Annotated in this window: 48 protein-coding genes and 2 tRNA genes (1 of these 50 cut by a window edge); 18 read left to right on the forward strand and 32 right to left on the reverse strand. The window is 69.8% G+C overall.

The window, feature by feature from the left end; genetic code table 11:
- Nucleotides 1-5,662: hybrid non-ribosomal peptide synthetase/type I polyketide synthase (locus tag FKV25_RS13765; protein WP_141519370.1), on the reverse strand; the 5,662-nt coding region annotated here is incomplete at its 3' end.
- Between the two features lie 152 nt (nt 5,663-5,814).
- Here FKV25_RS13765 and FKV25_RS13770 point away from each other — a divergent pair.
- A complete protein-coding gene (locus FKV25_RS13770; protein ID WP_141519371.1) occupies nt 5,815-6,321 on the forward strand; it encodes a J domain-containing protein in 507 nt (168 codons plus the stop codon).
- Nucleotides 6,322-6,357: 36 nt separating this feature from the next.
- Here FKV25_RS13770 and FKV25_RS13775 read toward each other — a convergent pair whose 3' ends face one another.
- The 11 genes from FKV25_RS13775 to FKV25_RS13825 form a co-directional block, all read right to left on the reverse strand.
- Nucleotides 6,358-7,752, reverse strand: a complete 1,395-nt coding sequence (locus FKV25_RS13775) for a TIGR03013 family XrtA/PEP-CTERM system glycosyltransferase (protein WP_141519372.1) — start codon at nt 7,750-7,752, stop codon at nt 6,358-6,360.
- A 242-nt stretch (nt 7,753-7,994) separates the two neighbouring features.
- The gene (locus tag FKV25_RS13780; protein WP_170218648.1) at nt 7,995-8,768 is read right to left on the reverse strand and encodes a 4'-phosphopantetheinyl transferase family protein; all 774 of its coding nucleotides are present in this window, start codon (nt 8,766-8,768) and stop codon (nt 7,995-7,997) included.
- 212 nt (nt 8,769-8,980) lie between these two features.
- A tRNA-Arg gene (locus tag FKV25_RS13785) sits at nt 8,981-9,057 on the reverse strand.
- A 243-nt stretch (nt 9,058-9,300) separates the two neighbouring features.
- Nucleotides 9,301-9,393 (reverse strand) — tRNA-Ser (locus tag FKV25_RS13790).
- Nucleotides 9,394-9,460: 67 nt separating this feature from the next.
- Nucleotides 9,461-9,661 carry a carbon storage regulator CsrA gene (csrA, locus tag FKV25_RS13795; protein WP_141519374.1) on the reverse strand — a complete coding sequence of 67 codons (201 nt, stop codon included), beginning with the start codon at nt 9,659-9,661 and terminating at the stop codon, nt 9,461-9,463.
- 144 nt (nt 9,662-9,805) lie between these two features.
- Nucleotides 9,806-12,454, reverse strand: coding sequence for an alanine--tRNA ligase (gene alaS / locus FKV25_RS13800; RefSeq protein WP_141519375.1), 2,649 nt, complete (start codon nt 12,452-12,454; stop codon nt 9,806-9,808).
- Nucleotides 12,455-12,651: 197 nt separating this feature from the next.
- Nucleotides 12,652-13,236 carry a regulatory protein RecX gene (locus FKV25_RS13805; protein ID WP_141519376.1) on the reverse strand — a complete coding sequence of 195 codons (585 nt, stop codon included), beginning with the start codon at nt 13,234-13,236 and terminating at the stop codon, nt 12,652-12,654.
- A 68-nt stretch (nt 13,237-13,304) separates the two neighbouring features.
- Nucleotides 13,305-14,336 (reverse strand): recombinase RecA, encoded by a 1,032-nt coding sequence (gene recA, locus FKV25_RS13810; RefSeq protein WP_141519377.1) that lies wholly within the window; start codon nt 14,334-14,336, stop codon nt 13,305-13,307.
- Nucleotides 14,337-14,547: 211 nt separating this feature from the next.
- A complete protein-coding gene (lexA, locus tag FKV25_RS13815; protein WP_141519378.1) occupies nt 14,548-15,219 on the reverse strand; it encodes a transcriptional repressor LexA in 672 nt (223 codons plus the stop codon).
- A 45-nt stretch (nt 15,220-15,264) separates the two neighbouring features.
- A complete protein-coding gene (locus tag FKV25_RS13820; protein WP_141519379.1) occupies nt 15,265-15,765 on the reverse strand; it encodes a CinA family protein in 501 nt (166 codons plus the stop codon).
- A 65-nt stretch (nt 15,766-15,830) separates the two neighbouring features.
- The gene (locus tag FKV25_RS13825) at nt 15,831-18,455 is read right to left on the reverse strand and encodes a TonB-dependent receptor (RefSeq protein ID WP_246072098.1); all 2,625 of its coding nucleotides are present in this window, start codon (nt 18,453-18,455) and stop codon (nt 15,831-15,833) included.
- A gap of 446 nt (nt 18,456-18,901) precedes the next feature.
- On the opposite strand from FKV25_RS13825, the gene FKV25_RS13830 reads away from it, so the two are divergent.
- Both FKV25_RS13830 and FKV25_RS13835 read left to right on the forward strand, forming a co-directional pair.
- Entirely contained in the window at nt 18,902-20,380 is a 1,479-nt protein-coding gene (locus FKV25_RS13830) for a SulP family inorganic anion transporter (protein ID WP_141519380.1), read from the forward strand.
- An 11-nt stretch (nt 20,381-20,391) separates the two neighbouring features.
- Complete coding sequence (locus FKV25_RS13835) at nt 20,392-21,255, forward strand: universal stress protein (protein ID WP_141519381.1); 864 nt, start codon at nt 20,392-20,394, stop codon at nt 21,253-21,255.
- 4 nt (nt 21,256-21,259) lie between these two features.
- Here the strand turns inward: FKV25_RS13835 and arsH are convergent, their stop codons facing one another.
- From arsH to FKV25_RS13855, 4 genes are read right to left on the reverse strand one after another with little or no spacing between them, the layout of a single operon-like run.
- Nucleotides 21,260-21,967, reverse strand: a complete 708-nt coding sequence (arsH, locus tag FKV25_RS13840; RefSeq protein ID WP_141519437.1) for an arsenical resistance protein ArsH — start codon at nt 21,965-21,967, stop codon at nt 21,260-21,262.
- Nucleotides 21,968-22,002: 35 nt separating this feature from the next.
- Complete coding sequence (gene arsB / locus FKV25_RS13845; protein ID WP_141519382.1) at nt 22,003-23,103, reverse strand: ACR3 family arsenite efflux transporter; 1,101 nt, start codon at nt 23,101-23,103, stop codon at nt 22,003-22,005.
- Nucleotides 23,100-23,531, reverse strand: a complete 432-nt coding sequence (gene arsC / locus FKV25_RS13850) for an arsenate reductase (glutaredoxin) (RefSeq protein WP_141519438.1) — start codon at nt 23,529-23,531, stop codon at nt 23,100-23,102. Before arsC ends, arsB begins: the two co-directional genes overlap by 4 nt.
- A gap of 32 nt (nt 23,532-23,563) precedes the next feature.
- Nucleotides 23,564-23,893 (reverse strand): ArsR/SmtB family transcription factor, encoded by a 330-nt coding sequence (locus FKV25_RS13855; RefSeq protein ID WP_141519383.1) that lies wholly within the window; start codon nt 23,891-23,893, stop codon nt 23,564-23,566.
- A gap of 137 nt (nt 23,894-24,030) precedes the next feature.
- On the opposite strand from FKV25_RS13855, the gene mutS reads away from it, so the two are divergent.
- Nucleotides 24,031-26,628, forward strand: coding sequence for a DNA mismatch repair protein MutS (mutS, locus tag FKV25_RS13860; protein WP_246072100.1), 2,598 nt, complete (start codon nt 24,031-24,033; stop codon nt 26,626-26,628).
- A 1-nt stretch (nt 26,629) separates the two neighbouring features.
- On the opposite strand, the gene FKV25_RS13865 is transcribed toward mutS, so the two are convergent.
- Nucleotides 26,630-27,244 (reverse strand): glutathione S-transferase family protein, encoded by a 615-nt coding sequence (locus FKV25_RS13865; RefSeq protein WP_141519384.1) that lies wholly within the window; start codon nt 27,242-27,244, stop codon nt 26,630-26,632.
- Nucleotides 27,245-27,360: 116 nt separating this feature from the next.
- Complete coding sequence (locus FKV25_RS13870) at nt 27,361-28,029, reverse strand: hypothetical protein (protein WP_141519385.1); 669 nt, start codon at nt 28,027-28,029, stop codon at nt 27,361-27,363.
- Between the two features lie 303 nt (nt 28,030-28,332).
- On the opposite strand from FKV25_RS13870, the gene katG reads away from it, so the two are divergent.
- On the forward strand, nt 28,333-30,585 hold the full coding sequence (gene katG / locus FKV25_RS13875) for a catalase/peroxidase HPI (RefSeq protein ID WP_141519386.1): 2,253 nt from the start codon (nt 28,333-28,335) through the stop codon (nt 30,583-30,585).
- A 345-nt stretch (nt 30,586-30,930) separates the two neighbouring features.
- On the opposite strand, the gene FKV25_RS13880 is transcribed toward katG, so the two are convergent.
- Complete coding sequence (locus tag FKV25_RS13880) at nt 30,931-32,130, reverse strand: trans-sulfuration enzyme family protein (RefSeq protein WP_141519387.1); 1,200 nt, start codon at nt 32,128-32,130, stop codon at nt 30,931-30,933.
- A 91-nt stretch (nt 32,131-32,221) separates the two neighbouring features.
- Here FKV25_RS13880 and FKV25_RS13885 point away from each other — a divergent pair, with 91 nt between their 5' ends.
- Together FKV25_RS13885 and FKV25_RS13890 are read left to right on the forward strand one after the other, a co-directional pair.
- Nucleotides 32,222-32,698 carry an Lrp/AsnC family transcriptional regulator gene (locus FKV25_RS13885; protein WP_141519388.1) on the forward strand — a complete coding sequence of 159 codons (477 nt, stop codon included), beginning with the start codon at nt 32,222-32,224 and terminating at the stop codon, nt 32,696-32,698.
- Between the two features lie 62 nt (nt 32,699-32,760).
- Nucleotides 32,761-33,381, forward strand: a complete 621-nt coding sequence (locus FKV25_RS13890) for a DUF937 domain-containing protein (protein WP_211345448.1) — start codon at nt 32,761-32,763, stop codon at nt 33,379-33,381.
- A gap of 14 nt (nt 33,382-33,395) precedes the next feature.
- Here FKV25_RS13890 and FKV25_RS13895 read toward each other — a convergent pair whose 3' ends face one another.
- From FKV25_RS13895 to ffh, 8 genes are all read right to left on the reverse strand, one after another.
- Nucleotides 33,396-33,827: an RNA-binding S4 domain-containing protein gene (locus FKV25_RS13895; protein ID WP_141519390.1), complete on the reverse strand. Its 432-nt coding sequence runs from the start codon at nt 33,825-33,827 to the stop codon at nt 33,396-33,398.
- A 97-nt stretch (nt 33,828-33,924) separates the two neighbouring features.
- The gene (gene rplS / locus FKV25_RS13900) at nt 33,925-34,311 is read right to left on the reverse strand and encodes a 50S ribosomal protein L19 (protein ID WP_141519391.1); all 387 of its coding nucleotides are present in this window, start codon (nt 34,309-34,311) and stop codon (nt 33,925-33,927) included.
- A 122-nt stretch (nt 34,312-34,433) separates the two neighbouring features.
- A complete protein-coding gene (trmD, locus tag FKV25_RS13905; RefSeq protein ID WP_141519392.1) occupies nt 34,434-35,225 on the reverse strand; it encodes a tRNA (guanosine(37)-N1)-methyltransferase TrmD in 792 nt (263 codons plus the stop codon).
- 122 nt (nt 35,226-35,347) lie between these two features.
- Entirely contained in the window at nt 35,348-35,869 is a 522-nt protein-coding gene (gene rimM, locus FKV25_RS13910; protein ID WP_425462634.1) for a ribosome maturation factor RimM, read from the reverse strand.
- Between the two features lie 28 nt (nt 35,870-35,897).
- On the reverse strand, nt 35,898-36,167 hold the full coding sequence (rpsP, locus tag FKV25_RS13915) for a 30S ribosomal protein S16 (protein WP_141519393.1): 270 nt from the start codon (nt 36,165-36,167) through the stop codon (nt 35,898-35,900).
- 174 nt (nt 36,168-36,341) lie between these two features.
- The gene (locus FKV25_RS13920; protein ID WP_170218649.1) at nt 36,342-39,626 is read right to left on the reverse strand and encodes a S8 family serine peptidase; all 3,285 of its coding nucleotides are present in this window, start codon (nt 39,624-39,626) and stop codon (nt 36,342-36,344) included.
- Nucleotides 39,627-39,866: 240 nt separating this feature from the next.
- On the reverse strand, nt 39,867-41,039 hold the full coding sequence (locus FKV25_RS13925) for an acyltransferase family protein (protein ID WP_141519395.1): 1,173 nt from the start codon (nt 41,037-41,039) through the stop codon (nt 39,867-39,869).
- A 92-nt stretch (nt 41,040-41,131) separates the two neighbouring features.
- The gene (gene ffh / locus FKV25_RS13930) at nt 41,132-42,499 is read right to left on the reverse strand and encodes a signal recognition particle protein (RefSeq protein ID WP_141519396.1); all 1,368 of its coding nucleotides are present in this window, start codon (nt 42,497-42,499) and stop codon (nt 41,132-41,134) included.
- A 134-nt stretch (nt 42,500-42,633) separates the two neighbouring features.
- Between ffh and FKV25_RS13935 the strand changes: the two genes are divergently transcribed.
- From FKV25_RS13935 to purU, 6 genes are all read left to right on the forward strand, one after another.
- Nucleotides 42,634-43,428, forward strand: a complete 795-nt coding sequence (locus FKV25_RS13935; protein ID WP_141519397.1) for a cytochrome C assembly family protein — start codon at nt 42,634-42,636, stop codon at nt 43,426-43,428.
- Between the two features lie 105 nt (nt 43,429-43,533).
- Nucleotides 43,534-43,983 (forward strand): MarR family winged helix-turn-helix transcriptional regulator, encoded by a 450-nt coding sequence (locus tag FKV25_RS13940; protein ID WP_141519398.1) that lies wholly within the window; start codon nt 43,534-43,536, stop codon nt 43,981-43,983.
- Nucleotides 43,984-43,987: 4 nt separating this feature from the next.
- A complete protein-coding gene (locus FKV25_RS13945) occupies nt 43,988-45,433 on the forward strand; it encodes an efflux transporter outer membrane subunit (protein ID WP_141519399.1) in 1,446 nt (481 codons plus the stop codon).
- Nucleotides 45,434-45,465: 32 nt separating this feature from the next.
- Nucleotides 45,466-46,695: an HlyD/EmrA/EmrK family protein gene (locus tag FKV25_RS13950; protein WP_141519400.1), complete on the forward strand. Its 1,230-nt coding sequence runs from the start codon at nt 45,466-45,468 to the stop codon at nt 46,693-46,695.
- Nucleotides 46,696-46,703: 8 nt separating this feature from the next.
- The gene (locus FKV25_RS13955; protein ID WP_141519401.1) at nt 46,704-48,290 is read left to right on the forward strand and encodes a DHA2 family efflux MFS transporter permease subunit; all 1,587 of its coding nucleotides are present in this window, start codon (nt 46,704-46,706) and stop codon (nt 48,288-48,290) included.
- Between the two features lie 106 nt (nt 48,291-48,396).
- Nucleotides 48,397-49,248: a formyltetrahydrofolate deformylase gene (gene purU / locus FKV25_RS13960; RefSeq protein ID WP_141519402.1), complete on the forward strand. Its 852-nt coding sequence runs from the start codon at nt 48,397-48,399 to the stop codon at nt 49,246-49,248.
- Between the two features lie 18 nt (nt 49,249-49,266).
- Here the strand turns inward: purU and radA are convergent, their stop codons facing one another.
- A complete protein-coding gene (gene radA, locus FKV25_RS13965) occupies nt 49,267-50,688 on the reverse strand; it encodes a DNA repair protein RadA (protein WP_141519403.1) in 1,422 nt (473 codons plus the stop codon).
- Nucleotides 50,689-50,816: 128 nt separating this feature from the next.
- On the opposite strand from radA, the gene FKV25_RS13970 reads away from it, so the two are divergent.
- Nucleotides 50,817-51,236: a VOC family protein gene (locus FKV25_RS13970; protein ID WP_141519404.1), complete on the forward strand. Its 420-nt coding sequence runs from the start codon at nt 50,817-50,819 to the stop codon at nt 51,234-51,236.
- Nucleotides 51,237-51,254: 18 nt separating this feature from the next.
- On the opposite strand, the gene FKV25_RS13975 is transcribed toward FKV25_RS13970, so the two are convergent.
- Nucleotides 51,255-52,550, reverse strand: a complete 1,296-nt coding sequence (locus FKV25_RS13975) for a nucleotide sugar dehydrogenase (RefSeq protein ID WP_141519405.1) — start codon at nt 52,548-52,550, stop codon at nt 51,255-51,257.
- A 153-nt stretch (nt 52,551-52,703) separates the two neighbouring features.
- Here FKV25_RS13975 and FKV25_RS13980 point away from each other — a divergent pair, with 153 nt between their 5' ends.
- From FKV25_RS13980 to FKV25_RS13990, 3 genes are all read left to right on the forward strand, one after another.
- Nucleotides 52,704-53,246: a phosphoglycerate mutase family protein gene (locus tag FKV25_RS13980; RefSeq protein ID WP_170218650.1), complete on the forward strand. Its 543-nt coding sequence runs from the start codon at nt 52,704-52,706 to the stop codon at nt 53,244-53,246.
- A 91-nt stretch (nt 53,247-53,337) separates the two neighbouring features.
- Nucleotides 53,338-54,198, forward strand: a complete 861-nt coding sequence (locus FKV25_RS13985; RefSeq protein ID WP_141519407.1) for a pirin family protein — start codon at nt 53,338-53,340, stop codon at nt 54,196-54,198.
- Between the two features lie 114 nt (nt 54,199-54,312).
- On the forward strand, nt 54,313-54,768 hold the full coding sequence (locus tag FKV25_RS13990) for a hypothetical protein (protein ID WP_141519408.1): 456 nt from the start codon (nt 54,313-54,315) through the stop codon (nt 54,766-54,768).
- Between the two features lie 347 nt (nt 54,769-55,115).
- On the opposite strand, the gene FKV25_RS13995 is transcribed toward FKV25_RS13990, so the two are convergent.
- A complete protein-coding gene (locus tag FKV25_RS13995) occupies nt 55,116-55,415 on the reverse strand; it encodes a hypothetical protein (RefSeq protein ID WP_141519409.1) in 300 nt (99 codons plus the stop codon).
- An 85-nt stretch (nt 55,416-55,500) separates the two neighbouring features.
- On the opposite strand from FKV25_RS13995, the gene aqpZ reads away from it, so the two are divergent.
- A complete protein-coding gene (gene aqpZ / locus FKV25_RS14000) occupies nt 55,501-56,235 on the forward strand; it encodes an aquaporin Z (protein ID WP_141519410.1) in 735 nt (244 codons plus the stop codon).
- Between the two features lie 64 nt (nt 56,236-56,299).
- Here aqpZ and FKV25_RS14005 read toward each other — a convergent pair whose 3' ends face one another.
- Both FKV25_RS14005 and FKV25_RS14010 read right to left on the reverse strand, forming a co-directional pair.
- Nucleotides 56,300-56,626 carry a DUF3861 domain-containing protein gene (locus tag FKV25_RS14005; RefSeq protein WP_211345449.1) on the reverse strand — a complete coding sequence of 109 codons (327 nt, stop codon included), beginning with the start codon at nt 56,624-56,626 and terminating at the stop codon, nt 56,300-56,302.
- Nucleotides 56,626-56,761: the final stretch of a pirin family protein gene (locus FKV25_RS14010; protein ID WP_141519411.1), read on the reverse strand. It continues 728 nt past the right edge of the window; 136 of the gene's 864 nt are visible here — the last part of the coding sequence; its start codon lies off the right edge, out of view; its stop codon occupies nt 56,626-56,628. The genes FKV25_RS14005 and FKV25_RS14010 overlap by 1 nt, the downstream gene beginning before the upstream one ends.

The raw sequence follows: 56,761 nt of genomic DNA on the forward strand, positions 1-56,761 counted from the left end.
CCGTGGGCGTTGGCGCCACCTCGGCCGGGGCTTCGGCTTCGGCCGGCAGCCGCCCATCCAGGTAGTCGGCGAGCGAAGCGAGGGTCGAGGTATCGCTCATCAGCTGGCGGAAGGTCACCGGCGTTCCGAAGGATTTCTGCAGTTGCAGGGCGACCTGGGTGAGGATCAGGCTGTCGAGACCGAGCTCGATGAAATTGGCTTCGGGCTCGGCATCGTCCATGTCGATGCCGGACACGTCTTCGATGGCCTCGCGCAACTGCCCCACCAGTCGGGCACGGCGGTCCTGGTGGTGGGCGGGCGACGGCATGGGCGAAGCGGCTTCGTTCGCCGGGACGAGGTGCGGCATGGGGTTCTCCTGGGTGGCCACGGCGGCCGGATGCGGGACCACGGTGCGGGTCGCGGAAGGGGCGTCGAGCCAGTAGCGCTGGCCTTCGAAGGGGTAGCTGGGCAGTCGCACGCGGCGCCGGTACTCGCGCGCGTCCAGTTGCCCCGGCTGCGTGTCGACCCCCGCCGACCAGAGCGCGCCGAGCGCGCGTCGCAACGCGACCGACTCGTCGACGCTGCCGTCGGAGAGGCTGGACACCAGCGGTACGTGCTGGCGTGAAACCTGCGGGTGCATGCGCGCGAGGCTGGCGAGGTTGGTCCGCGGGCCGACTTCGAGCAGGGCGATCGACGGCGACTCGAGCGCGGTGAGGAGTGCGCGCGAGAAGCGGACCGGCTCGCGCAGGTGCGAGGCCCAGTAGTCGGCCGACGCCGCCTGCGCCTGGTCCAGCCAGGTGCCAGTCGTCGTCGACACGATCGGGCAGCGTGGCGCATGGCGCGCCACCGCGTCCACGGCGGCGCGGAAAGGCGCTATCGCGGGCGCCATCATCGCCGAGTGGAAGGCATGCGAGGTATGCAGCAGGCGGCAACCGATTCCGTCGCTTTCGAGCCCTGCCTGGAACTCGGCCAGTCGATCCAGCGGTCCGGCGACCACGCACGCGTTGGGTGCGTTCTCCGCGGCCAGGGACACGCCGTCGGGCAGGCGCGAGGCAAGCGTCGCTTCGTCGATGCGCACCGACAACATGCCGCCGGGGGGTTGCGCCTGCATCAGCGCGCCGCGCCGGGCGACCAGGCGGATGGCGTCTTCCAGCGAGAAGATGCCGGCCAGGGTCGCCGCCACGAACTCGCCCACGCTGTGGCCGATCATGGCCACCGGCTCGACGCCCCGGGCCTGCCACCAACGCGCCAGCGCGTACTCGATGGCGAAGGTGGCCGGCTGCATCACCGAGGTCGGCAGCAGGGCCTGCGGGTCGTCGCTTGCCAGGCGTTCGTGCAGGTCGAAGCCGAAATCACCACCCAGGGCATCGGCGCAGGCGTCCAGCGCTTCACGGAAGGCCGGCTCGCGCTCGCGCAGTGCGCATCCCATGCGGGCGTAGGTCGCGCCCTGGCCCGGGAACATGAAGACCACCTGCGAGGCGCGCGCCGGTCGGCTTCGCGATGCCATCGCAGCGGTATCCCTTTCGCGCAATGCGCGCACGGCGTCGGCCGTGTCGCTGGCCACCAGCGCGAGCCGGTGCGCGAAGGCCTTGCGTCCAACGGCCAGTGTCCAGGCGACGTCGTCGAGATTGAGCGAGGGGTGCTGGTCCAGGTGCGCGGCGAGGCGTTCGACCGACGCTCCCAGCGCCGCCGGCGTGCGCGCCGACAGCACCAGCAGCTTGGGATCGGTCGACTGCGCCGTTGCCTCCCGCAGGGGCGCTTCCTCCAGCACCACGTGAGCGTTGGTGCCGCCCACGCCGAACGAACTGATGCCGGCGCGACGCGCGTCGCCGCCACGCGGCCATGGCGTGCGCTCGGCGTTCACCACGAACGGCGAAGCGTCCAGTTCGAGCGCCGGGTTGGGCGTGTTGAAGTGCAGGGTCGCCGGAAGCGTCTCGTGCTCGAGCGACAGCGCGGTCTTGATCACGCCCGTCGCGCCCGCCGCGATCAGCAGGTGGCCGACGTTGCTCTTCACCGAACCGATGCGGCAGAAGCCACGCGCGTCGGTCCCGCGTCGGAATGCACGCGTCAGGCCTTCGATCTCGATCGGATCGCCCAGGGGCGTGGCGGTGCCGTGCGCTTCGACGTAGCCGATGCTGCGCGCCGGTACGCCGGCGTCGGCATGCGCCATGGCGACCACCGCCGACTGCGCCTCGCTGCTGGGGGCGGTGAAGCTTGCCTTGTCGCCACCGTCGTTGTTGATCCCCACGCCGCGGATCACCGCGTGGATCGGATCGCCGTCGGCCAGTGCCGCCGACAGGCGCTTGAGCAGCACCACCGCGGCACCGTCGCAGAACACCGTGCCTTGCGCGTCCACGTCGAAGGTCCGCGTGTGCCCGTCGGGCGAGAGCATCGCGCCTTCCTGGTAACGGTAGCCGCTGTTCGGCGGACAGGTGACCGACGCACCGCCGGCCAGCGCCATGTCGCAGCGCCCGGCGCGCAGGCTGTCCACGGCCTGGGCAATGGCGACCAGCGACGTCGAGCAGGCGGTGTGGATGCTGATCGCCGGACCCGTGAGGTCGAGCTTGTGCGCGACCCGCGTGGCAATGTAGTCCTTCTCGTTGTCGAGCATCACCTGGAACGCGCCCAGGCGCTCGATGCGCTCGGGATGGGCCGAAACGTGTTTCTGGAAGTAGCTGGCGTTGTACATGCCGGCGAACACGCCCACCGGTCCGGCGGTCGCGCCGGGCACGTGGCCTGCGCGCTCCATGCAGGCCCAGCACAGCTCGAGGAAGATCCGCTGCTGCGGGTCCATCAGCTCGGCCTCGCGGGGACTGATGCCGAAGAACGCGGCGTCGAACAGTTCGACGCCGTCGATCACGCCCCGCGCGGCGACGTAGGAAGGATCCTGCCGTTCTGCAAGGTCGATCGAAGGATCGAGCTCGTCGGCGCTGAAGAAGCGGATCGAGTCGCGCCCCTCGCACAGGTTCTCCCAGAACGCCTCCACGTCGTCCGCACCCGGGAACCGGCCCGCCATCGCGATGATGGCGATGGGCTCTGAGGCCTCGCTCCTGCGCTCGCCCGTGGCGAAGCGCGAGGGCGCGGCATGGGTGTCGCCGGCATCGGCCAGCGCGCGCGCCAGCCCGGCCGGCGTGGGCAGTCGGAACAGGCTCGTCACGCCGACCTCGCCGAGGCCTTCGCGACGGATCGCCTGCAGCAGGTGCAGGGCCAGCAACGAAGTGCCGCCGAGGTCGAAGAAGTTGTCGTCGCGACCGATCCGCTCCAGGTCCAGCACCTCGGCGAACAGCCGGCACAGCGCGGCTTCCGGCGCGTCGCGCGCGGGCACGAATGCACCGGCCCAGTCCGGGCGCCCGCGGCCCGGCGCGGGCAAGCGGGCGCGGTCGAGCTTGCCGTTGGGCGACAGCGGCATGGCATCCATCGCCACGTAGGCCACCGGCACCATGTAGTCGGGCAGGCAGGCCAGCAGGTGCGCGCGCAGGCGATCCACGCGCACGGGCGCGCCGGGCTCGAGCGCGGTGAAATACGCCACCAGGCGCTTCATCCCGGGCGTGTCCTCGCGGACCACCACGCCGGCTTCGCGCACGCCCGGGCAGGCCATGACCTGCGCCTCGACTTCGCCCAGCTCGATGCGGAAGCCGCGGATCTTGACCTGGAAGTCGCGACGCCCCAGGAACTCGAGCGTGCCGTCGGCCTGCCATCGCGCGAGGTCGCCGGTGCGGTACATGCGCGCGTCCGCGCGGTCGACGAAGGGATCGGGCAGGAAGCGCTCGGCGGTCAGGTCGTCGCGTCCCAGGTAGCCCCGGGCGACCACCGGTCCGGCGAGGTACAGTTCGCCGGCCACGCCCTCGGGCACGGGCTGGCCGTTCGCGTCGAGCAGGTAACAGCGGGCATTGTCGATCGGCGCCCCGATCGAGGGCAGGCGCGGCCAGCGCGACGGCTCACCGTCCAGCGTGAGCGCCGTCACCACATGCGTCTCGGTCGGCCCGTAGTGGTTGTGCAGGCGGCACGCCGGCACGGCCTCGAAGAACGCGCGGATGCGCGGCTCGATGCGCAACTGCTCGCCGGCGGTGACCACTTCGCGCAGCTCGCATGCAGGGGTCGCCGATCCATCGCCCGCGCTGGCATTGGCATGGCCTTCGGCCAGCATCTGCAGGGCGAAGTACGGCAGGAAGATCCGCTCGATCCGGTGTTCGGCGATGAACGCGTACAAGCGGTCGCCGCTCAGGCGGGTGTCGCCATCGACCAGGTGGAGTTCGCCGCCGCTGCCCAGGGTGCTGAACATCTCCTGGAAGGCGACATCGAAGCCCAGCGCGGCGAACTGCAGCGTGCGCAACGGACGGTCGTGCCCAGGCTGGCGGTTCTGCCACAGGACCAGGTTCACCAGCGGCGCATGCGGCATCGCCACGCCCTTGGGCTTGCCGGTCGAACCGGAGGTGTAGAGCACGTAGGCCAGGTGCCCGGGGCCCACGCCGGTGTCGCTGGTTGCCAGGTCGGTCTCGGGCAGTCCGTCCCAGGACGTTGCATCGGCTTCCAGGTCGAGGACCGGGGCGTCACCTGCCGGGGCCTCGCCCAGGGCCGCCCAACCGTCGCCGAGCGACGCCTGGGTGACGACCGCGACCGGTGCGCTGTCGGCCAGGGTGTGGCGAAGCCGCTCGGCCGGATAGGCCGGGTCGAGCGGTACGTAGGCCGCGCCCGCCTTCAGGGTGGCGAGCACGGCGACCACCAGTTCGAGCTGGCGGTCAAGGTAGATCGCGACGCGCGCGTCCGGGCCGGCGCCCAGCGCTTGCAAGTGGCGGGCCAGGCGATTGGCACGGCGGTTGAGCGCGTCATAGTCGAGGCGACGCGCACCATCCACCACGGCGGTCGCCGCCGGCGTGCGGCGTGCCTGGGCCTCGAAGAGCTGGTGCACGCAGGTCCCGGGCGGCAGGTCCGCTTCGTGGACGCCCTTGCCCATCAGGGCGGGCAGGTCTTCCTCGGACACGAGCGGCAACTGGTCGAAGGGCGCGGCAGGCGCGCCGACGACGAGTCCGATCCAGCGCGACAGCCAGGCGGCAAGCTTCCCCACCATCGGCGTCTCCGCCGGCGATGCCTGCACGACCAGATCCAACTCGAGCGCGTCGTCGGATACCGTCGCCTGCAACACCAGCTCGCAGGACGCCAGGGGCGCGGGCACCGACGATGCGGCGCCGGACGCGCCCGCGATCTCGACGAAGCCCACCTGGAAGCCACTGCCGACGGCTTGCGCGTCCAAGCCCAACAGGGCCTCCCATCGTGCGCGCGGCATGCCGGCCTGCGCGCGGCCCTCGGCGCGCGCAGCGTGCACTCCTGCCGCGCGATCGCCTGCGCTCGCGCCCGGGGGGCATTCGACCGCGACCGGCGTCAGGCGCGACCAGGCATCGTCGCCCTCGCAGAGGTCCGGGCCCAGGGTGGCCGCCCAGACCGTGCCGACGCCGCCGATGCGGGCGAGCAGGCTCGTCCAGGCGAGCAGGACGATGTCGCCGGGGCTCGTGCCGTGGCGCTCGGCCAAAGCGAAGATCGAACGGCTGCATGCGCGATCAAGGGCCACGTGCTGGCGCTGCGGCCGGCGCGTATCGTCGCCCTGGGCGAAAGGCAAGTCGATCCGCAGCGACGCACCCGAAAGCCGCCCCTGCCAATAGTCTTCCTGGTTCTGGAACGGATCCACCCGGCCTACTCCGTCTCGACGTTCGAAAACATCCTGTCCACGGCTAGGGAATACGCATGACGGCCTCGATCTCGGCCATTTTCCGTGCTTGATCCAGAGGGCCCGCGATTGGCCCCGCGACGCGCCCGGGCGCGTGCCTCCCAGGGGACGACATGGATTCGGATTTCAACCAGCTCTACGCGCAGCTCGGCCTGCGGCCCGGCTGCACGCTCGACGAGTTCAAGCAGGCGTACCGCCGCAGGGTCGCCGAGCTGCATCCGGACCGCCATCCCGGCGCGACCACGCGTGCCGCCGAGGCAGCCGCGCTCTCGCTGTCCGAGCTGACGTCGCTGTACGCGACGGCGACGCGATTCCACCGCGCCCATGGCCGGCTCCCGGGCGCGGCACCCTCCTCCCGCCTGGTCGAGCTGCCACAGCGCCGGCATGCATCCATCGGCGAAAACGAGAACACGCTGCCGTCGCGGCTGGACACGGATGGCGACCCTCGCCGCCAGACACGTCTCGCGGCCCTGGTGGTCGTGGTGATCGTGGTCCTGATCGTCGTGCTGGAAGCCAGCACGCCCGATGGTCGCCCCACGACGGCACCCGATCGCGCCGGCGCCGCGCCGCCCCCGTCCCCGTCGCCGACCGACCCGGCGAGCGGACTGCCCGCTCCTTGACGGCACGGCCGGCATCTCGCCGGCCGCGCGAGCACTTCATCGGGAGCCGCGCTGGAAGATCACCACCTCGACCGTCTGCAGCAGGATCATCAGGTCGAACACGAGGCCGTGGTTCTTGACGTAGAACAGGTCGAACTTGAGCTTTTCCTCGGCATCCTTGACCGAGGCGCCATACGGGTAGCGCAACTGTGCCCATCCGGTCAGGCCCGGCTTCACGCTGTGGCGCACGGAGTAGTAACGCAGCTCCTGGTCCAGCATGTCGACGAACTGCGGCCGTTCCGGACGCGGCCCGACGAAGCTCATCTGGCCCTTGATGATGTTGAACAGCTGCGGGAGCTCGTCCAGCCGGGTCAGGCGGATGAAGCGCCCCACGCGCGTGGTGCGGTCGTCGCCGGTACTGGCCCAGCGCGCGACGCCGTCGGCCTCCGCGTCGGTCCTCATGCTGCGGAACTTGACCAGGTCGAAATGCTTGCCGCCCTCGCCCACCCGTGTCTGCCGGTAGAAGATCGGGCCCCCGGACTCGAACCAGATGCACAGGGCCACCACCAGCATCGCCGGCCATGCGAGCAGCAGGAGCACCAGCGCCGCAGCGAGATCGAAGAAGCGCTTGCTGAGGCGGCGCGGCGTGGAATGATCGAAGCCGCCCGAGAACACCAGCCAGGACGGGTCCGCCACCTGCATCTTGACGATGCCGGCCTCGCGCTCGAAGAACGTCGACAGGTGGGTCACGGTGACGCCGCTTTGCGCGCAGGCGAGCATCTGCTCCATCGGCATCGCGCCGCGGCGCTCGTCGGCCGCGACGACGATCTCGTGCACCTGGAGGCGATCGACCAGCTCCATCAGCGTGCCGCCGCCGGCGTCGAGCAATCCGTCGCCGACCACGACCTGCTGGCCATCCAGGGGCAGGAAGCCCACCACGACGAAGGATTGCCTGTCGTTCTGTCGGCGCATCCGCTGGTTGATCAGGTCGGCACGCTCGCCGGCGCCCAACACCAACACGCGGCGCTTGAGCGCGTCGCTCTTGAGCACGCGGAACAGGCCCACGCGCACGAGCAGCAACGCCCCGAAACCCAATGCGAGGGTCATCGCCAGCACGCCCCGCCCGATGTAGATCGCGGGCAACAGGTAGTACGCGACAAGCAGGGCGATGCCGCCGAACGCGAAGGACAGGATCAACCTCAGGATCAAGTCCACCCACTTGTGGCGGACATGCACCTGGTAAAGGCCGAACGCGGCCATCGCACCGGTCACGGCCATCGCCACCATGAATGCGCGCAGCCACAACCACTCGGCGAACTCCTGGTGGCCGGCCGGATCGTCATGGAAGCGCAGCCAGGCCGCGGCGGGCACCGCGATCATCACCAGCGCCAGTTCGACGATCCAGAGGGTCAGCAGGGTCCTGCTCTTCCGGCTCCGCATGGACGCACTCATGCCGGGACTCCCGGGACCGCCGGAATCCCGCACCGCGGCACCCCGGCGACACTCGCCCTGCGCGCGGCATCGCGCCGGCGCTCCCCAACGCCATCGCCCCGCGTGGAGGCGCCCCCGAGCTGCTTGAACATCCCTGCTGCCTCTGAATGCCACTAACCTGCATTCAAGAACGGCAAGGTGCCGCCGAACCGGCCTCCATCCCCGCCTGGCGTGCACGCCGCGGACGCCAGGCGCCCCGGGCACTACGCGCGCGGCGTGGCCGCGGGCGCGAGCCAGGCAAAGGTGACCGGCGCCCCCGGCGCCATCGAGGCGAGCGCCGCGACATGCGCCGGCCCCGCCTCGAGCATGCGGATGCGGATATCCCGGCCATCACCGGGCAGCGGCAACCAGGCATCCGGAGGCGCTTCGATGGCGGTCATCTCGATCGACATGCCCTGGCCCGTGGCCTTGAGGAGGGCCTCCTTGCGCACCCACAGTTCAAGCAGGCCCGGTCCGCGGTCGGCAGTCTCCCCCGGCAGCCGGCGACGCTCGGCTGGCGTGCACATCGACGCCACCAGGTCCGGCAGCATCGAAGCCCTGGCGCGTGCCTCCAGGTCGATTCCCACCGGCCCGTCGAGGCTCAAGGCCAGGGCCACCGCGCCGTCGGCGTGGCTCAGGCTGGTGTGCCAGGGCGTGCCGGGCAGTCGCGGACAGCCCATCGCGTCGCGCACGAGGGGCACCCCCGAGGGCGGGAGACCCATCGCGCAGGCCACCGCCATGCGATGGAATGCGTAGGCCAGGGCATGCATCTCGCGATCGCGGGGACGGCGCTGGCGGTCGACGCGCTCGCGCTCGACGTCAGTGATCAACGCCCTCGCAGCTGCCAGGCGATCGATCCAGGCGTTGCAGTGGACGAGCACCGCGAAGGTCGTCGGCCAGCCGGACGTGCCCGGGAGCGCCGCCCGCAGGCAGGCCGAGAAATCGGCGAACAAGGCATCGACGGATGCCGGACTCGCTTGCGGGTCCTGGAACGACATCGGCGGCGGCACTCCATCCTGTCCCGGCGATTCCGGTCGGGGGTGCAGCATGCGGCAACCCGGCGGCGCGCGCCAATGCGCATGCAATGGCCGGCAGCCCGGAACACACATGCGCGTCGCGGGCATCGGTAAAGGCGAGCGCCAAGGATGCATCCACGGCCAAAAACAAAAGGGCCAACGGCATGCGCCGTCGGCCCTTTTGTTCTTGATAATGGCGCGCCCGGAAGGATTCGAACCTCCGACCCCCAAGTTCGTAGCCTGGTGCTCTATCCAGCTGAGCTACGGGCGCGTAGTCGGAAAATTATGACGACGATGAGGCTTTCCGTCAACCATTTTCCTGTACGTTTTCCGGTCTTTCTTCGACGCCGAAGCAGTCGCTTGCACGACTGCCCGGGCTGTCATCGAACGTCGCCCCTTTGCATGCACGCGTGCCGGATGCGGACATCCAGCTTGGCGATTGCAGACCGGGTAGCAGGGCTGCGCGGCATTCAAACCGGGCGCAGGACTGCTGGAGGCAACATCGATATGGAACTGGCGGAGAGTGAGGGATTCGAACCCTCGATAGAGCTATAAACCCTATACTCCCTTAGCAGGGGAGCCCCTTCAGCCACTCGGGCAACTCTCCGCGACACCAACAAAAGCGATGCGGGCGGGAATCATAACGGCTCACCCCACGCGCGGCAAACTTTTTATCAGTCGACCGGCTTGCCAGCGTCTTCGGCGGCGCCTTCGCCGCGCTGGATGCGCTGGTAGATCTCTTCACGGTGAACCGCTACGTCCTTCGGCGCAGTAATGCCGATACGTACCTGGTTGCCCTTGACGCCGAGCACGGTGACGGTCACCGAGTCGCCGATCATCAGGGTTTCACCGACGCGACGCGTCAGGATTAGCATTGAAAACTCTCCTCATGCCGGCCGCTTCGGGTGCCGACGGTTGCACCACGTCCATCAAGGTACACGGTGCGCAGGTTGAAAAACAATTGGCAATTATCCTATTGAGAAGTCCGGGCCACAAGCGTATGGAGCCCATCCGGACCTTCAGCTCAGTTGCCGTTCAACCCAGCCGGACACGCCAGCCAGGGCCGAAACCAGATCCGGGCCATCCTCGCCCCCACCCTGGGCCATGTCAGGACGCCCACCCCCCTTGCCGTTGATCTGACCGGCCACGTGGCCCATCAGTTCCCCGGCCTTGATCCTGCCCGCCGCCTTGCCACTGACGCCAGCCACCAGCGCGGCCTTGCCCCCGGCGGTGCCGGCCAGCACGACGACGGCGTCGCCCAGCTGCTGCTTGAGGCGGTCCACGGCCTCGCGCAAGGCTTTGCTGTCGAAGCCCTCCAGGCGCTCGGCGAGGACGCGGACATCCCCCACCTGCACGGCCCGGCCCGCGATGTCGGAGGTGGCGCCGGCAGCGGCTTCTGCCTTCAGCGCGTCGAGCTCGCGCTCGAGCTTCTTCTGGCGCTCGAGCAGCGCACGCAGCTTGTCGGCTACCTCCGCGGGCGTCGCACCGAGCAGGCGCGCGGCCTCCCCGAGCCGACGTTCCTCGGCGGCCACATGGGCGAGCGCGCCTTCGCCGGTCACGGCCTCGATGCGCCTGACACCGGCAGACACGCCCCCCTCGGAGAGGATCTTGAACAGGCCGATGTCGCCGGTCCTGCCGACATGGGTGCCGCCACACAACTCGGTGGAGGCGTCGCCCATCCGCAGCACGCGGACGCGATCGCCATACTTCTCGCCGAACAGGGCCAGCGCCCCGAACTCCAATGCCTCGTCCATGCCCATGTGGTGCACCTCGGCGGCATGGTTGCCGCGGATCTCGGCATTCACCCGCGCTTCGATTTCCGCCAGCTCGCTTGCCGATACCGGCTGGAAATGCGCGAAGTCGAAACGCAGGCGGTCGGGAGCGACCAGCGAACCCTTCTGGGTGACATGCTCGCCCAGCACCGAGCGCAGCGCCGCATGCAACAGGTGGGTGGCGGAATGGTTGAGCACGATGGCCGCGCGACGGGCATCGTCGATGCGCGCGCGCAGGCGCTGGCCGCGCTTGATCGCGCCGGCGGCGAGCGCGCCGACATGGCCATGGAACTGGCCGGCGATCTTGAGGGTGTCGCGGACATCGAAGCGCAGGCCATCGGCTTCGAGTTCGCCGGCGTCACCCATCTGGCCGCCGCTCTCGGCGTAGAACGGCGTGCGATCGAGGATCAGGACGCCCTCTTCGCCCGCCTCGAGTGCCTCGACCGGGCCGCCGTCGCGCAGGATCGCCAACACCTCGACGTCGTCCGCCTCCGTGGCCTCGTAGCCCAGGAATACCGTGGGTGCCAACTGGGCCGCCAGTTCGGCCGGCAGGGTCGTGCCGCCACCGAACTTGCCCGATGCGCGCGCGGTCTCGCGCTGGCGCTCCATCGCGGCCTGGAAGCCGGCCATGTCGACTTCGAGCCCGCGCTCGCGCGCGATGTCGGCGGTCAGGTCGACCGGGAAGCCGTAAGTGTCGTACAGGCGGAAGGCATCCTCGCCGGGGATGGTGCCCGCGGCACGCGCGGCGACCTCGTCGAAGATACGCATGCCCGAATCCAGCGTTTCGGCGAAACGCTCTTCCTCCGCCTTCAGCGCACGCTCGACGAACTCGCGCTTGGCGGCGAGTTCGGGATACGCATCGCCCATCACCTCGATCAGCGGCGCGAGCATGCGATGGAAGAAGGGCTGCTTCTGGCCCAGCATCCAGCCATGGCGCAGGGCGCGGCGGATGATCCGGCGCAGCACGTAGCCGCGGCCCTCGTTGCTGGGCAGCACGCCGTCGATGACCAGGAAGCTGCAGGCGCGGATGTGGTCGGCGATGACGCGCAAGGACTTGTTGCCAAGGTCTTCAGTGCCGGTCAGCGCGGCCGCCTGGGCGATCAGGTAGCGGAACAGGTCGATCTCGTAATTGCCATGCACGCCCTGGAGGATCGCCGCGATGCGCTCCAGGCCCATGCCGGTATCGACGCAGGGCGCCGGCAGCGGCAGCAGGTTGCCGTCGGGCTGGCGGTCGAACTGCATGAACACCAGGTTCCAGATCTCGATGAAGCGGTCGCCATCTTCGTCGGGCGACCCCGGGGGCCCGCCGGGGATGTGGGGGCCGTGGTCGTAGAAGATCTCGGTGCAGGGGCCGCATGGGCCGGTGTCGGCCATCTGCCAGAAGTTGTCCGAGGCGAACGGCGCGCCCTTGTTGTCCCCAATGCGGACGATGCGATCGGCGGGGACGCCGATACGCGTGTTCCAGATATCGAAGGCCTCGTCGTCGGTCTGGTAGACGGTGACCAGCAGGCGCTCGGGGTCCAGCTTCCACACCCGGGTCAGCAGCTCCCACGCCCACTCGATGGCCTCGACCTTGAAGTAGTCGCCGAAGGACCAGTTGCCCAGCATCTCGAAGAAGGTGTGGTGGCGGGCGGTGTAGCCGACCTGGTCGAGGTCGTTGTGCTTGCCGCCCGCGCGCAGGCAGCGCTGCACGTCGGCCGCGCGGACATAGCCCGGCTTCTCGCTGCCCAGGAAGACGTTCTTGAACTGCACCATCCCCGAATTGGTGAAGAGCAGCGTCGGATCGTTGGCCGGCACCAGCGGCGCGGAGGGCACGATGGTGTGTGCCTTGCCCCGGAAGAACTCGAGGAAGTCGCTGCGGATCTGCTGGGTGCTGAGGGGGGTCGCTGTGCTCATGCCTGGCGCTGGATCGGAGGGCTGGGCCGGGCCGCCATGACCCGTCGTGCCCCGAAGCATGCGGGCAGCGATCCGGGCAGGCAACCAAACGGAAGCCCGATAGGGTATCAGCCTTGGCTCCGGCCTGCCTGATCAGGGGCCCAACACGGGCAAGGCCCCGCCGGAGGCCGGGTCCAGGGGTCCCGTCCGGGATGCACTCAGTCGAATTCGTCCAACGGCAAGCGACTGACCGCCCTCACGACGTCGCCCGGAAATCCCCTGCGCATCAGCAGGTCGGCGATCCTGCGCTGGGCCTGCAAGCCCGGTTCCAGCCCGCGATGGCCGAGGCGCCGCCTTGCGAGGTCGCGTGCCAGCTCGATCCAGTCCCCCTCGAAGGTCGCCATCGCGGTGTCCACGGCCGCGTCGTCCAACCCATGCGTGGCCAGCTCCGCGCGAATCCGCACCGGACCGTACCCGCCCTCCGACCGGGTCCGCACCAGGCCCTCGGCGAAGCGGGCGTCGTCCTGCCAGCCCTCGCCCGCCAGGCGCTCGACGGCCGCATCCACGGCCCCGGGCTCCAGCCCACGCGACACAAGCTTGGCGGTCAGCTCCTTGCGCGAATGCTCCCGGCGCGACAACAGGGCAAGCGCCCGCTGCAGGGGCGTCTGCTCCGGACGGCCACGACGGCGATCGCGCCCTTGCCCGTCGGGGCCTTCCAGCCCCGCCCCACTTCCCTCACCGGCGACAGCAGGATCGCCAGGAAGCGGGAACAAGCTGTCCTCAGGGCCTGGCGCGCTGCTCATGCGAGGCTCCGGCTGACCCGCCCGCCTGGACAGGCCCGGCCGCTTCGATCACGAACGTTCCCTTAGGATCAATCCTCATCGGACTCGTCTTCGACCTTGTCGGCCTCCTCGGGCACGAACTGGGCGCGCAGCGCCGCTTCCAGCCGCTCGGCCACCGCGGGGTTCTCCTTGAGGTAGTTGCGGGCGTTCTCCTTGCCCTGGCCGATCCGCTCGTCGCCGTAGCTGTACCAGGCGCCGGCCTTGTCCACCAGCTTGGCGGTCACGCCCATGTCGATCAGTTCGCCTTCGCGCGAAATGCCCTCGCCGTAGAGGATTTCGGTGATGACCTGCTTGAACGGCGGCGCCATCTTGTTCTTGACGACCTTGATGCGGGTCTGGTTGCCGATGATCTCGTCGCCCTTCTTGACCGCGCCGATGCGGCGGATGTCCAGGCGGACCGAGGCATAGAACTTCAGCGCGTTGCCGCCGGTGGTGGTCTCCGGGCTCTGGCCCGGCATCATGATGCCGATCTTCATGCGCAGCTGGTTGATGAAGATCACCAGGCAGTTGCTGCGCTTGATGTTGCCGGTCAGCTTGCGCAGGGCCTGGCTCATCAGCCGTGCCTGCAGGCCGGGCAGCTGGTCACCCATCTCGCCTTCGATCTCGGCCCGCGGCGTCAGCGCCGCGACGGAGTCGATCACGACCATGTCGACCGCGCTGGAGCGCACCAGCATGTCGGCGATCTCCAGGGCCTGCTCGCCCGTATCGGGCTGCGAGAGCAGCAGTTCCTCGACGTTGACGCCCAGCTTGGCGGCGTAGATGGGGTCGAGCGCGTGCTCGGCATCGATGAACGCCGCGGTGCCGCCCTTTTTCTGGCATTCGGCAATGGCCTGCAGGGTCAGGGTGGTCTTGCCGGAGGACTCGGGGCCGTAGATCTCGACCACGCGCCCCTTGGGCAGGCCGCCGATCCCCAGGGCGATGTCGAGCATCAGCGAGCCGGTACCGATGACCTCCGCGGCCTCGACGACGCGGTCGCCCATCCGCATGACCGAGCCCTTGCCGAACTGCTTTTCGATCTGGCCCAGTGCCGCGGAAAGCGCGCGCTTCTTGTTCTCGTCCATCGTGAGGTCCTCTAGGTCGCTGAAGTGGGTATGGGGTGACTGTACGGAAGGCAGGTCGCAGGAGCTGAGATCGCCGCCAGGAGGCAGGATGCCGCGGTCACGGGCGACTGGCAGTCGGGGACCGGCGCGTCGGCGCGTCGGGTACGTCCCTGGCCGGGTGTAGGAAAAAACCGAATGCCGCGGGCCACGACGCTGGCAGGCGTTGCGTGGATCAACGGCTCGGCCTCACGAGGCCGCAGTAGAGGCCCTCGATGGCGAACTCCTGGCCCGGCTGGACCTCGATCGGCGCGAAGTCGGGGTTGCGCGGCAGCAGGCGGATGCGTTCACGGCCCAGCTTCAGGAGCTTCACGGTGATCTCGTCGTCGATGCGGGCCACCACGATCTGCCCGGAGCGGGCATCCCGGGTGCGGTGCACGCCGATCAGGTCGCCGTCGAAGATCCCCTCGTCGCGCATGGAGTCGCCCTTGACGCGGAGCAGGTAGTCCGGCGACGGCGAGAAGAAGTTGCGGTCCAGCAGGACCATCTGGTCCGATCCGATGTCGGCGCCGATCGGCACGCCCGCCGCGACCTGGCCGAGGACCGGCAGGTGCAGGGCATCGTCGTTCAGTGGCACGCGCGACGCGGCATTGGCCTGCGCCTCGTCCGCCAGGGCGTCCTCGTCCAGGCCGTCGGGCTGGACCCGCAGGCGCAGGCCCCTCGCCCGCCCGGGGATACGCTCGATGATGCCCGCCTGTTCCAGGGCCTCGATGTGATATTGCGCGGCACGCACGCTGCTGAAGCCCATCGCCCGAGCGATCTCGGTCTGCGAGGGCGGCATGCCCTCGGTCTGGATGCGCTCGGCGATCAGGTGCCAGATCGCGTGCTGGGTGTCGGTGATGTCCATGTTAGTAGCAATACTACTAACATGCGTTCTGCGCCGTCAAGCGGCTCAGGTCATCAGCTCGATCAGCCCGTGCAGGGCCGCCGCGACCGTCTGGCGGCGGACCATTTCGCGGTCGCCGTCGAAGTGGAAGACCACCGCGGTCGGATAGCCGCCACGCCGTTTCCAGGCGATCCAGACCGTCCCCACGGGCTTGTCGTCGGTACCGCCCCCCGGCCCCGCGATGCCGGTGACGGCGACGGCCGCGGACGCGCCCGATTGCACCAGTGCACCGGAGACCATTTCCATCACCGTCTCGCGACTCACCGCGCCATGCTCCTCGAGCGTGTGCGGCTGGACGCCGAGCAGGGCCTGCTTGGCTTCGTAGCTGTAGGCCGTGATCCCGCACTCGAACCAGTCCGAGGAACCGGCGATGTCGGTCAGTGCCTTGGCGATCCAGCCGCCGGTGCAGCTCTCCGCCGTGGTCAGGCGGTGGTGCTGGTCGATGGCGGTGCGGGCGACCTGCTCGGCGAGCGCGCGCAGGGCGATATCGGAGATGTCGGCGTTCATGGCTGGACACTATAACGGCCGCCGCGCGCGCCCGGTGAAGCGGGAACGCGCGGCGACGGCGGTGGTCAGTAGTGCACCCGCAGGGTCACGCCGTAGGTCGCCGGCGCACCCGGGAAGCCGTTGTAGGAATTGAGCGGATCGCCGGGCGCCGGCGAGCCCGGGGCCTGCAGCGGAGCGTCGAACGCGACCTGCGTGTAGTACTCGTCGAAGATGTTCTGGCCCCAGAGCTCCACCATCCACCGGCGGTCCCGCGAGCCGATCCCCAGCCGCGCATTGAAGACCGCATAGGCCTCCTGCGCCTTCTCCGCGTCGAGGTCGGAGCCGGTGTTGAAATCGGACATGTACTTGCCGCCCAGGTTGAAGCGCCCCATCAGCGAGCCGCCGAAGTCCCACTCGTAGGTCACCGACGCCGAACCCGACCAGAGGGGCGCGAAGCTGGCGCGACTGCCGGGCAGCTTGTACAGCGAGCCGGGGAAGACGAAGTCCGCCGTGGGCGTCTCGTCGCCGTAGCGGGTGTCGGCGTAGGTCAGGCCGGCCTGCAGCATCAGGCCCTCGAGGGGCGTGTCCCACAGGAGCTCGGTGTCCACGCCCTTGGACACCACCTCCGGGATCGACCTCACCACGAAGCTCGTGCCCAGGAAGGAATTGAGCTGGAAGTCCTCGTAGGTCTGGTGGAACAGGGTGGCGTTGAGCAGCAGGTTGCCTTCCATCCAGGTGGTCTTGGCGCCCAGCTCGTAGCTGTCGACGAACTCGCCCGGGAAGGAGGTGTCGTCGACCGGGATGATGCCCGCGCCGCTGCTGGACTGGCCGTCGGCCGATTGCACGCGATCGAAGTTGAAGCCGCCCGCCTTGTAGCCGCGCGCGGCGGAGGCGTAGGTCATGACCTGGTCGTTCCAGCGGTAGGCCGCCTTCAGCGTGCCCGACCACTCCTTCTCTTCGCGCTCCTGGTGGGTCGCGCGACCGGCCTGCAGGGCATTGGCCCAGGGCAGGCACATGAAACCGACCACCTGCGGGGCGAGCTGGCCCAGCAATGCCGCCTGCTGCGCCGGGGTCAATGCGCCCAACGGTACGCCACGCGCGAGCAGGGCCTGCGCGACGCCGCCCGCCGGATTGGCCAGCGCCGCGGCACAGCCCGGGCTGCCGTTGGGATTGCTGTAACGCGAGTCAAGCTCTTTGTCCTCGCGTGTGTAGCGCAGGCCCAGGGTCAGGTCGAGCGCGTCCGTGGCGTGCCAGGTGTTGTTGGTGAACAGCGCGTAGCTCTTGGCATCCTGCTCGTACCGGTCCAGTGCGCCCAACCCGGCGAAGCCGGTGCCGTAGGGTTGCCCGGTGACCTGCGAGAAGAAGGTCGCGGGGTTGCTCATGTCGATCGGAAGGCCAGCGGCCGTGATGCCGGCGGCGACGCGCTGGAACACCAGGGTCGACACGTAGGGCTCGTAGGCGGCGCCCATCCGGTAGGAGTCGTTGCGCTTGAGGTCCTCGTCGGAATAGAAGCCGCCCACCATCCAGTCGAAGGAATCCGTCGAGCCCGTCAGCCGGAGTTCCTGGGTGAAGGTGTCGAACGCGATCAGCGACTCGTCCTCGTCCGCGTTGCGGTAGATGATGTCGGCGGTGCTGTAGTCGTAGTCCAGGCCGTTGATGGCATCCCAGTCGCGCTGGGCGGTGATCGAGGTCAGGGTGGCGCCGCCCAGCCAGGGGGTCTCCCAGTTGAGCTCCATCGACAGGCCCTTGTCCTTGATGTCCTGCTCGGTGCCGCGGTTGCCCCAGGCCTGGCGCGCCTCGGGGTCGGCGACCGGGCTGACGCCCTCGTCCGGTGCAAGCGCATCCACCAGCGGTGCGGTGCCGCCCCGGACCAGGGTCACCGCCGTGCAGCAGTTTTCCTCGCGACTGGTGAAATCGGCGATGAAGTTGATGTCCAGGGTGTCGGTCGGCTCGAGCAGCAACTGACCGCGCAGCGAGTGGAAATTCTGGTCGTAGTCCTCGTCCTCGCGCCGCGGGCCGTTGCCGGTGTGCACGTCCATCCAGCCGTCGCGTTTGCGCTTGGCCGCGTACACGCGCATGGCCGAGTTGTCGCCCAGCGCGCTGTTGAAGGTACCGGCCACGCCGAGCGCGCCGTAATTGCCGACCGTCAGCTCGCCGTCGACGTAGGTGTTGTAGTCCGGCCGGCGCGTGATCACGTTGATGACGCCGGCGGAGGTGTTCTTGCCGAAGACGGTGCCCTGCGGCCCCTTCAGCACCTCGATGCGCTCGATCTCGCCCAGGTCGCCGAAGCCCACCCCGTTGCGCGGACGGTAGACGCCGTCGATCACGACGCCGACCGAGGACTCCAGGCCGGGGTTGTCGCCCACCGTGCCGATGCCGCGGATGCGCGCCGTGGTCTGCGCCTCGCTCTGCGTGCTGGTGACGGTGAGGCCCGGGACCAGCACCTGCAGGTCCTTGACGTCGCGCACGCCGGTATCCTGGAGGAGCTGCTCGGGCAGCGCGGTGATCGAGATCGGCACGTCCTGCAGGACTTCCTCGCGCTTCTGCGCGGTGACCACCAGCCCGGCCAGGGTGGTCGCGGACTCGGATTCCTCTTCGCCGGCCTCCTGGGCCGTGGCGGGCATCGCGACACAGGCGGCCAGCGCCATCGCCACGGACAACGAAAGACGGTGGGTGGCCGGACCCCGGGTGTGTTTTTTGACAGCAGGCATGCGTTTTTCCCCGATTGCTGACATGCGTTGATCGATCGACGGCCCTTCGACATGCATGTCACAGGTACGCCACTGCGCGACGCCCGGCGACTTCCCGGTCCGGCGCGACGCGCGCCGGCGAAGTCCCTGGCGTCCGGTTCGCATGCGGCCGCCCAGAACCCCTGCCCCTGCGACCGCGAATGCGAATGCGAACACGGCCGACGGTACCACGCCGTGGAATGATCGCACGCGGCAGCGCAGCAGTGTCGTCGCGGACCCCGGTTCCTTCTTTTCGCGAGGTGATCGAGTCGACGCGAGCCGGTACCATGTCGCACTCCGCTTCCGTCGGCTCCCTGCCGTGGCGCGAGCCCGCGAAGAAGCTGCATGGGCCGTGCCCGATCCCCGCCCGCGGGGCTCCGGACTTCCAGAACCCGAACCGGCCGCGCCCGACGCGGCGAGACCCGACCATGTCCATGTCCCTGCGCCAGCAATGGTTCTCCAATGTCCGCGGCGACGTCCTTGCCGGGCTGGTCGTCGCCCTGGCCCTGATCCCCGAGGCGATTGCGTTCTCGATCATCGCCGGCGTCGACCCCAAGGTCGGCCTGTACGCCTCGTTCTGCATCGCGGTGGTCATCGCCTTCACCGGCGGCCGTCCGGGCATGATTTCCGCGGCGACCGGCGCGATGGCGCTGGTGATGGTCGACCTGGTCAAGGACCACGGCCTGCAGTACCTGTTGGCCGCCACCCTGCTGACCGGCGGTTTCCAGATCGTCGCCGGCCTGCTGCGCCTGGGCGGGCTGATGCGCTTCGTCTCGCGCTCGGTCGTCACCGGTTTCGTCAACGCCCTGGCGATCCTGATCTTCATGGCCCAGCTGCCCGAACTCATCGACGTACCCTGGCCGGTCTACGCGATGACCGCAGCGGGCCTGGCGATCATCTACCTGTTCCCGCGACTGACGCGCGCGATCCCGTCGCCGCTGGTCGCCATCGTGGTCCTGACCATCGTCGCGGTCACGCTGGGCCTGGACATCCGCACCGTCGGCGACATGGGCGAGCTGCCCGACAGCCTGCCGGTCTTCCTGCTGCCGGACGTGCCGCTGGACTGGGAGACGCTGCGGATCATCGCGCCCTACTCGGCCACGCTCGCGGTGGTAGGCCTGCTGGAGTCGCTGCTCACCGCTCAGATCGTCGACGACCTGACCGACACGCCGAGCGACCGCAATCGCGAATGCGCCGGACAGGGCGTGGCGAACATCGCCGCGGGGATGCTCGGCGGCATGGCCGGCTGCGCGATGATCGGCCAGTCCGTCATCAACGTGAAGTCGGGCGGACGCGGGCGCCTGTCGACCCTGGTCGCCGGCTCCGTCCTGCTGGTACTGGTGGTGTTCGCCGGCCCCTGGGTCAAACAGATCCCGATGGCGGCGCTCGTGGCGGTGATGATCATGGTCTCCATCGGCACGTTCAGCTGGACGTCGATCCTCAACCTGCGCACCCATCCGGGCACGTCGAGCGTGGTCATGCTGGCGACGGTGATCGTCACCGTCTTCACCCACGACCTGGCCAAGGGTGTGCTGACCGGCGTGCTGCTGTCGGGCATCTTCTTCGCCCGCAAGGTCGGCCGCGTGCTCCATGTGGGGTCGAATGCCAGCGGCGATGGCCGGGAGCGCACCTACGTGGTCACCGGGCAGGTGTTCTTCGCTTCCAGCGAACAGTTCGTCGCCGCGTTCGACTTCAAGGAGGCGCTCGACCGCGTGGTGATCGACGTCTCCGGCGCCCATTTCTGGGACCTCAGCGCGGTGGGCGCGCTGGACAAGGTGGTGATGAAGTTCCGGCGCGAGGGCGCCGACGTCGACGTGCGCGGCCTCAACACCGCCAGTCGCACCATCATCGATCGCCTGGGCGTGCACGACAAACCCGATGCCGAACGCCTGATGGGCGACCACTGAGGAGCGCAACGATGACGTCACTGATCAAGACCGACGGCCGGGTGGTGGCGGCCCTGGACGCATCGTCCTATACGTTCAGCGTCGCCGGGACCGCGGCCTGGGCCGCGTCGCGCCTAGGCGCCCCCCTGACCCTGCTCCACGCGATCGACCGCGCGAACAGCGGTTCGAGCGAGGACCTGAGCGGGAGCCTGGCGCTCGGCGACCGCGAAGTGCTGCTGGAGCAGTTGGCGAGCGTGGATGCCGAGCGCGCGAGGCTCGCGCAGGCCCGCGGGCGCGAGTTGCTCGACCTGGCGCGCGAGCGCCTCGCCGAGCAGGTGGACATGGAGGCCGAGTGCCGGCTGCGCCATGGCGCACTGGTCGACAACCTGCTCGACATCGAAGCAGACGTGCGCCTGTTCGTGGTCGGCAAGCGCGGCGAGCACGCGGACTTCGCCAAGGCCCACCTCGGCAGCAACCTGGAGCGCGTGGTGCGCGCGGTCCACCGCCCGGTGCTGGTGGCGGCGCGCGCGTTCAAGGCACCGCGCGGCTTCATGATCGCCTTCGACGGCAGTGCCACCACCGCCAAGTGCGTGGAGATGGTGGTCGCCAGCCCCCTGCTCGCCGGCATGCCCTGTCGCCTGCTGGCGGTCGGCGACGCCGAGCCCCGTGGGTTCCAGGCCGCCGCCGCGCGGCTACGCGAGGCCGGTTTCGAGGTGGAGGCGCAATGCCTGCCCGGCACCCCGGACACGGTGATCGCCGCCGAGGTCGAACGGCAGCGGATCGAGCTGCTGGTGATGGGCGCCTATGGCCACTCGCGCATCCGCCAGCTGATCGTCGGCAGCACCACCACCACGGTGCTCCGCCAGTGCAACATCCCGGTCCTGCTGCTGCGCTGAGCCCTCAGGACGACAGCGCCTGGCGCGCCAGGCGCGACGCTGCTTCGCGGCGCTCGGAATAGCGGTCGGTGAGGCGCCCGGCGTGCGGCCGCAGCAGCACGGTGAAACGGACCAGCTCCTCCATCACGTCGACGATGCGGTCGTAGTACGCCGAGGGCTTCATGCGGCCCTCGTCGTCGAACTCCTGCCAGGCCTTGGCCACGCTCGACTGGTTGGGGATGGTGAACATGCGCATCCAGCGCCCGAGCAGGCGCAGCGAATTGACGGCGTTGAACGACTGCGAGCCGCCCGACACCTGCATCACCGCCAGCGTCCGTCCCTGGGTCGGACGGATGCCGCCCATCGACAGCGGCAGGTGGTCGACCTGCGCCTTCATCACGCCGGTGAGCTGGCCGTGGCGCTCGGGCGAGCACCAGACCTGACCCTCCGACCACAGCGACAACGCGCGCAGTTCCCGCACCGCCGGATGGTCCTCGGCGCCGGCCTGGTCCGGAAGCGGCAGGTCGCGCGGGTCGAAGATGCGCGGTTCCGCGCCCATCAAGCGCAGCAGGCGCGCCGCCTCCTCAACGGCGAGGCGCGAGTAGGAACGCTCGCGCAGCGAACCGTAGAGGAGCAGGATCCGCGGCGGATGGCCGTCGATCCCGGCACGCAGCGCGTCAAGCTGCAGCTGCGACGGCTCCAGCGCCGGCAGCCGGTCGGGGTCCGGCAACATGCGTTCGCGCGGCCCCCGGACGTGCCCGGCCGGGCTCATGCGGCCGCCTCCCGCCGATCCGGCGTCAGGGCGGCACGCGCATCGTCGGGCAGCGTCCCGGGGAACCAGCGGCGCCCGATCCACAGCGCGACGTGGACCAGTGCGACCAGCACCGGCACCTCCACCAGCGGCCCGATGACCGTCGCGAACGCCACCTGCGAGGCGAGCCCGAAAGCGGCGATGGCCACCGCGATGGCCAGCTCGAAGTTGTTGCTGGCCGCGGTGAAGGCCAGGGCGGTGGTGCGTGGATAGTCGATCGCGACCAGGCGGCCCATCAGGTAGCTGACCACGAACATCACCACGAAGTAGATCGCCAGCGGGATCGCGATGCGCAGCGCGTCAAGTGGCAGCCGCACCACGTCGCCGCCCTTCAGGGTGAACATCGCCGCGATGGTCAACAACAAGGCGACGAGCGTCAGCGGCGCGATCCGCGGCAGGAAGACCTGCTCGTACCAGTCGTCGCCCTTCCGCCTGCGCAGCACGTAGCGGGTCAGCCAGCCGGCCAGGAACGGCAGGCCCAGGTAGGTGAGCACCGCGCGGGCGATGGTGGCGAACCCGACGTCGACCACGCTGCCCTGCAGGCCGAACAGGGGCGGCAGTACCGACAGGAAGAACCAGGCATAGACACTGAAGAACGCGATCTGGAAGATCGAGTTGAAGGCCACCAGGGCGGCCACGTACTGGTTGTCGCCACAGGCCAGCCGGTTCCAGACCAGCACCATCGCGATGCAGCGCGCCAGGCCGATCAGGATCAGGCCGGTCATGTACTCGGGACTGTCGTGCAGGAAGATCGCCGCCAGGGCGAACATCAGGATCGGACCGACCACCCAGTTCTGCAGCAGCGACAGGGCGAGCACCCGCCGGTCCTCGAATACCCGGTGCAGCGACTCATAGCGCACCCGGGCCAGGGGCGGATACATCATCAGCACCAGGCCGATCGCGATCGGCAGGTTGGTGCCGCCGATCGACATGCGGTCGAGTGCGAGGGGCAGGCCCTCGAACGCGAGCCCCAGTCCGATGCCCAGCGCCATCGCGGCGAAGATCCACACGGTGAGGTAGCGGTCCAGCCATGACAGCCGGCCAGCAGGCCGGCTCATCGCGTCGCTCCCACGCGGTGGCCCGCGGCATCGACCACGGCTTCGCCGTCTTCCTTCGCGAACGCCGCCCGTTGCGGTGACGGCAACAGGTCGAGCACGCGCTCGGAGGGTCGGCACAGGGCCACGCCGAGCGGCGAGACCACGATCGGCCGGTTGACCAGGATGGGATGGGCGACCATCGCATCGAGCAGGGCCGCGTCGTCCAGCGACGGGTCGTCCAGGCCGAGCTCAGCGTAGGGCGTTCCCTTCTCGCGCAGGAGCTCGCGCGCCCCAATGCCCATGCGGGCCAGCAGCGACTCGAGCATCGCGCGGGTGGGCGGCGACTTGAGGTACTCGACCACGTGCGGCTCGATGCCGGCATTGCGGATCATCGCCAGGGTGTTGCGCGAGGTGCCGCAATCGGGGTTGTGGTAGATCACCACGTCCACCGGATCCAGCCGGTCCAGCGTGTCGTTCGGGCTCATGCGCAGTCTCCGCCGCGACCGGCCGGCCCGCACGCCGCGGCGTCGCCTCCGCAGCAATTGTCGGTGAGGTAATCGACCAGCCCCTGCATGGCGGCGAAGTCGGCACGGTAAGTGATGCTCCGGCCCTGCGGGTCGGCATCGACCAGGCCGGCCTGGGCCAGGGTCTTGAGGTGGAACGACAGCGTCGTCGCGGCGATGCCGAGCGCCTCGCCCAGCTCGGCCGGGGTGGCCCCCGTCGGGCCGGCCTCGACCAGGTGGCGGAAGATCGCCAGTCGGGTCTTCTGGGCCAGTCCGGCAAGGGCGTCGAGCGCGGCGGTGTCATCCATTGTTCGATAATACTGGAACAATGGTTTTGAAGTCGAGAGGCCCCCGCGGCGGCTCCCGGGCGGGCTTGACCCAGCCGTTACAATCGATGGCCGCGGCGGGCCCGCCCTGCCCGCCCCACGACCAGCCAAGCGAGCCGATGTCCAAGAGCGCCGACAAGACGCCCGAGCACACGCCCCTGATGAAGCAGTTCTTCGCCGCCAAGGCGGAGCATCCGGACGTGCTGCTGTTCTTCCGCATGGGCGACTTCTACGAGTTGTTCTACGACGATGCGCGCAAGGCAGCGCGGCTGCTCGACATCACCCTGACCCAGCGCGGCAGCTCCGGGGGCGCGCCGATCCCGATGGCCGGCGTGCCGCACCACGCCGCGGAAGGCTACCTGGCGCGGCTGGTGGCGTTGGGCGAGTCGGTCGCGATCTGCGAGCAGATCGGCGATCCGGCCGCCAGCAAGGGCCTGGTCGAGCGCAAGGTCGTGCGCATCATCACCCCCGGCACGGTCACCGACGAGGCCCTGCTCAACGAGCGCCGCGACACCTTGCTGCTGGCGATCGCGCGGGGCCGCAACGGCTATGGCCTGGCCTGGGCCGACCTCGCGGCCGGGCGCTTCCTGGTCAACGAAGTCGCCGGCGACGACACCCTGGAAGCCGAGCTCGCCCGCCTCGAGCCGGCCGAGACCCTGGTCGCCGACGAGGATGGCTGGCCGGGTTTCGTCACCGGACGCGGCGGCCTGCGCCGCCGCCCGCCCTGGCTGTTCGACGCCGACAGCGGACGACGCCAGCTGTTGCGCTTCTTCAACCTGCACGACCTGGGCAGCTTCGGCATCGAGGACAAGCCGCTGTCGATCGCCGCCGCCGCTGCCCTGCTGGGCTACGTGGAGGAAACGCAGAAGCAGCGGCTGCCGCACCTGGCCTCGATCGCGGTCGAATCCGGCGACGGCGCGATCGCGATGAACGCCGCCACCCGGCGCCACCTGGAGCTGGATACCCGCGTCGACGGCGACACCCGCCACACCCTGCTCGGCGTGCTCGACAGCACGGTGACACCAATGGGCGGACGCCTGCTGCGCCGCTGGCTGCACCGTCCCCTGCGCGACCGGCCGACGCTGCGCCTGCGCCACCAGGCGGTCGAGACCCTGGTGGACACCGGCGCGGGCGAGGACCTGCGCGAACGCTTCCGTGCCCTCGGCGACCTCGAGCGCATCCTGTCGCGGATCGCCCTGCGCAGCGCGCGGCCGCGCGACCTGTCCACGCTGCGCGACGGCCTGGGACTGCTGCCGGGCGTGCATGCCCTGCTCTCGCCCCTGGACGCACCGCGCCTGGCGGCCCTGCTCGAGGCCCTGGGCGAACACGACGCGCACGCGCGACTGCTGGCCTCGGCCATCGTCGAGCAGCCGCCGGTGCTGGCCCGCGACGGCGGCGTGTTCGCCGACGGCCACGACGCCGAACTCGACGAACTGCGGCGCCTGTCGAGCAACGCCGACCAGTTCCTGGTCGAACTGGAAGCGCGCGAACGCGAGGCCAGCGGCATCCCCACGCTGAAGGTCGGCTACAACCGCGTGCACGGCTACTACCTGGAGATCAGCAAGGCCCAGGCCGGCAAGGCGCCGACTCACTACACGCGGCGGCAGACGCTGGCCAACGCCGAGCGTTACATCACCGAAGAGCTGAAGGACTTCGAGGACAAGGTGCTGTCCGCGCGCGAGCGCGCCCTGGCCCGCGAACGCCTGCTGTACGAAGAACTGCTGGACACGCTCAACGAACGCCTGCCGCCGCTGCGCGCGTGCGCGGCCGCGCTGGCCGAACTGGACGTGCTCGCCGGCCTGGCCGAACGCGCGCAGGCGCTGGACTGGACGCGACCGGAGCTGGACGAACGGCCCTGCCTGCACATCGAGCGCGGCCGCCACCCGGTGGTGGAGGCGGTGCGCGAGGACCCCTTCGAGCCCAACGACCTGGTGCTCGACGAGTCACGCCGGATGCTGGTCATCACCGGCCCGAACATGGGCGGCAAGAGCACCTACATGCGGCAGAACGCGCTGATCGTGCTGCTCGCCCACATCGGCAGCTTCGTGCCGGCCGCACGCGCCTCGATCGGTCCGATCGACCGCATCCTGACCCGCATCGGCGCCGGCGACGACCTCGCCCGCGGGCAGTCCACCTTCATGGTGGAGATGAGCGAGACCAGCTACATCCTCCACCACGCCACCGCGGAATCGCTGGTGCTGATGGACGAGATCGGCCGCGGCACCTCCACCTACGACGGCCTGGCCCTGGCCGACGCCTGCGCGCGCCATCTCGCCCACCACAACCGCGCCTACACGCTGTTCGCGACGCATTACTTCGAGCTCACCGCGCTCGCCGAACCCGGCAGCGGGATCACCAACGTGCACCTGGACGCGGTCGAGCACCACGACCGCGAACACGGCGACCGCCTGGTCTTCATGCACGCGGTCAAGGACGGCCCGGCGAATCGCAGCTTCGGCCTCCAGGTCGCGGCGCTGGCCGGCCTGCCGCGCTCGGTGGTACAGCAGGCCAAGGGCCGCCTGGCCGAGCTGGAGCAGCGCGGCCGCGACGCGCCCAGCGCGGCACCGCTGGTGCCGGAAGTGCTGGACGCGCCGCGCCAGGCCACGCTGTTCTCCGCGCCATCGGCGGCGATGGAAGCGCTGGCCGGGCTGGACCCGGACGACCTGACCCCGAAGCAGGCGCTCGAAGCCCTGTACCGCCTGAAGTCGCTGGCCTGACTCAGGCCTTGGCGGCGGCGCGCTCGGCTTCGCTGGCGCGCGCGCGCACGCCTGCCTCGCGGCCGGCATGGCGGGCAGCGTAGGCCTCGAAGGCCGGGCGCTTGTCGATGACGCCGAACTGCATGTACCAGCCCAGGTAGGCCGACAGCATCAGGTCGGCCGCACTGAAGCGCTCGCCGGCCACGAACTCACGGCTGGACACCAGCGACTCCAGCGTCGCCAGCACGTCCTCAAGAGAACCGTAGCCGGCCGAACGCGGATCCAGCGTCGCCCCTCCCATCTTGGTCAGGACCGCCGCTTCCAGAGGTCCCGCGACGAAGAACAGCCAGCGGTAGTAATCGCCGCGCTCGCGGCTGCCCGAGGGCGGCGCCAGGCCGGCGGCCGGGAACGCATCGGCGAGATAGGCGCAGATGGCGGCGTTCTCGGTCACCACGGTGGTGTCGTGGCGGATCGCGGGCACCTTGCCCATCGGGTTGATCGCCAGGTACTCCGGCGACTTCATCGTCGTGCCGTACTCGAGGTACTCGGTGCGGTAGGGCTGGCCGGTTTCCTCGAGCATCCAGCGCGCGACGACGCCGCGGGACTCGGGGTGGGTATACAGGGTCAGCGTGGACATCGGCGGTTCCTCCTTGAAGGACTGCGGGACAAGGGGACCACGTTACGCCGCACCTGCTGACAGCGCGTGTCAGCACACCTGCGCGCGCCGCTCTCGGACCGGCCGGAACGCGGGCGTCAGGAGGCCTCGCCGCCCGCACCGGTCGACGGCGCGGCGTCGAAGCGCCGGACCTGCCGAGCCGGGTCGAACGGGCCGATGCGGTCGCGGCCATCGAAGCGGTAGTCGGCGAACTCGCCGTCCGCGCGCACGTAGTGCAGGAACACCTGCACCCAGTAGCGTCCGTCGAAACGCCCCCGCCAGTGCGGCAGTTCCGCCCCCTTGTAAGCGAGCATGTCGCCCGGGGCCAGCGGGAGCTCGAGATCGCGGCCGCCCGCCTGCACGCCCAGCGTCCAGGGCTGGTCGGCATCGAAGCCCAGGGTCAGCGAGGTGCTGATCTCGCAGGAGGGCCGGTCCAGGTGCCGCGGCAGCTCGGCGCCGGGCATGTAGACCCGCAGGTACGAATAGCACGGGTGGAGCGGACCGCCGGCGACGCGCTCCATCAGCGGCAGCACCCGCAGCAGCAGGCATTCCGAGAGCGTGTCGGCATAGCGGCCCTGCGAGCCGAGGGTTTCCTCGACGGTGTAGTAGCCCGGCACGCCGGTCTGCATCACCGCGTAGTTGGCGCACAGTTCCGCTTCGGCCGGCGCCAGCACCCCGCGCAACACGCTGAACCCCTCCGCGGCGAAGTGGGCCGCGCTGCGGGCGATCATGTCGGCGGGGGCGATGGCGGCTCGGGGATCGGTCATGGAGGCGGGACGTGGGTCGGTGGCGGCGGAGGGGGACGATGGTAACCGCAGCGTCGCGGGGCCGGCACGTGGACGATTCCGTCATCGTTCCGGGCGCATGATGCGGCCCTCCGCGCCCGCCTGGCGATAGCCCAGCGCTATCCCAACGAACAGAACATTCAATTTCAGATATGAACGGGACCGGCGTACGGTGGTCGGGTGCTTCCGCCGCCCGGCCCCCCATGGGAACCCGACGCGTGCGCGACGCCCCCTACTGAATGCCCGGGCATGGGCCCGGGTGCGAATGGCCCAAGGAGATCGACCATGTCCAGCGAAAAGAAGTGCCCCTTCCACGCGACCGCCGGTGGCGGCACCCAGAACCAGGACTGGTGGCCGAACCGGCTGCGGCTGGACCTGCTCAACCAGCATTCGACCCGCTCCAATCCGCTCGATCCGGACTTCGACTACGCCAAGGCGTTCAAGGGCCTGGACTACGCCGCACTCAAGCAGGACCTGGCCGACCTGATGACCGACTCGCAGGACTGGTGGCCCGCCGACTTCGGCCACTACGGCGGCCTGATGATCCGCATGGCCTGGCACAGCGCCGGCACCTACCGCATCGGCGACGGCCGCGGCGGCGGAGGTCGCGGACAGCAACGCTTCGCCCCGCTCAACAGCTGGCCGGACAACGTAAGTCTCGACAAGGCGCGCCGCCTGCTGTGGCCGATCAAGCAGAAGTACGGCCAGGCGATCTCCTGGGCCGACCTGATGATCCTCGCCGGCAACGTGGCGCTGGAGACGATGGGCTTCCGCACCTTCGGTTTCGGCGGCGGCCGCGAGGACACCTGGGAACCCGACCAGGACGTCTACTGGGGCCGCGAGACCACCTGGCTGGGCGGAGACGTGCGCTACGCCCACGGCGACGAGGGCGTGGTCAAGGGCGGCGACCACGCCGTGCTGGTGTCCGACGACGATGCCGATGGCGACCAGCACAGCCGCCGGCTCGAGAACCCCCTCGCGGCGGTGCAGATGGGCCTGATCTACGTCAACCCGGAAGGCCCGGACGGCAACCCCGATCCCATCGCCGCCGCGCACGACATCCGCGACACCTTCGGCCGCATGGCCATGGACGACGAGGAAACCGTCGCCCTGATCGCCGGCGGCCACAGCTTCGGCAAGACCCATGGCGCGGCCGCCGCCGACAACGTCGGCTCCGAGCCGGAGGCCGACGAGCTCGAGGCCCAGGGCTTCGGCTGGCACAACCGCCATGGCAGCGGCAAGGGCGCCGACACCATCACCAGCGGCCTGGAAGTCACCTGGTCGAAGACGCCGACCCAATGGAGCAACAGCTTCTTCGAGAACCTCTTCGGCCACGAGTGGGAGCTGTCCAAGAGCCCCGCTGGCGCCCAGCAGTGGGTCGCCAAGAACGCGGAACCGTCGATCCCGCATGCCTACGACAAGGACCGCAAGCTCCTGCCGACCATGCTCACCACCGACCTCTCGCTGCGCATGGATCCGGCCTACGAGAAGATATCGCGCCGCTTCCTGGAGAACCCCGACCAGTTCGCCGACGCATTCGCGCGCGCCTGGTTCAAGCTGACCCATCGCGACATGGGACCGCGCAGCCGTTACCTGGGTCCGGAAGTGCCCGACGAGGAACTGATCTGGCAGGACCCGGTGCCGGCCGCCGACTACCCGTCGATCGACGACCAGGACATCGCCGCGCTGAAGGACAGGATCCTCGCGTCCGGCCTCCCGGTCGGTGACCTGGTGGCCGCCGCCTGGGCCTCGGCCTCGACCTTCCGCGGCGGCGACAAGCGCGGCGGCGCCAACGGCGCACGCGTGCGGCTGGCCCCGCAGAAGGACTGGGCGGCCAACGACCCGGCCCGCCTGGGCAAGGTGCTCAAGGTGCTGGAGGGCATCCAGGCGGACTTCAACCGCGCCCAGTCGAACGGCAAGCAGGTGTCGATCGCCGACCTGATCGTGCTCGGCGGCGGCGCCGCGATCGAGAAGGCCGCGCGCGACGGCGGCGCCAGCGTGAGCGTGCCCTTCTCGCCCGGACGCACCGATGCCTCGCAGGCGCAGACCGACGTCGATTCCTTTGCGCCCCTGGAACCCGTCGCCGATGGCTTCCGCAACTTCGCCAAGGCCCGCTACGCCATCCCGGCCGAACACCTGCTGGTGGACAAGGCGCAGCTGCTCACCCTGACCGCGCCGGAAATGACCGCCCTGGTCGGCGGCCTGCGCGTGCTGGGCGCGAACAGCGGCGGCGCGACGCACGGGGTGTTCACCGATCGCCCCGGCGTGCTCAGCAACGACTTCTTCCGCAACCTGCTCGACATGGGCACCGAGTGGAAGCCCACCTCCGATGCGCGTGACGCCTTCGAGGGCCGCGACCGCAAGAGCGGCGCGCTCAAGTGGATCGGCACCCGCGTGGACCTGGTCTTCGGTTCGAACTCGGTGCTGCGCGCGCTGTCGGAGGTCTATGGCAGCGCGGACGGGCAGGACAAGTTCATCAAGGACTTCGTCGCCGCCTGGCACAAGGTGATGGAGCTGGACCGCTTCGACCTGGCCTGAGCAGTCCGACGCGTGCTCGCGAAAAAGCCCGGCATCCGCCGGGCTTTTTTTCATGTGCGTCCACCGGCATGCGCGTCCACGGGGCCTCGGCAAGGCAGGGCCGTAGGATGGGTAGCGCGACGCAAAACCCATCGTGCGTATGGCACGAAATGTCGCGACGGTGGGTTTCGCTTTCAGCTCTACCCACCCTACGACGCGCGATGAGAGGCAGGGTTGTAGGAACGGTAGCGCGAAGCAAAAACCCATCGTGCGTATGGCACGAAACCTCGCGACGGTGGGTTTCGCCTTCGGCTCTAACCACCCTACGACGCACTTGTCTCTGGTCCCTGGCCTTGACCTTCGCGACTACGCCGCCGCTGCGTCCCGATGCACGCCAGCCGGCACCGCCTCCAGCGCGCGCGACAGATCCGCCCACAGGTCGTCGACATGCTCGATGCCCACCGACAGACGCAGCAATCCGGGCGTGATGCCGTGGGCGAGCTGGTCGGCCTCACCGACCACCCGGTGGGTCAGGCCGGCCGGGTGCTGGATGAGGGTGTCGACCGAACCCAGGCTGACCGCGGGCGTGAGCAGCTTCACTTCGCGCATCACCGACGCCGCGGCGGCATGGCCGTGCGCCAGCTCGAAGGCAACCAGGCAACCGGGGCCGCGCATCTGGGTCCAGTGCAGCGCGGCGTTCCTGACGGTGCCCAGTCCCGGGTAGAACACCTTCGCGACGCTCGGGTGCGCCTGCAAGCGCTCGGCGAGCACCTCGGCATTCTTCTGCGCACGCTCCACGCGCAGCGCCAGCGTCGGCAGCCCGCGATGCAGCAGGTAGGCTGCCAACGGGTGCAACAGCCCCCCCGTCGCTGCACGCACGGTGCGCAGCGGGCGGGCGTCCTCGTCGGCGCAGCACACCACGCCGGCGATCACGTCGCCATGCCCGCCAAGGAACTTGGTGGCGCTGTGCAGCACGTAGCGCGCGCCGAGTGCGGCCGGGTTCTGCAGCACCGGCGTGGCGAACGTGGAGTCGACCAGCACCGGGACCTCGCCCGCAGCGGCCACCGCAGCCCGAATGTCGACCAGGTCCAAGGTCGGATTGGCGGGGGTCTCGACGATCACCAGCGTGGTATCGGCGCGGCGGCGCGAAGCGATCTCACCGGCCTCGACGAATTCGGCCTCGATCCCGCACAGGCCGCTGGCCAGCAGATGATCGGAGGTGCCATACAGCGGGCGCACGACCAGCACATGGGCGCCGTGGGCACGGCGGGCCATCAGCACGGCGGTCAGCGCCGCCATGCCCGAGCCGAAGGCAACGCAGGCGCCGGTGCCCTCCAGCGCGGCCAGCGCATCCTCCACGCGGGCCACGGTCGGATTGTGCAGCCGGGCATAGATGGGATTGTCGGCGCGTGCCTGCCCCCCCACCAGGGCGTCGAAGCTGGCGGTCCCCGCGTCGAGGTCGGTCACCGGGTAGGTCGTGGACAGGTCGATCGGTGGCGCATGCACGCCGAGCCGGCGAAGCTCATCGCGGCCGGCGTGTACGGCACGGGTCGAAAATCGGGTCATGACGGCACCATTTCATCGGAAATCCATCCGATGCTAGAAGCTTCTACGCCTGATAACCTTCAAGCCGAACGATATTCGCAAAGGTGCCGGTATGTTCCGACTCGACCGAACCGACTTCGCCCTGCTCCGGCTGTTGCGGAAGAATGCACGGCTGCCCAACAAGACCCTGGCCGAGAAAGCCGGGATCGCGCCGTCGACCGCTCTGGAGCGTGTCCGCCGCATGCATGAGTCGCGGACGATCCAGGGCTACCACGCGGAGATCAACCCGGCCGCGATCGGCATCGGGTTGCAGGCCATGGTCGTGGTCCGGCTCGCCCGCCACTCGCGCGCGATGGTCGACAGCTTCCACCGCCACCTGCAGGGCCTCCGGGAGGTGCTCGCCTTCTACCATCTGGCAGGGGCGGACGACTTCCTCGTCCACGTCGGCGTGCGCGACAGCGACCACCTGCGCGAACTCGCCCTGACCGCTTTCACCGAGCGCGAGGAAGTGGCCCACATCCAGACCCAGCTGATCTTCGAATTCCGCCGCAACACCGAGTTGCCGATCCTCCGACCGCCGGATCCCTGAGCGTGCGCCCGGAGCGGCCGGCGGGCGTAGGATGGGGGCCCGACCGCATGGATGACACGCCCATGACCAGTCCGATCGCACAGGACCTGCTCGGCCGCCTGCAGGGCCAGCCACTTTCCGACATCGGCCGCCAGCTTGGCCTCTCCGACAGCCAGGTACAGGGCGCGGTCGCCACCGCCCTGCCCCTGCTGCTGGGCGCGCTGGGCCGCAACGCCAGCCAGCCCCAAGGGGCCGACGCCCTGTTCGGCGCGCTGCAGCGCGACCATGCCGGCGAGGACATCGGCAGTGTGCTGGGCGCCGTGCTGGGCGGTGGCGGCCAGGGCGCTGGCATCCTCGACCACGTACTGGGCGCGCGACAGCAGACTGCCGTCCGCGGAATCGAGGCCAGCACCGGGCTGGACGGCGACCGCGCGGGCAACCTGCTGAAGATGCTCGCGCCCCTGGTCCTGGCCTACCTGGCCCGGCGGATGTTCTCATCCGATCCCGCGCCCGCCGGCACCGCGCCGCTGTCACCGACACCGCAAAGCCTGGGCAGCGTGCTCGGCCAGGAGAGCCGCCGCATCAGCGAGTCGGGCGGACTTGCGGGCGGCCTGCTCGGCGCGGTCCTCGACCAGGACGGCGATGGCGATGCCGACCTGGGCGACCTCGTTCGCCTGGGCGGCTCGATATTCGGCGGACGTTGAGCCCCCCGCCCGGATCAGGTCGCGTCGATGTCGCCCAGCGCGCGGATCAGGCGCCGCGCCCGCTTGTCGGGCTTGCCTTCCGGCGCCCGGTAGCCGGCGTGGGCGGCCACGCGCAAGGCACGTGCCTGTTCGCGCGCGGCGCGCGAATCCTCGCTCTCCTCGTACAGGGTGCGCGCCACGGCGGCCGGCCCGCGCGTATCGCTCAGGCCCAGGACCCGCACGTCGAACAGTTCCTCGCCGCGCGCGACGCGCAGTGCATCGCCCACGCGCACCGAACGCGAGGGCTTGGGCCGCTGCCCGCCGACCTCGATCTTGCCGTTCTCGATCGCCTGCCGCGCCAGGCCGCGCGTCTTGAAGAAGCGGGCGGCCCACAGCCACAGGTCGAGCCGTACCGTGGCCGCGTCGTCGGCAGGCGTGCTGCCGTCGGGGGATGGAATGTGCGCCATGGGAGGAAGTCTAGCGGGTCGTTTGCCGGCGAGCCGGCACCAGAACGCAAACGGCCGCCCATGGGGCGGCCGCTGCGGAAACCCGGGCGGGTACGTCTTACTTGGCCTTGGCCTTCGCGTAAGCCGCCAGGTCTTCCTTGATGCGGGCCTTCTTGCCTTCCAGGCCGCGCAGGTAGTACAGCTTGCCGGCGCGGACCTTGCCGCGACGCTTGACGCTGACCGAGTCGATGATCGCGCTGTGGCTCTGGAACACGCGCTCGACGCCGAAGCCGTGCGAGATCTTGCGCACGGTGAAGGAGGAATTCAGGCCGGCGCTCTTGCGCGCGATCACGACGCCCTCATAGGCCTGGAGGCGTTCGCGGTTGCCTTCCTTCACCTTGACGTTGACGACCACGGTGTCGCCGGGACCGAACTCGGGCAGCTCGCGCTGTTCCTGCTCGGCTTCGAAGTTCTGCAGAAGCGTATTGAGAGAGGGCTGGGTCATGGTTCTGGCCTGTTGGAGTCGTTGTAGCGCGAGTGCACGTGGACCCGCGTCTGGCTGGTTGGAACGTAAGCCGCTAATTGTAACGGATTTCCCCGCCCCGGCGCCACTGGGGTCGCGGGCGCCTACTCCGCCTGTTCAGGCGGCTCGCCGGCACGGCCGTCCGGCAGGACCCGGACGCCCTCGGGACCGGCCTTCCACTCCTCGAGCAGGGCGCGATCGGCGGGCGTGAGCGCCGCTTCGTCGACCAGGTCGGGGCGGCGCAGCCAGGTACGCCCCAGCGACTGCATCCGCCGCCAGCGGGCGATACGCGCGTGGTTGCCCGACATCAGCACCTCCGGCACGGTGCCCAGTTCATGCTCGACCGGACGCGTGTAATGGGGGCAGTCGAGCAGCCCATCCTCGAAACTGTCCTGGACCGCGGACTCGGCGTCGTTGAGGGCGCCGTCCTGGAGACGGGCCACGGCGTCCACGACCACCGCGGCGGCCAGTTCGCCTCCCGACAGCACGTAGTCGCCGATCGAGAGCTCCTCGTCGACCTCGGCCTGGAGCAAGCGCTCGTCGACTCCCTCGTAGCGCCCGCAGAGCAGCACGAACCGCTCGCAGGCCGCCAGCTCGCGCACCTTGGCCTGGTCCAGCGGACGCCCCTGGGGGCTCATGTAGATCACGCGGGCGGGACGCGGGTCGGCCGCGCGCACGGCCCGCAGGCAGGCGCGCAAGGGGTCGATCAGCATCACCATGCCCGGGCCGCCGCCGAAGGGCCGATCGTCCACGCGACGGTAGTTGCCCTCCGCATGGTCGCGGGGGTTCCAGCCATGCAGGGACAGCAGGCCGCGCTCGCCGGCACGGCCCACCACGCCGAACGCGGCGCACTGGGCGATGAACTCCGGGAACAGGCTGACGACGTCGATGCGCATGGGGGCGTGGAAACCGGTGAACGGGGATGGGGGTCGACTCTATCGCGTCGCCGCCGGCCGGGGCCATCACGCGCGACGCGGCGGCGCGGGACGGGCGGTCGCACCGGCCCCGGCCCGCGGGATCAGAAGTCGGCGTCCCAGTCGACGCTGACGATGCCGGCTTCGAAGTCCACGCCGGTCACGTATTGCGGCTGGACGAAGGGAATCATGCGCTCGCGCTCGTCGTCGCGCGCGACCAGGACGTCATTGGCCCCGGTCGAGAACAGGTGCGAGACCGTGCCCAGGTCGATCCCCTCGGCATTGACCACGCGCAGGCCCTCCAGGTCGGCCCAGTAGTACTCGCCGGGCCGGGGCGGGGGCAGCGCGTCGCGCGGGATGTAGATCTCGGTCCCGCGCGCGGCTTCCGCCGCGTCGCGGTCGATCACGTCGGGCAGGTGGCCCACGAGGTACTTGCCGCTGGCCTTGCCGCGTGCGCCGCTGACCTGGCGTTCATTGCCCTGCGCGTCGCGCAGGATCCAGGGCTGGTAGCGGAACAGGGCCTCGCGCGGTTCGGTCCAGGACTCGAACTTCAGCTCACCACGCAAGCCAAAGGCGCCGAGCACCCTGCCCAGCAGGATGCGGCGCCCTGGCGTTTCCACGGACATGCGGCCGCGCCTCGACGCAGCCCCGCACTCAGGCTTTGGCAGCCGGTGCGTCGGCGCCCTTGAGCGCTTCCTTGTACAGCGTGGCGACCTTGTCGGTCAGCTGCGCGCCGGTGCCCACCCAGTGCTTGACGCGCTCGGTGTCCAGCTCGATGCGCTTCTCGCCACCGGTGGCGACGGGGTTGTAATAGCCCAGGCGCTCGATGTTGCGGCCATCGCGCGGGTTGCGGCTGTCGGTGACGATGATGTGGTAGAAGGGACGCTTCTTGGCGCCACCACGCGTCAGGCGGATCTTGACCATCTTTTCGGTTTCCTGTGTTGCCCAGTCGCCAGGACGGCGAGGTAAGCCGGCAATTCTAGCCCAGCCCCCGGGGCAATGGAAGATCCCGCCCCCGCCGTGCCTGAACGGGCGTATCGCGTCCCAGCTGCCCCCGGATGACCCGGACGGGCGATGCCCGCCCGGGTCCGGTCTCCGTCAAGGCGTGACCGTCAACCTGACCGGCAGGCTGGCCACCGGCTGGCTGGGGTCGTTGCTGGCGAAACAGGCACGCGCGCGGTATTCGCCCGGCGCAAGGCCGGCCGCGTTGACGCTCAGCAGTACCGTGCGGTCGGTGCCGCCGTAGACGCGGCCACTGCCCGGCAGCACCGCGCCGATCCACGCGGCACCGCACTGCGACGCGGCGTTCACCTGGAAGGCCAGGCCGGGATTGGTCGCCGAGGTCGCGCCCCAGGTCCCGCCCAGCTCGGGCGACTGCACCACCTGGGCCTGGCCGCCGATGCCCTGCAGCGACTGGTACCAGGCCCAGCGGTTGGCGAGCAGGGTCTCTACGTGCACGTGCAGCCAGTAGGTGCCCGGCGGCAGCTGCACGTCCTGTCCGGCGAGGGTCGGGTCGAACTGCAGCCAACTGTCGGAGACGCCGATGCCCGCACTGTTGGGTGCGGCCGTGTACGTCCACAACGGGGGCGTCGAACCGGGCGTGCGCGGATAACCGGCCGGCTTGCCGCCATCGTCCGCGTAGATCGACCAGGTGATGCTGCTCGCGGTCGACTGCAGGCTGGCGCCGCTGACGACGAATCCGCGCGTGGCCAGGAAGTCGATCGCGCCGCCCTCCTCCATCACGAAGTCGTCGGCGGCGTAGAAGCCCGAGCCGTAATCGGGCATGAAGGCGCTCAGCGTGCCCGTGGTGACGCCCTCGCTGGTCGAGGCGTAGACCACGTCGCTGACCGCGCCACTGGGCTGGTGGTTCCACTCCAGCCAGCCACCGCCTTCGTTGGCGACCTTCGCGGCGACCACGCCCCGGCGGCCCGCCTTGAGCGTCAACGACGCGCCGTCCGCCGGCGCCGTGGCGATGCGCGGCGACGGCACGGACACCGCGACCGGCAAGCGCAGGGTCGCCACGTGCGGCGAGTGCCCGACCGGCTCCAGCACCAGCTTGCCGAAATTCCAGCTGTCGTCGGCCGGCAGCTTGCGACCGTCCACGATCACGGTGAGCGAGACCTCCTGGTCGCCCTTCACCATGAACAGCGCGGGCCAGACGATGCCCTTGACCCCTTCCAGGCGCGCGGTCCACAGCACGTTGGGACGACGCACGCTGCGGAAGGTGCGGGTGAAGGTGCAGAAGCCCACGCAGGCCTGCTCATTCATGCTCGGCAGGTTGAGCGTGCTGGTGTCGCCGCCCTCGACCGGATTGGCCGCCAGGTAGTTGGCGGTGGTCTCGTCCATGACCAGGCCGGTACGCGAGGCGTTGCGCACCTGCACGCGGCCCGCGCCCATGGCGAAGGCATCGGCCCGGGTCTCGCCGTCCTCGATGTAGACCTCCTGGTCGGCGGTCATCATCAGCGCCGACTTGATTTCGGCGGGCGTCCAGGTCGGGTTCAACTGCTTGATCAGGCCCGCTGCGCCGGCCACGTGCGGCGATGCCATGGAGGTGCCGTTCTTCAGGCCCACCAGGTCTTCGAAGCCTTCGATGGTCGAACCCGCGTCGGCGGCCAGCACCGCCACGCCGGGCGCGGTGATGTCGGGCTTGACCAGCTCGTAGTTGGCCGGCCCGCGCGAACTGAAGGCACCGAGCACGTCGGGCGTGTTGGCGATGACCTGCGCCGGATAGCCGATCGCCGCCGTGGCCGACACCCCGCTGGCGAAGTCCCGCACCGCATCGCCGTCGACGCGGGTGATCGCGAAGGCCGGGATGGTGGTGCCCGGGACCGAGGGACTCAGGCCGCCGTCGGCGTTGTTGGCGATGACCACCGCGATCGCGCCGGCGGCCGATGCGTTGTTGGTCTTGATGCTGAACGAGCAGCCGCCGCGGCGGACGAAGGCGATCGCACCCTGGAACACGTTGGCGCCGTAGGCCGAACACGCATCGGTGCCGCTGTCGAAGTCCGGCGCGACCACGAAGGCCGTGGTACCCGGGATCGCGGACTCGTGCGCGACGCCGCTGCCGCCGGGCGTGAGCACCACGCCCTGGACCGCGGCCGGCGGTGCGCCGGGACCGGTCAGGTCGAGGATGAACTCGAAGCCCTGGCGGCCATGGGTCGCTGCGGCGACGGTGGTCACCCAGGGCTCGTGGTGGCCCAGGGTCCCGGCGGCCGGGCCGGAATTGCCGGCCGATGCCGCGACGAACACGCCGGCATCCGACGCACCGAGGAACGCCTGCGATACCGCCTCGCTCCAGGGCGCGGCACCGCCGCCGATGGAGAAGTTGATGACGTCGACGCCATCGGCCACGGCCTGGTCGATCGCCGCCGCGGACGACACGTTCGGGCACAGGCCGTTGCCGTCGCTGGTGCGCGTGTAACACACGTCGTAGGCGATGATGTTGCCACGCGGCGCGACGCCGGAGATGTTCACGCTGGCGCCGCGGAACTCGACCGTGCGCGGGTTGCCCGCCGCCGTCGATGCCGTATGCGAGCCGTGGCCATTGGTGTCGCCGAAGCCGGGCTCTTCGAGGATGCCGGCCACGCCGCAGCGGTTGCCCGGGGCTTCGCAGACGAAGTCGTAGCCACCGATGAGCTTGTCGTTGCAGCGTCCTTCGTCAACGCCACCGGGTGCACAGGTACCCAGATAGTTGCCGGCACCGTTCGGGTTGACGTGGTGGTAGCCGTCGCTGGCGACGGCGCTGAACGAGGGGCTGCCGAAATTGATGCCCGAGTCGACGATGCCGAACACGATGCCCTCGCCGCGCGCACCCGGGAGCTTGGGCGTCGACGGCAGGGTCTGTCCCGGCGGCAGGCCGCTGCCGCCGGCCCACACCTTGTCCGCGCCGATCCGCCGGGGGCCGACGTCGGTGTCCATCTCGTATTCGCGATAGGGCTCGACGAACGCGACCTCGGCCATGCCCGCCAGTGCGGCGGCTTCGTTGCGCGTCAGGTCGGTGACCACGCCGTTGAGCGCATGCTGCATGCGCCTGCGCACCTGCAGCTGGCGGCCGAGCATGCGGCCCGCACGCGCCACGTGTTCGCCCTGCTGGCGCGCGAGGTCGGCGACATACGCGCGCGCCTCGCCGCTCTGGACGTCGATGCGGCCACCGGCGCCGCCCTGGCGACGCGGCGCGGGAATGCCGGCGCGATCGCCCTCGTAGTTGGCGAGTGCGGGTTCGACGTAACCGACGATGTAGATCTGCCGCGGACTGTTGTCGGGTTCCACGACGGCGGGCGCCTTGCCCGAAACCTGCGCCGAGGCGCCCGGGGTCGTCACGCCGGTGATGGCCACGAGCATGGCCGTGCCGAGCGCGACACCCAGTCTTGTGTAAGAGAGCATCTGATTTCCCCTCATGATGCGAACGGATCACCGACCGACCGTCATTGGTCGGAGGCATGTATGAACATGGTGATTCCGCTTCTCCCCCTGTGACCTCGCCCGCCCGTGGTTTCCGCCATGCCAGGCCCACGGAAGGCGCTGCGCCGAAGCGTGCGCAACATCACGGAATGTAGGCGACCCGCCGGGTGAGGCGCAAGACACCGGGGCGACCGCTCGTCAGACAGCGGCCCGGAGCGGTCCCTATCCGGCCAGGGGCGGGGCGATGTCGACGCGTTTGGCCTGCGAGGGATACAGGTGCCGCAAGGCCAGGCAGGGCCGCTCGATCAGGCGCCAGCTCGTCTCGGCCGCCAGCAGTGTCAGCGCCGTGGTGAGCAGCATCGTGTCGACCAGGCTCCACAACGGCGTCATGCCCAGCGGCAGCAGCCACTGGTGGACCACGATCGCGATGGGCCAGTGGTAGAGATAGCCGCCGTAGCTGCGGTTGCCCAGCCAGCGGAACGGCGACCAGGCGAAGAAGCCGCGCAGTCCCAGTGTGCGCGGCGCGAATGCGAGCGACGTCAGCACGCCCACCGCGCCGACGATGTTCACGCTGTACCCCACGACCTGCACCAGCGGGTCGTCCAGCAGGTAGCCATGGCGCAGCAGGTAGAAGGCCAGGATCACCACCAGGCTGGCGGCGACCATGCGCGGTCCCCAGCGCCCCAGGCGCGCGCGGCCTTCCGGCGTGGCGGCCATCAGGGCGGTCAGCGCACCGCCCGCGAGCGCGTCCAGGCGCGTGAACAGCAGCACGTAGACCGGTACGTACGAGCTGCCCTGCAGGGTCATCGCGAGACGCAGCAGCGGCGCGAACAGCAGGAAGCCGAACAGGACCCAGCGCAGGCGGCCGATCGGCAGCATCAGCACCAGCAGGGGCCACAGCAGGTAGAACTGCTCCTCGATCGCCAGCGACCACAGGTGCGAAAGCGGACGGAAGGCGTCCCAGCCCTGGGCGCTGATGGCGAAGTTGTGCAGGTAGACCCAGTAGGACAACCGCGCCGGCTCGAAGGGCGCGCGCCAGTCTCCGGCGCTCCAGGCCAGCCAGGCGAACAACACCAGCAACAGGGCGTAATACGGTGGGAAGATGCGCAGGGTACGGCGGAAGTAGAACAGCCTCAGCGCGCGCTCGCGGCCCCTCAGTCGCAGCAGGATGCCGGTGATCAGGAAACCCGACAGCACGAAGAAGGCATCGATGCCTGCCCACGCGCAATGCACGAGCAGGTTGGGCAGCTTCAATTGCCAGGGGATCTCCACCCCTTCCCACAACTGGAAGACATGCGCGGCGACGATGCCCATGAAGGCAAAGCCGCGGAACCCGTCGAGAGACGGGAAATACAGGCCGGCGTCATCCGCCTGCGATTGTGGGACTGCTGCCACCCGTCGCCCCCTGCGCGACCGTCTCCCCCTTCACAACGCGATCGGTCGGGGGGGAAGGCCAGCGCACGCCGGGAGGACGGCGCGTGGGCGCCTCAGCGGAACGGCATGCCGCCGCGCCCGCCCATCATGCCTTTCATGCCGCGCATCATGCCCTTCATGCCGCCGCGGCCCAGCTTGCCCATCATCTTTTCCATCTGCTGGTACTGCTTCATCAGCTTGTTCACGTCCGCCGGGGTGACGCCCGCCCCGCTGGCGATGCGCTTGCGGCGCGAACCGTTCAGCAAGGCCGGGTTGCGTCGTTCCTTGAGCGTCATCGAGCCGATGATGGCGACCATGCGCGGGACTTCCCTGCCGGTGACCTGGTTCTTGACGTGGTCGGGGATCTGGCCGACGCCGGGCAGCTTGTCCATCAGGCCCGACAGGCCGCCCATGTTCTGCATCTGCTCGAGCTGGTCGCGCATGTCGTTGAGGTCGAACTTCTTGCCCTTGGCGACTTTCTCGGCGAGCTTCCTGGCCTTGTCCTGGTCGACCTGCTGCTCGACCTGCTCGACCAGCGACAGCACGTCGCCCATGTCGAGGATGCGGCTGGCGATGCGGTCGGGATGGAACACGTCCAGGCCGTCGGGCTTCTCGCCCACGCCGATGAACTTGATCGGGCGGCCGGTGATGTAGCGCACGCTCAGCGCGGCGCCGCCCCGGGCGTCGCCGTCGGTCTTGGTGAGCACCACGCCAGTCAGCGGCAGTGCCTCGCTGAAGTGCTTGGCGGTGACCGCGGCGTCCTGGCCGGTCATCGCGTCGACCACGAACAGGGTCTCCACCGGGTCGACGGCCGCGTGCAGGGCCTTGATCTCGGCCATCATGGCGTCGTCGATGCTGGTGCGGCCGGCGGTATCGACCAGCAGGACGTCGACGTAGGACTTCCTCGCGTCGTCGATCGCCGCGCGCACGATCGCCTCGGGCTTCTGGTCGGCGCTGGAGGGGAAGAACTGCACGCCGACCTGTTCGGCGAGCGTGCGCAGCTGTTCGATCGCGGCCGGCCGGTACACGTCGGCCGAGACCACCATGACCTTCTTCTTGCGGCGATCCTTGAGGTGCTTGGCCAGCTTGCCGACCGTGGTGGTCTTGCCGGCGCCCTGCAGGCCCGCCATCAGGATCACCGCCGGCGGCGAGGTGTTGAGGTTGAGGTCGGCGGCCGCCGAGCCCATCACCGTGCTCATCTCGTCGCGCACGACCTTGATCAGGGCCTGGCCGGGCGTCAGCGACTTGAGCACTTCCTGGCCGACCGCGCGGACCTTGATGCGCTCGATCAGCGCCTGCACGACCGGCAGGGCGACATCGGCCTCCAGCAGCGCGATGCGCACTTCGCGCAGGGACTCGCGGATGTTCTCCTCGGTCAGGCGGCCTCGGCCGCGCAGGCGCTCGATGGTGCCGGAAAGTCGCTGGGTCAGGGATTCGAACATCGCAGGGAAACCGGAAAACGGGGGCGGGCGCGGATTATAGCGCCCCCTGCGACGGTCCCCGGGCCTCGCGGCAATCACGTCCGAAGGGCGATCGCGGCCATACGGCCGACCGGCGCCTGTGCGACACTCCGCCGATGACAATCGTTCTCATCGCCATCATCGCCTACCTCGCGGCCACCGGCCTGCTGGTCGGCGAACTGCGCAACGGCCGGCCGGCCGGCGGACCCCGCCCCTGGTGGTGGCTGGCCTGGACCGGCACCGCCTGCCACGCACTCGCCCACGTCATGGCCTGGCACGCGACCGGGCGCGCGGACCTGCACTTCTTCGCCGCGCTTTCGCTGGTCGGGCTCGGCATGGCGGGCCTGACCGCCGTCTTCGCGACCCGGGGGCGAATGGCCGCCCTGGGCGTGGTGGTCTTTCCGCTGGCGGCCGCGGTGCTGGCCGCGGACTTCATGCACGAGCCAGGGGTCGCGCGCGCGCTCGACTGGCGCCTGCAACTGCATGCCTGGCTGGCCCTGCTCGCCTACGCCACCCTGGCCGTGGCGGCCTTGCTGGCGGTGATGCTGTGGCTGCAGGAGCGCGCGCTCCGCCGCCGCGAGATCCACGGCTGGCTGCGCGCCCTGCCGCCGCTGGTCGAGCTGGAGACCCTGTTGTTCCGCACCATCACGGTCGGCTTCATCCTCCTCAGCGCGACCCTGCTGACCGGGCTGCTGTTCGTCGAGAACCTGCTCGCCCAGCACCTGGTCCACAAGACCGTGCTCAGCGTGCTGTCCTGGCTGGTGTTCGGCGGCCTGCTCCTGGGGCGCTGGCGCCACGGCTGGCGCGGCGCCAAGGCCGTGCACTGGACCCTCGTGGCGATGAGCCTGCTCGTGCTCGCCTTCTTCGGCAGCAAGTACGTGCTCGAACTGATCCTGCAGCGCGGGACCTGACCTCCCACACCCCTCGTCGCTGGAACGCTGCGTTCCGGCGAATCGCTGCCTGGAGGCCATATAGTTGCCTTGACAACTATTGCGCGGGCTACGAAAATGGCGCCCATGAACACGCCAACCCCCTGCTCGGGCTCCTCGCTGGGCCTGCTTTTCCGCCAGGTGCGGGACGCCATGTGGGCCCGCATGGCCCGGGAGCTCGCCGATGCCGGGCACGACCTGAGCTTCAGCCAGTACATCACCATCAAGAAGCTGGCCGAGGGCAGCCAGGGGGCCAGCGAGCTGGCGCGTGCCGCCGAGCTCAATCCCGGCGCCATGACGCGCCTGCTCGACAAGCTCGAGGCCCGCGGCCTGCTGGCCCGCAACGCCGACCCCGCCGATCGCCGCGCACTCGTCATCGAGCTCACCGATGCCGGCCGACGGCTGTGGGTGGACGTGAACGAGTGCGGTGCCCGTGTCCGCGAACAGGCGATGAAGGACATGGATGCCGACGAACAGGCGCAACTGCTGGCCCTGCTGGTCCGCGTCCGCGACAACCTCACCGCCTACGGGGCCTGAACCCATGCGATCGAACTTCCTCCCCTCCCGGCTCGCCCTCCCCCTGCTCCTGGCCAGCCTCGTCGGCTGCGCGACCAGCGGCGGCCTGGAGCCCGTGGGCCAGCTGGCCCCCGCCGACGGCCTCGCCGCGCGCGAGAGCCTGGCCGGCCACGCGGCCGAGGGCGCCGCCTTCCCGGACATCGACTGGTGGACCGCCTTCGGCGACCCGCAACTCGATGCGCTCGTCGAGGAAGCGCTGCGCGGCAATCCCAGCCTGGACGCCGCCGACGCGCGCCTGCGCCAGGCCAGCGCGCGTGCCGGCCTGGCCGACGCCCAGCGCAAGCCGACGGTCGGCGCCACCGCCCAGTACTCGGGCCTGAGGATCGGCGAGACCGTGGCGCCCGAACCGATCGGCGGCCAATACAGCGGCGTGGAGCTGCTGAGCCTGGGTTTCGACCACAGCTTTGACTTCTGGGGCGGCAAGCGCGCCCAGTGGGAGGCTGCGCTCGGCCAGGCCCGCGCGGCCGAAGTCGACGCGCAGGCCGCGCGCCTGTCGCTGTCGGCCAACATCGCCCGGGCCTACGTGGCACTGGCCGCTGCGTACGATGACCTGGACGTGGCGCGCGCGGAAGAAGCGCGCGCGACCGGCCTCCAGGACCTGAGCGGGAAGCGCGTCCGCGCGGGGCTGGACAATCGCATGCAACTCGAGCGGGCGCAGGCGAGCGTCGCCTCCGCCCGCCAGCAGGCCCAGGCGGCCCGGCAACGGATCGACGCCGCGCGCAACGCGATCGCCGCCCTGCTCGGCCAGGGTCCAGACCGCGGCCTGGCGATCACCCGCCCGACCCTGCTGCAGGCGCCCGCGCCCGGGGTGCCCGCCGTGCTGCCGAGCGAACTGCTGGGCCACCGCCCGGACATCGTCGCCGCCCGCTGGCGCGCCGAAGCCGCGCTGCGCGGCATCGACGCCAGCGAGGCCGCGTTCTACCCGACCGTCAACCTCAAGGCGATGGTCGGCCTGGCCTCGATCGGGCTGTCCGACCTGTTCCGCACCGAAGCAGGCCTGGTACAGGGTGGCCCGGCGATCAGCCTGCCGATCTTCGACGGTGGCCGCCTGCGCGCCCGCCTCGACGAGAGCGACGCTGGCTTCGACCTCGCCGCCGCCGATTACAACGGACGACTGGCCGTCGCCCTGCGCGAGGTGGCCGATGCCGTCCAGGGCGCAAGCGCGCTGGATGCGCGCATCGCCACCGCGACCGAAGCGCGCGATGCCGCCGACCAGGCCTGGCAGCTCGCCACCCAACGCTACGACGCCGGCCTGGGCACCCAGCTCGACGTGCTCGCGGCGCAGCAACCACTGCTGCAGCTCGACCAGTTGCTTGCCGGCCTGCGCGCCCAGCGCCTGGTCGCCGCGATCGACCTCGACGAGGCCCTGGGCGGCGGCCTCGAGCTGCCCGCGCCGGCTTCCACCCACTGAACGCCCGTCCCCGGATCCCCCAAGGCACACCGATGACCCGCAAGATCAATCCCAACGCACATGACGCCCCCGCCGCGCCGCCGGCACGCAACGGCAAGCGCCGCAAGGCCCTGGCGATCCTCGCGACCGTCGTGGTCGTGGCAGGCATCGCCTGGACGGCCTGGTACCTGCTCGTCGCCCGCTGGCACGAGAGCACCGACGATGCCTATGTCCAGGGCGACGTGGTGACCATCACCCCGCAGACCCCGGGCACGGTGACCGACATCGGCGCCGAGGAAGGCATGAAGGTCCGCGCCGGGCAGACCCTGGTGCAGTTGGACCCCAACGACGCCGACGTCGCCTACCAGCAGGCCCTGGCCAACCTCGCCGGCACGGTGCGCCAGGTACGTGGCCTGTACAGCGCCGTGGATGCCGGCCAGGCCCAGCTCAGGGCACAACAGGTGGCGCTGGACAAGGCACGCGCCGACGTGCGCCGCCGCGAGGGCCTGGTGGCCAGCGGCGCGGTCTCGGCCGAAGAGCTGGCGCATGCCCGCGACCAGCTCGCCGCCGCGCAGGCCGCCGTCGCGGCGTCCAGCGGCGACCTCTCGCGCAACAAGGCCCTGGTCGATGCCACCGAAGTCGCCAGCCAGCCCCAGGTCCAGGCCGCCGCCGCGCAACTGCGACGCGCCTACCTCGACAAGCAGCGCTCGGCGATCCTCGCTCCCATCGACGGCTTCACCGCCAAGCGCACCGTGCAGCTGGGCCAGCGCGTCCAGCCCGGCACCCCGCTGATGACGGTCGTCCCGCTGGACCAGGTGTGGATCGAGGCGAACTTCAAGGAAACCCAGCTGGCCCACATGCGCATCGGCCAGCCGGTCAAGCTGCATGCCGACATCTACGGCGACGCCGTCGAATACGACGGCCGCATCGCCAGCCTCGGCATGGGCACCGGCAGCGCGTTCTCGCTGTTGCCCGCGCAGAACGCCAGCGGCAACTGGATCAAGATCGTCCAGCGCGTGCCCGTCCGCATCGAGATCGATGGCCGCCAGCTCGCCGAGCACCCGCTCCGACTGGGCCTGAGCATGCATGCCGACGTATCCGTGCGCGACCAGGACGGCCCGGTGCTGTCCGAGGCCCGCGACACTACCGCACCGGTGCTGTCGACGCGTACCTATGCCAACCAGCTGGCCGAGGCCGACGCCCTGATCGAACAGGTCATCAAGGACAACCTGCCGCGCAGCGCGCGCGCGGCGCGCGGCGACCAGGCGGCGGGCCAGGGCTGAGCACCGCCATGACGGACATCATCGCCGAAGAGGAACGGATGGGCCTGCCACCGGGCCCGGAGCCGGCGGCCAAGGCGTTCGCGCCCCCGAACATGGCGCTGGCCACGATCGGCATCTCGCTGGCGACGTTCATGCAGGTGCTCGACATCACCATCGCCAACGTGTCGCTGCCGACCATCGCCGGCAACCTGGGCGCCAGCGCCAACCAGGCGGTCTGGGTGATCACCTCCTTCGCGGTCAGCAACGCGATCGCGCTGCCGCTGACCGGCTTCATGACGCGACGCTTCGGTGAGCGCAAGCTGTTCATGTGGGCCACCTTCGCCTTCGCGATCGCGTCGCTACTGTGCGGCCTGGCCAGTTCGATGGGCATGCTGGTCGCCGCGCGCGCCCTGCAGGGCTTCGTCGCCGGCCCCATGTACCCGGTCGCGCAGGCCTTGCTGATCTCGATCTATCCGCCGCACAAGCGCGGACAGGCCATTGCCCTGCTGGCGATGGTGACCGTGGTCGCACCGATCGCCGGGCCGGTGCTCGGTGGCTGGATCACCGACAACTACAGTTGGGAGTGGATCTTCTTCATCAACGTGCCGATCGGCATATTCGTCAGCCTGGTCGTTGGCAACCAGTTGCGCGGCCGTCCGGAGAAACTGGACCGGCCGAAGATGGACTACGTGGGCCTGGCGACCCTGGTCATCGGGGTCGGCGCGCTGCAGGTGCTGCTCGACCTGGGCAACGACGACGACTGGTTCGCCTCGACACGCATTGTCGTGCTGGCGATCGTGGCGGTGGTCGCGCTGGCGGTGTTCGTCATCTGGGAGCTTACCGAGAAAGACCCCGTCGTCGACCTGCGACTGTTCCGGCACCGCAATTTCGCCAGTGGCACCGTGGCCCTGGTGCTGGCCTACGCCGCCTTCTTCAGCATCGGCCTGCTGGTGCCGCTGTGGCTGCAGCGCAACCTGGGCTACACCCCCATCTGGGCCGGCTTCGCCACCGCGCCGATCGGCGTGCTGCCCGTGCTGCTGACGCCGCTGGTGGGCATGTACGCGACCCGGTTCGACCTGCGCATGGTGTCCAGCCTGGCCTTCATCGCCATGGCGGTGACCTGCTTCATGCGCGCGGGCTTCAACCTCGACGTCGACTTCGAGCACGTCGCCACGGTGCAGTTGTTCCAGGGCCTGGGCGTGGCGTTGTTCTTCATGCCGGTGCTGACGATCCTGCTGTCGGACCTGGAGCCGCACGAGATCGCCGCCGGATCGGGCCTGGCCACCTTCGTGCGCACCCTGGGCGGCAGCTTCGCCGCGTCCCTGACCACCTGGGCCTGGAACCAGCGTGGCACCGTTCACCACGCGCGTCTCACCGAGCACATCCAGGCCGCCGACCCGGCGATCCAGCAGACCGTCGGCGTGCTGGGCCAGGGCGATCCGCAACGCGGCGCGGTGCTGCTCAACCAGATGATCTCCCAGCAGGCCATGCAGATCGGCTTCAACGAGATCTTCCACCTGCTGGGCATCCTGTTCCTGGTGGTGATCCTGTTCGTGTGGTTCGCCCGCCCTCCGTTCACGGCCAAGGCCGCGGGCGCCGCGGCCGGCGGACACTGAGCGGTCGCTCGCCCCCCGGCCCGCCCGGGGGGGCGATGGTTTCAGCGGTAATTTCCCCGCCGCACCGATTGCGCTATACAGGGCGCCCGCCCCTGTCGCGCCCACCATGTCCGAACACGCGCTCACCCTGTCCTGCCCCGACCGGCCCGGGATCGTCAACGCGGTCACCGGGGAACTGCTGCGGCACGAAGGCAACATCCTCGACGCGCAACAGTTCGACGACGTCGAGAGCGGGCGCTTCTTCCTGCGTTGCGTGTTCGCGCTGCCGGAGGGCCGCTTCGACGCGTTCCAGCGCGACTTCGCCAGCCTCGCCACGCGCTTCGACATGGACTGGACCGCTCGCGACCGCGGGGTGCCGCGTCGGGTGATGCTGCTGGCCTCGAAGTTCGACCATTGCCTGGCCGACGTACTCTATCGCTGGCGCACCGGCGAGCTGGACATGGACGTCACCGCGATCGTCTCGAACCACCCGCGCGACGCTTTCCGCCACCTGGACTTCGACGGCGTTCCCTTCCACCACCTGCCGGTGGACAAGGCCAGCAAGGCCGCGCAGGAGCAGGCGCTCGGCGCGCTCGTCGACGCCACCGGAACCGAGCTTGTCGTCCTCGCGCGCTACATGCAGGTGCTCTCGGACGGCCTGGTCGCGCGCCTGGCCGGCCGCTGCATCAACATCCACCATTCGTTCCTGCCCAGCTTCAAGGGCGCGCGCCCCTACCACCAGGCGCACGCGCGCGGGGTCAAGCTGATCGGCGCGACGGCGCATTTCGTCACCGCCGACCTGGACGAGGGCCCGATCATCGAGCAGGACACCCAGCGCGTCGGCCACCAGCACACACCCGACGACCTGGTACGCATCGGCCGCGACATCGAGCGCCAGGTGCTGGCGCGCGCCCTGCGCAACTGGCTCGACGACCGCATCCTGCTCAACGGCCACCGCACGGTGGTGTTCGGCAACTGAAGCGATCGCAGGGCGCGTTCAGGCGTGCTCGAGCGCGTCGGCCAGGCGCTCGACCGCGATCACCTGCATCTCGCCGACACGCCCCGACTTGGGCGCGTTGCCACGCGGGACGATCGCCCGTTTGAAGCCGTGCGTGGCCGCTTCCTTGAGGCGCTCCTCGCCATTGGGCACCGGGCGGATCTCGCCGGACAGGCCGACCTCGCCGAATGCAATGGTCTGCGCGGGCAGCGGCGCATCGCGCAGGCTCGACAGCACCGCCAGCAGCACCGGCAGGTCGGCGGCGGTTTCCTGCACGCGGATGCCGCCGACCACGTTGACGAACACGTCCTGGTCGCCGACGCCGACGCCACCGTGGCGGTGCAGGACCGCCAGCAGCATCGCCAGGCGATTGCCTTCCATGCCCACCGCGACACGCCGCGGATTGGACAGCGGGGAGGCGTCGACCAGCGCCTGCACCTCGACCAGCAGCGGCCGCGTGCCCTCGCGCGTCACCATCACGCAGCTGCCGGGTTGCGGCTCACGGCTGCCCGACAGGAAGATCGCCGAAGGGTTGGGGACTTCGCGCAGGCCCTTGTCGCCCATCGCGAACACGCCCAGTTCGTTGACCGCGCCGAACCGGTTCTTGAACGCGCGCAGGACCCGGAAGCGGCTGCCGCTCTCGCCCTCGAAATACAGCACCGCGTCGACCATGTGCTCGAGCACGCGCGGCCCGGCGATGCCGCCCTCCTTGGTGACATGGCCGACCAGGAAGACCGCGGTGCCGGTTTCCTTCGCATACCGGACCAGGCGCGCGGCACTCTCGCGCACCTGGCTGACCGAGCCCGGGGCGGCGGCCAGCGATTCGGTCCACAGGGTCTGCACCGAATCGGCCACGATCAGTCGCGGCTGGCGTTCGGCGGCCTGCTCCAGGATCTTCTCGATCGAGGTCTCGGCCAGGGCATCGACGCCGTCCAGCGGGAGGTCCAGGCGCGCGCCGCGGCCGGCCACCTGCGACAGCGACTCCTCGCCGGTCACGTAGAGCGACGGCAGCGTGGCCGCCATCTTCGCCACCGCCTGCAGCAACAGGGTCGACTTGCCGATGCCCGGGTCGCCGCCGACCAGCACGACCGCGCCATGCACGAGGCCGCCACCCAGGACGCGGTCGAGCTCGCCGATGCCCGTCGACACGCGCGCCGCCTCGGTATGGCGGACATCCTTGAGCGCGGTCACGCGTGGCGGATCGACCTTGCCGGCCCAACTGCTGCGCCGCGAGGCCGCGCCCTTGGCGACGGCCGCGGCGGGCTCCACGACGAATTCGCCCAGGGTGTTCCAGGCGCCGCAGTCGGCGCACTGGCCCTGCCACTTGTTGTGGTCCGATCCGCACTCCGAGCAGACGTAGGCCACGCGGGCCTTGGCCTTGCCGGAGGGCTTGGCGGACGATCGGGGCGATGGCGTCGACATAGCAGTTCGATCAGAGGGGAGGCCCCCACTTTACCCGCCCCCGGTCGCACGCCGCGAGATCGCGCGCGCGCGTTGCATGCTCGGCTAGACTCGCCACTGTCCGCCCTGCGCCACGATCGAGTGCCCCCATGCCGCTGTCGCCCTTCCACCTTGCGATCCCGGTCCATGACCTGCCGGCGGCGCGGCGCTTCTACGGCGAGGTGTTCGGCTGCCGCGAAGGCCGCAGCGCCGCGCAGTGGGTCGACTTCGACTTCTTCGGCCATCAGCTGGTGATCCACGAAGCCCCCGCGCGCATCGACGCGGCCCACCGCAACCCCGTGGACGGCCAGGCGGTGCCAGTGCCGCATTTCGGCGTGGTGCTGCCATGGGAGGCCTGGGAAGCGCTGGCGGAGCGACTGCGCGACCACGGCATCGACTTCGTGATCGAACCGGGCATCCGCTTTCGCGGCGAGGTCGGCGAGCAGGCGACGATGTTCCTGCTCGACCCCTGCGGCAATGCCCTCGAGTTCAAGGCGTTCCGCGATATCGGCCAGTTGTTCGCGAGATAGCCTCGCGATGGACGGGGCCTACAGGCGGCCGTCGGCCGAGCCGGCGGGCAGTACCGACTTGACGTCGTACACCACGCAACCCGGTTTGCCATATGCACGCACCGCGTCGAGCCCCCCGTCGAGGAACTCGCGGTGGGGGACCGCCAGCACGACGGCGTCGTAGGCGCCCACCGCGGGGGCGTCGACCAGGTCGATGCCGAGTTCGGCCCTGGCTTCGGCGGGATCGGCGAGCGGATCGTGCACGTCCACGCACGCATGCGACGCGCGCAGCTCGCGCACGATGTCGGTCACCCGCGTGTTGCGCAGGTCCGGGCAATCCTCCTTGAACGTGAGGCCGAGCACGAGGATCCGCGAGTCGACCACGTGCAGGCGCTTGCCGGCCATCAGCCGCAGCACCTGGTGGGCCACGTGCAGGCCCATGCGGCTGTTGATCCGCCGCGCGGCCAGGATCAGCTCCGGGTGGTAGCCCAGCACCGTCGCCTTGTGGGTCAGGTAGTAGGGGTCCACGCCGATGCAATGCCCGCCGACCAGGCCCGGGGTGAAGGGCAGGAAGTTCCACTTGGTGGCGGCGGCATCGAGCACGTCGCGCGTATCGATGCCCATCATGTTGAAGATCATCGCCAGCTCGTTGACCAGGGCGATGTTGACGTCGCGCTGGGTGTTCTCGATCACCTTCGCCGCCTCGGCCACGCGGATGCTCGGTGCGCGATGCGTGCCCGCGGTGATCACGCTGCGATAGAGGGCGTCGACGAAGGCCGCGGCCTCCGGGGTCGAGCCCGAGGTGACCTTGGTGATCGTCGCCAGGCGGCGCACCGGGTCGCCCGGATTGATCCGCTCCGGGCTGTAGCCGCAGAAGAAGTCTTCGTTGAAGCGTAGTCCCGATACCGCCTCGAGGATCGGCACGCAGACCTCCTCGGTGGTGCCGGGGTACACGGTCGATTCGTAAATCACCGTGTCGCCCGGCTTGAGTACCGAGCCCACCAGGCGGCTGGCGGCCTCCACCGCGCCCAGTTCGGGGCGGTTGGCCTCGTCCACGGGGGTTGGCACGGTGATCACGTGGACCGTGCAGTCGGCGATGGCGTCCGGCCGGTCGGCGAACACCAGGCGCGACGCGCCGGCGAGTTCTTCGCTGCGTGTCTCGCCGGTCCGGTCGTGGCCGGCCCGGAGCTCCTGGATGCGGCGTGCGTCGATGTCGTAGCCGACGGTCGCGAACCGCGCGCCGAAAGCCAGCGCGAGCGGGAGCCCGACATAGCCCAGTCCGATGACCGCGACCCTGGGGTCGCCCGACTCGATCGCCTCGATGTCCAACTGCATTCGCGCCTCGATGTGCCCGCGGGGCCTGACATCCTAATGCCGCGCGCGGCCGGGCGGTCGATCCACGGTCACAAGCCGGCAAGCCGACGCTAGACTCGGGGCGTGGCGCCGGCCTTCCGACCGGCCGCGAGGGCTCCGCCGATGGCGATGACGATGTCCATGCGCACCCTGTCCGCGCTGGCCTGCATCCTGGGCCTGGTCCTGGCCAACGTGGGCTGTCGCCATGCTGGGGCCGACACGACGGACACGCCATCGCGCTTCGTGGTCGTGCGGCATGCCGAGAAACTCGCGCCCCGTTCCGACGCCGACAACGACCCCGCGCTCACGGCGGCCGGGCTGGCGCGCGCCGATCGGCTGGCGCGCTCGCTGCAGGACGCGGACGTGGTCGCGGTGTACGCCACGGGGTACCGGCGCACGCAGCAGACCGCGGCGCCCACGGCGGCGGCGCACGGCCTGGCCGTCCGGACATACGACGCACGCGCGTCCGTGGATGCCTACGCCAGGCAGCTTCGCGCCGAGCATGCCGAAGGCACGGTACTGGTGGTCGGACACAGCAATACGGTGCCCGGGATCGTGGCCGCGCTGTGCGGCTGCCCGGTGCCGCCGATGAGCGAAGCCGAGTACGACCACCGCTACTACGTCGAATTCGACGCGAAGGGCAGCCCCCGCATGTCGGACCGCCCGTACACGCCATGACGTGCGCGACGGCAACGCAGCGTTGCAGCGGCTTGGCCCACGCGTCACGCCGGGGATGCGATCCTCGCCATTCCCACCAGAGCCCAGGCCCATGACTACGATCATTGCCCCCCGCGTACACGACCTCGGCGGCTTCCAGGTACGGCGCGCGGTGCCGAGCCTGCAGGCGCGCAGCGTCGGTCCGTTCGTCTTCGTCGACCACATGGGACCGGCGACCTTCCAGCCGGGACAGGGCGTCGACGTGCGCCCCCACCCGCACATCGGACTGGCGACCGTGACCTTCCTGTGGTCGGGCTGCATCAACCACCGCGACACCCTCGGCAGCGACCAGGACATCCGGCCCGGCGACGTCAACTGGATGACCGCCGGGCGTGGCATCGCCCATTCCGAACGCACTCCCGCCATCCTCCGGGAAGGCGAGCACCCGCTGCACGGCATGCAGACCTGGGTGGCGTTGCCCCTGTCCGACGAAGAGACCGCGCCGGCCTTCCACCACCACCCCGCCGACACATTGCCCGAGCTTCGTCACGACGGGCGCTGGCTGCGCATCGTCGCCGGCCGCGGCTACGGCGAGGAGTCCCCGGTGAGGGTCTTCGCCGACACCCTGTACGTGGCGATCGACCTGGACCCGGAGGCGGAAATGTTCCTCGAGGCCAGCCATCCGGAACGCGCGCTCTATGTCCTCGAGGGAGAGGCCCAGCTCGATGGCGCCGACATCCCCGACAAGCACCTGGTGGTGCTGGAGCCCGGCAGCCGCCCGCGGCTGCGGGCGCGCAGTCCGCTCAAGGCCATGTTGTTGGGTGGCGAACCCCTCGACCGTCCCCGCCACATGTGGTGGAACTTCGTGTCCAGCTCGCAGGAGCGGATCGAGCAGGCCAAGGAGGACTGGGTGGCCGGTCGTTTCGGCCGGATCGAGGGGGACGACGAGTTCATTCCGCTGCCGGAGCGCTGAGGCAGGGCCGTAACATCTGAAACAATATCCGGTAAAATTTGTCAATCCCCTCGGAGTGTTTTATGGTCGGGTTGTGATCACCGGCCTGTTTTGGCCCTACAGGGGGGAATCCAGATGAAGACGACGAGGGGAGTCCTGTTGCTCTGCGTGCTCGGATTGGGCGCCTGGAGCCAGGCAAATGCACAGACGGCGGCCGAAGGCTGCCCGATCCTGCCCGCCAGCACGGGCCTGACATGGGAATACAGCAGCGCCGGGGATGCGGACTTCTGCCGCGCCCTGCGCGAGGACGGCTCGGAAGCCTTCGGGATGTACATCAGCAAGAAGCCGGGCTTCGAGCCCAAGCGCGGCGATCGCGAGGAAGAAGGTCGCGTCGACGGCCAGCAGATCCACTGGTACCGCAGCGAACTGGCGGGCAAGCCGGACATCATCGCCCGCGAGACCCTGGTGAAGGTTGGGCGCGACCGCACGGCGCACATCTGGGTGCAGGCGGAGACGCAGGATCGCCTGAACCAGGCATTGCAGGCGACCCAGCTGCTGCAGTTCCCGAGCGCACAGCTCACCAGCAACTGAGCCCGCCTCCACGGCAATGCATCGAAAGCCGCCCCGCCGGGGCGGTTTTTTTTTCGCGCCCCAGCCAGTGTGCAAGCGCATGTCGCGGTTGACTCCAGCTCGCACGATGGGCTGCGCGAAGCGAAACCCGTCGGCGGCGGTGGACGTGAGCCACGGTGGGTATCGCCTTCGGCTCGACCCACCCTACGGCTGCGCTGCAGCCGAATCCCCTCCGGCACCCCACACACACCGTCATTCCAGCGAAGGCTGGAATCCAGCACCGTAGGATAGGTAGCGCCAAGCAAAACCCATCGTTCGTCTTGCGTGCAATCCCGCGATGGTGGGTTTCGCCTTTGGCTCTACCCACCCTACGAGGCGTTGCCGTTGCCGTTGCCGTTGCCGTTGCCGTTGCCGTTGCCGTTGCCGTTGCCGTTGATTTTGACCTCCGCGACTTTCAGGACGCCGAGGCACGCAGGGGACCGGTTCGGCGAAGCCGGACCGGCGGCCGATGGAGCCGGCGGTTTTGGTTCCTCTTGCCAAGACAAAAGGGATTCGCACACGCAGCGGGCGAAAGCCTTTGACTTTGCCCGCAATACGGAAACCGGGTGCGCCTCGCTTACCCGGGCTACGCGGGGATCGGTGTCGATCTCGGTCTCCGGGATCGTCACGCCATGAACACACCAAGCTCACATGACCTCTAGTTTCATCCTGAATGGTGGCCAAACATGTTGGCTTTCTCGGGAGGGCAGGACCATGATCAAGAGACTGGGTGCGGAGTTCATCGGTACGTTCTGGCTGGTGTTGGGAGGCTGCGGCAGCGCGGTGCTGGCGGCGAATTTCGGCGGGGATGGCAATCCCCTCGGCATCGGCTTCCTTGGCGTCGCATTCGCGTTCGGCCTGACCGTACTTACCGGCGCCTATGCGCTGGGCCACATCTCGGGCGGCCACTTCAATCCCGCCGTCAGCTTCGGCCTGTGGGCCGGTGGGCGTTTTCCGGCGCGCGACCTGTTGCCCTACATCGTCGCGCAGGTGCTGGGCGGCCTGTTCGCGGGCTTCATCCTCTGGCAGATCGCCAGCGGTTCGGCCGCGTTCGCGTCGGACCCGGCGGCGGCGGGCAATTTCGCCAGCAATGGCTACGGGACCCTTTCACCAGGCGGCTACACCGTCGCCGCCGCGTTCCTCTGCGAAGTGGTGATGACCGCCATGTTCCTGGTGATCATCATGGGAGCGACGCACAGTCGTGCCCCTGTCGGCTTCGCGCCGATCGCGATCGGCCTGGCACTGACCCTGATCCACCTGATCAGCATCCCGGTCACCAACACCTCGGTGAACCCGGCGCGGTCGACCGGCGTGGCCCTGTTCGCGGGCAGCGGCGCGATCTCGCAACTGTGGCTGTTCTGGCTGGCGCCGATCCTCGGCGGCCTCCTCGGCGGCGTCTTCTACCGCTGGCTGGGACCCGAGCGTCCCGACGTGGTCGGCGGCGCCTGAGCCCACGCGTGAGCGATGGTGAAGGCCGCGCAATGCGCGGCCTTCGCTTTGCAGCCCTGCCCGTTCACTCCACCTGCTTCGCGGCGGCACGCGCCTTGCCTTCGTCCTTCAGGGCGCGGATGACCTCGCCCAAGGCGGGCTTGAACTGCTGCAGCAGGGCGTCCTGGCGATTGCGCAGCACGGCTTCGCCCAAGAGCTTGAGGCCCAGGGCGAACGCTGCCGCCTCGTCTTCGGTGCCGAAGCGACCCGTTGCGCGCTGGCGCTCGACGATCTCGAAGATGTCGTCATGGTTGCCGTCCTCGAACACCAGCGGCGGATGCAACGGGCCCTCCGCACGCGGCTGGGCCAGGTGCTCGAGGGTGACGCGGTAACGATGCTGGCGCACGGCCATCAGAAGCGGCCTTCCTGGAAGTCGATGAAGGCCTGCATGATCTCCTGCCGGCTGTTCATCACGAACGGGCCGTGGCGGACCACCGGTTCGCGCAGGGGGCGTCCCGCGACGAGGATCAGGCGCGACGGCGCGTCG

The organism is Marilutibacter aestuarii (assembly GCF_006546775.1).
GTDB classification, from domain to species: domain Bacteria; phylum Pseudomonadota; class Gammaproteobacteria; order Xanthomonadales; family Xanthomonadaceae; genus Marilutibacter; species Marilutibacter aestuarii.

What these genes read in the sequence shown, in the direction of transcription:
- FKV25_RS13770 (WP_141519371.1), top strand. Translation starts at nt 5,815, where the DNA reads ATGGATTCGGATTTCAACCAGCTCTACGCGCAGCTCGGCCTGCGGCCC.
- FKV25_RS13775 (WP_141519372.1), bottom strand. Translation starts at nt 7,752, where the DNA reads ATGAGTGCGTCCATGCGGAGCCGGAAGAGCAGGACCCTGCTGACCCTC.
- FKV25_RS13780 (WP_170218648.1), bottom strand. Translation starts at nt 8,768, where the DNA reads ATGTCGTTCCAGGACCCGCAAGCGAGTCCGGCATCCGTCGATGCCTTG.
- csrA (WP_141519374.1), bottom strand. Translation starts at nt 9,661, where the DNA reads ATGCTAATCCTGACGCGTCGCGTCGGTGAAACCCTGATGATCGGCGAC.
- alaS (WP_141519375.1), bottom strand. Translation starts at nt 12,454, where the DNA reads ATGAGCACAGCGACCCCCCTCAGCACCCAGCAGATCCGCAGCGACTTC.
- FKV25_RS13805 (WP_141519376.1), bottom strand. Translation starts at nt 13,236, where the DNA reads ATGAGCAGCGCGCCAGGCCCTGAGGACAGCTTGTTCCCGCTTCCTGGC.
- recA (WP_141519377.1), bottom strand. Translation starts at nt 14,336, where the DNA reads ATGGACGAGAACAAGAAGCGCGCGCTTTCCGCGGCACTGGGCCAGATC.
- lexA (WP_141519378.1), bottom strand. Translation starts at nt 15,219, where the DNA reads ATGGACATCACCGACACCCAGCACGCGATCTGGCACCTGATCGCCGAG.
- FKV25_RS13820 (WP_141519379.1), bottom strand. Translation starts at nt 15,765, where the DNA reads ATGAACGCCGACATCTCCGATATCGCCCTGCGCGCGCTCGCCGAGCAG.
- FKV25_RS13825 (WP_246072098.1), bottom strand. Translation starts at nt 18,455, where the DNA reads ATGCCTGCTGTCAAAAAACACACCCGGGGTCCGGCCACCCACCGTCTT.
- FKV25_RS13830 (WP_141519380.1), top strand. Translation starts at nt 18,902, where the DNA reads ATGTCCATGTCCCTGCGCCAGCAATGGTTCTCCAATGTCCGCGGCGAC.
- FKV25_RS13835 (WP_141519381.1), top strand. Translation starts at nt 20,392, where the DNA reads ATGACGTCACTGATCAAGACCGACGGCCGGGTGGTGGCGGCCCTGGAC.
- arsH (WP_141519437.1), bottom strand. Translation starts at nt 21,967, where the DNA reads ATGTTGCCGGACCCCGACCGGCTGCCGGCGCTGGAGCCGTCGCAGCTG.
- arsB (WP_141519382.1), bottom strand. Translation starts at nt 23,103, where the DNA reads ATGAGCCGGCCTGCTGGCCGGCTGTCATGGCTGGACCGCTACCTCACC.
- FKV25_RS13855 (WP_141519383.1), bottom strand. Translation starts at nt 23,893, where the DNA reads ATGGATGACACCGCCGCGCTCGACGCCCTTGCCGGACTGGCCCAGAAG.
- mutS (WP_246072100.1), top strand. Translation starts at nt 24,031, where the DNA reads ATGTCCAAGAGCGCCGACAAGACGCCCGAGCACACGCCCCTGATGAAG.
- FKV25_RS13865 (WP_141519384.1), bottom strand. Translation starts at nt 27,244, where the DNA reads ATGTCCACGCTGACCCTGTATACCCACCCCGAGTCCCGCGGCGTCGTC.
- FKV25_RS13870 (WP_141519385.1), bottom strand. Translation starts at nt 28,029, where the DNA reads ATGACCGATCCCCGAGCCGCCATCGCCCCCGCCGACATGATCGCCCGC.
- katG (WP_141519386.1), top strand. Translation starts at nt 28,333, where the DNA reads ATGTCCAGCGAAAAGAAGTGCCCCTTCCACGCGACCGCCGGTGGCGGC.
- FKV25_RS13880 (WP_141519387.1), bottom strand. Translation starts at nt 32,130, where the DNA reads ATGACCCGATTTTCGACCCGTGCCGTACACGCCGGCCGCGATGAGCTT.
- FKV25_RS13885 (WP_141519388.1), top strand. Translation starts at nt 32,222, where the DNA reads ATGTTCCGACTCGACCGAACCGACTTCGCCCTGCTCCGGCTGTTGCGG.
- FKV25_RS13890 (WP_211345448.1), top strand. Translation starts at nt 32,761, where the DNA reads ATGACCAGTCCGATCGCACAGGACCTGCTCGGCCGCCTGCAGGGCCAG.
- FKV25_RS13895 (WP_141519390.1), bottom strand. Translation starts at nt 33,827, where the DNA reads ATGGCGCACATTCCATCCCCCGACGGCAGCACGCCTGCCGACGACGCG.
- rplS (WP_141519391.1), bottom strand. Translation starts at nt 34,311, where the DNA reads ATGACCCAGCCCTCTCTCAATACGCTTCTGCAGAACTTCGAAGCCGAG.
- trmD (WP_141519392.1), bottom strand. Translation starts at nt 35,225, where the DNA reads ATGCGCATCGACGTCGTCAGCCTGTTCCCGGAGTTCATCGCCCAGTGC.
- rimM (WP_425462634.1), bottom strand. Translation starts at nt 35,869, where the DNA reads ATGTCCGTGGAAACGCCAGGGCGCCGCATCCTGCTGGGCAGGGTGCTC.
- rpsP (WP_141519393.1), bottom strand. Translation starts at nt 36,167, where the DNA reads ATGGTCAAGATCCGCCTGACGCGTGGTGGCGCCAAGAAGCGTCCCTTC.
- FKV25_RS13920 (WP_170218649.1), bottom strand. Translation starts at nt 39,626, where the DNA reads ATGCTCTCTTACACAAGACTGGGTGTCGCGCTCGGCACGGCCATGCTC.
- ffh (WP_141519396.1), bottom strand. Translation starts at nt 42,499, where the DNA reads ATGTTCGAATCCCTGACCCAGCGACTTTCCGGCACCATCGAGCGCCTG.
- FKV25_RS13935 (WP_141519397.1), top strand. Translation starts at nt 42,634, where the DNA reads ATGACAATCGTTCTCATCGCCATCATCGCCTACCTCGCGGCCACCGGC.
- FKV25_RS13940 (WP_141519398.1), top strand. Translation starts at nt 43,534, where the DNA reads ATGAACACGCCAACCCCCTGCTCGGGCTCCTCGCTGGGCCTGCTTTTC.
- FKV25_RS13945 (WP_141519399.1), top strand. Translation starts at nt 43,988, where the DNA reads ATGCGATCGAACTTCCTCCCCTCCCGGCTCGCCCTCCCCCTGCTCCTG.
- FKV25_RS13950 (WP_141519400.1), top strand. Translation starts at nt 45,466, where the DNA reads ATGACCCGCAAGATCAATCCCAACGCACATGACGCCCCCGCCGCGCCG.
- FKV25_RS13955 (WP_141519401.1), top strand. Translation starts at nt 46,704, where the DNA reads ATGACGGACATCATCGCCGAAGAGGAACGGATGGGCCTGCCACCGGGC.
- purU (WP_141519402.1), top strand. Translation starts at nt 48,397, where the DNA reads ATGTCCGAACACGCGCTCACCCTGTCCTGCCCCGACCGGCCCGGGATC.
- radA (WP_141519403.1), bottom strand. Translation starts at nt 50,688, where the DNA reads ATGTCGACGCCATCGCCCCGATCGTCCGCCAAGCCCTCCGGCAAGGCC.
- FKV25_RS13970 (WP_141519404.1), top strand. Translation starts at nt 50,817, where the DNA reads ATGCCGCTGTCGCCCTTCCACCTTGCGATCCCGGTCCATGACCTGCCG.
- FKV25_RS13975 (WP_141519405.1), bottom strand. Translation starts at nt 52,550, where the DNA reads ATGCAGTTGGACATCGAGGCGATCGAGTCGGGCGACCCCAGGGTCGCG.
- FKV25_RS13980 (WP_170218650.1), top strand. Translation starts at nt 52,704, where the DNA reads ATGTCCATGCGCACCCTGTCCGCGCTGGCCTGCATCCTGGGCCTGGTC.
- FKV25_RS13985 (WP_141519407.1), top strand. Translation starts at nt 53,338, where the DNA reads ATGACTACGATCATTGCCCCCCGCGTACACGACCTCGGCGGCTTCCAG.
- FKV25_RS13990 (WP_141519408.1), top strand. Translation starts at nt 54,313, where the DNA reads ATGAAGACGACGAGGGGAGTCCTGTTGCTCTGCGTGCTCGGATTGGGC.
- aqpZ (WP_141519410.1), top strand. Translation starts at nt 55,501, where the DNA reads ATGATCAAGAGACTGGGTGCGGAGTTCATCGGTACGTTCTGGCTGGTG.
- FKV25_RS14005 (WP_211345449.1), bottom strand. Translation starts at nt 56,626, where the DNA reads ATGGCCGTGCGCCAGCATCGTTACCGCGTCACCCTCGAGCACCTGGCC.